The following is a 48,980-nucleotide window of genomic DNA, read 5'->3' as shown; positions in this document are numbered from 1 at the left end:
GCGGCGGAGGCCATGGCCGCCCCAGGGGGGGTTTGCGGTAGCGGGCCAGCCCCCACCGCAAACCCGCCGCGGCGCCGGCCAGGATCGCCACAGCAAATGCCGCCGACCACAAGTTCCAGGGCACGCCGAGCGCGCCGAAAGGCACGATGGCCAGCGCGACGACGCCGTAGGTCAAGGCTGGGCCCACGGCGACGGAGGTCGGCGGGTTCAGTCCGCCCGCCCGTGCGATCAACGCCCCGGGGATCACCAGCAACAACAGTGCGATTAGCACTCCGAACCCGAAGCCCACTGGACTAGTATGGCTGCCCAGGGCGACCCGTTCCGAGCACGCCTCGGTAGCGGAAACGCGCGGTCGGGCGCTCACCAAATCGTATCGGTTTGTGGTATTCGCGGACGCTCTAAGGTGGCTGGCATGGCATACGACGTCGCCCGGGTGCGGGGGCTGCATCCGTCACTGGGCGATGGGTGGGTTCACTTCGACGCGCAGAACGGCATGTTGGTGTCCGATGCGGTCGCGACCACGGTGTCCACGGCGTTCCGCGGCTCTATGCCCACCGCCGTCGGACCCCACCCATCGGCCCGCCGCAGCGCTGCTGTCCTGACCGCCGCCCGCCAGGCCGTCGCGGACCTCGTCAACGCGGATCCGCGCGGCGTGGTGCTCGGCCCGGACCGGGCGCACCTGCTGACCTCGCTCGCCGAGGCATCCTCGGGGCGGGTGGGGCTGGGCTACGAGGTGGTGGTGACCCGGCTCGACCACGAGGCGAATATCGCCCCGTGGCTGCGTGCGGCGAATCGCTATGGCGCCAAGGTCAAGTGGGCCGAGGTCGACATCGAGACCGGGGAACTGCCCGCCTGGCAGTGGGAAGGGCTGATCGACAAGCCGACCCGCCTGGTGGCGATCACCTCGGCGTCCTCGACCCTGGGCACCGTGACCGACCTGCGCGAGGTGACCAAGCTCACCCATGAGGTCGGCGGTCTGGTGGTGGTCGACCATTCGGCCGCGGCGCCCTACCGGCTGCTCGACGTGAACGAGATCGACGCCGACGTGATCGCACTGAACGCCGTGGAGTGGGGCGGCCCGCCGATCGGCGCGCTCGTGTTCCGGGACCCCGCGCTCATCACATCGTTCGGCTCGGTGTCGCTGAACCCGCATGCCACCGGCCCGGCCCGGCTCGAGGTCGGCGTGCATCAGTTCGGCCTGCTGGCCGGCGTGGTGGCCAGCATCGAATACCTGTCCAACCTGGACGAGGCGGCGTTCGGCACCAGGCGCGAAAGACTGTCGGTGTCAATGCAATCGGCGTCCTCGTATCTGAGCCGGTTGTTCGATTACCTGCTGACCTCGCTGCGTTCGTTACCGCTGGTGATGGTGATCGGACAGCCGGAGTCCCGCATCCCGGTGCTCAGCTTCGTGGTGCGCGAGGTGCCCGCCGAACGGGTGGTGCAACGCCTGGCCGACAACGGGATCCTGGCGATCTCGAACGCCGGCTCCCGGGTGCTCGACGTGATCGGGGTCAACGACATCGGTGGCGCGGTGACCGTCGGCCTCGCGCACTACTCGACGACCGCCGAGGTCGACCAACTGGTGCGGGCGTTGGCCTCGCTGGGGTAGTCCGGATCAGACCGTCAGCACGATCTTGCCCGCGACCGCGCCGGAGGCCAGCATTTCGTGGGCCTGCTGCGCTTCCTGGACGGGTAACTCGGCGCCGATGATCGGCTTCACCCGGCCGTCGGCGATCATCGGCCACACGTTGTCCAGCACGGCCTTGACGATCTCGCCCTTGCCGCCGGGCCCTTCGACCGGACGCGGCCGCAGTGAGGTGGCGATGACGCCGGCCCGTTTGGACAGCAGCTTGCCCAGGTTGAGTTCGGCCTTGACGCCACCCTGCATGCCGATCACGACCAGGCGTCCGCCGACCGCCATGGCGTCGACATTGCGGTCCAGATAGGCCGCACCCATGATGTCGAGGATCACGTCGGCGCCCGCGCCGCCGGTTTCGGCCCGCAGTCGTTCGACGAAATCCTCATCGCGGTAGTTGATCAGCAGTTCGGCGCCGAGGTCGCGGCAGAGCTCGAGCTTGTCGGCGGATCCCGCGGTGACCGCCACCCTGGCGCCGATGGCGCGGGCCACCTGGATCGCGTGGGTGCCGATCCCGCTGGCGCCGCCGTGCAGCAGCACGAGTGCTCCCGCCGACAACCCGGCCGTCATCACCAGGTTGGACCACACGGTGCAGGCGACCTCGGGCAGGCCCGCCGCATCCCGCAGCGCGACCCCGTCGGGGACGGGAAGCACCTGCGCGGCGGGCACCGCGACGTACTCGGCGTAGCCGCCACCGGCGAGCAATGCGCAGACCGGTTGCCCGATCGACCATCCGGCGACATCTCCACCGAGCCCGGCGACGGTGCCCGAAACCTCGAGCCCGATCACCGAGCTGGCCCCTGGCGGGGGCGGATAGTTACCCGCCGCCTGCAGCAAGTCCGCACGATTGACCCCCGCGGCGCTGACTTTGATAAGAATCTCACTATTTGCCGGTTCGACGTCGGCAACGTTTTCCCAGCTCAGGGGGTTGTTCGGAGAGTGCGTAATTGCATGCATTTATCGAAGGTTACAACGCGTCAATTTCTTGCCCCCGGCAATACCCGAGTCGCTTACGATTACGCCCATGTCAGGCATGATCGCCGGGCGTACGGCAGGGGATATGCCGGGCCTGGATATAGCCGAGCAACGGTCGTGGCAGAACTACCTCGACTCGGCATTGCGCATGTATGCGACCTTGAACCGGTCGCTGGTGGATGCACATCATCTGACGCTCAATGATGTGCGCCTGCTCGATATGTTGGACAAATCGCCCACCGGTGCGGCCCGGATGGGCGATCTGGCCGAACGGCTGATGTCGTTGCCGAGCCGGGTGACCCGTCAGATCCGCAGACTGGAGGTGCAGAACCTGGTCACCAGGTGCGCCAGTCCGGAGGACGGTCGCGGGGTCATCGCCACCATCACCGAGGACGGCAGGACCGCCGTCCGGGACGCGATGGTGACCTACGGGCAGGGGGTCCGGTCGCATTTCCTCGGCCGGCTGTCCCGTCCGCAGATCGCGGCCATGGGCGAGAACTGTCGCCGGATCAGTACCGCGTTGAAGACCGGCGCCCCGCCCGCCAAGCTCGGCCGGGTGTGAAGGCCGTACGCTTGTCGGCGGTGGCGTGGCAGAGCGGCCTAATGCACTCGCCTTGAAAGCGAGAGACGGCTAACACCGTCCGGGGGTTCAAATCCCTCCGCCACCGCCATCGGTGGCTACGCCGTGTGGTGTCTCGGTCCGCACACCTAAATTTTGCTGAAGTTGCGATTTGCGTTATGACATGCGCAGATGCGTGAGCCTCTCGAGCTCTCCCTCGTCGCCGAGTAGCCGTTGGGCTCGCAGCCGAGCGCCTCAACCGCATCGTCAGATGGTGTCTCCCTGGCGTCGAGCAGGAGTGAGTAAGTGTCGTTCGACGTCTCAAGTCGAATCATCTTTCGCGGCAGCGGATCACAGTCGCATCCGGATTCTGTCCGTGGCCGAGGAGAATTTCTATTCCAGCACCCATCCAGTCTGTGATGTGCATTTACAGCACCAGATGCGTTCGTTAACAGTCGATCTCGTCACAGAAGAGCTGATCAGTCGGTGTCGTAGTACCACCAGCGCGGCGCCACCTCGGGGCCGATCGTCAAGTCCCCGCACCTATCAGCCACCGCCGCCCGCGGACGGCCTCGACCATCGCCGCGATAACGGCGACCACCAGGGCGGCCACGGCGACGTCGAACGCGATGACCGCCACCGGAATCATCCACCACATGATCTCGTCCCCCCCCCCGTGTCGTCTACGTCGTTACGGGACGAAGCGGACAACGCGCCGCGACGCTACCGATCCCAATTCCGGCGTCGCACCGGCCGGTACCGACCGCGCCCGGCTACGCGGTGCGAAGGACGTTGTTCATCGGCTTGCCGCGTGCGAGTTCGTCGACGAGCTTGTCGAGGTAGCGGATCTTGCGCATCAGCGGATCTTCGACCTCCTGCACCTTCACCCCGCAGACGACGCCGGTGATGACCGAGGTGTTCGGGTTCAGTGAGGCCCCGGCGAAGTTGTGATCGGTAGTAATTGTCGTGGGCCAATATGGACAGACAGACGGCCCAGCACACCCGCCTCCACGGTGAGCGAGCACTGGTCGGGAGACACAGAACCGCACCACACCGTGAGCCCTGACCTGCTGACCTGACGGGAAGGTAGGCGACATGCCGCAGCACGTCCCGGGGATGGCGACCCCCAGCGATCACGCCGGGATGTGGGCGCGCACGAGCGCATCGATGCCGACCACCCTCGACCGCCCCCGCGATGTTCCGCGCCCGGAGTCGGTCGACGAGGTCACCCGATGGGCCGACAGCGAGGATCTCCGCCGCACCGAGCTCGTATATGCGCCGGTGTTCTGGGTGCTCCTCCCTCTCGCTGCGATCGGCTTCCTCGTCCACCAGACCATCACCGATCCAACGGGTGCTGGCTGGAGCATCACCATCAACGGTGAGAGCCGCGATTCCTGGCCGGCCTGGGTGGCGTGGCTCGCGTGGATCGGCGTCAGCAGCTGGTTGCTCATCGCCATGGGGGTTCTGCTGCTGCGGCTGAGTGTGCTGAGGGATCTGCGTGTCGAGATCGAGTGACGACGGCGAGGCCAGTTGGGCGACCTACATCGCCCTCGACCACCAACTCGACGACCGGATCCGCCGCAGGCTCCGCCGGAAGACAGAACGACCGAGTACGTCATGAGCAGCTTCCGGATTATCACGCCGCGGAGTCTGTTCGGGACCGATCAGCAGACCAGGCAGTGGATGGCGCGGGCACGGACTGTCGAGACCCGAACGGAGATCTGGCGCTGGGCGAGGTGGGAGTCCGTCAGCTTCTGGTTGCTCCTGCTCGGCGGCATCTGCGTCTTCGCCGCCCCGGTTCTCGGTCTCGCTTCAGGTATTTGGAGCGCGTTCGACGATCAGGCCCCGCCGTGGCTGTGGTTCCTGTTAGCCCCGCTCGGCGCCGCATTCGTCCTGCTGCTGGGCGGGGCCGCCCTCGGTTCGCACGCGAAGGATCGGCGCTTGACGGCGCTTTACGCCGACGGGCAGGCGACGATCGGTCGTCTCGACGAGGTCATCACCCACCCCGGCGGCGGGGACGAGCAGACCACCTTCGAGTTCCTCATCAGCGCAGAACTCCCCGACGGGATCATCCTGCACCGCAGGCTCTATTGGGGCGAGGACAGCAGCTTGCTCTACCCGCAGCGGTGGGTCGGCCGCACCATCCAGTTCCGCCACAACACCCTCGATCCCGACGATCTGCGGGACGTGCGCTTCGACGGCTGGCCGGACCGCGAGACGAAGGGGTGGTGACCATGAGCCGCATAGACGAGACCAGTGTGGGACCTTGGCCGGGCGATCCCTCCACGGCGTGGGCCGCCGTGGAGGGGCGCGTCCGCACCCACCGCCTCTCAGACAGGCCGGAGGCGATCCCCCGCATGGACGATCTCAGCACCCGGCTGCGGCTGCGCAAGCATCCCTCGAACGCCGCCGTCGCGACGATCCTGCTTGGCGGCGCCGGCGTCGACAGAGAGACCGTGCGGATGGACGGCCAGCGGGCGATCCGCATCGTGAGTGCCTGCGAGCGGTGGGCGACGCAGCTCGAGGCAGATCCTGAGGCCTACGCCGAGTTCTGGCGGCGATGGAAGCGGGAGGATCCCGAGGTGCTCCCCTCCGAGCTGCTGTTCGGCTCGGAGGCTGCCGGTGGATTCATCACCTGCGTGGACCGTCACCACTGCTGGTTCCTCGTCATCCCCCACCGTCGCAAGGTTCGGCTGGGCAACTCCTGGCACCATGCGCACACGCTGCCCGTGTGGTGGACCACCGAGCACGCCGACTCGATCGGCATCGACTGGGGCTCGATGAGAGCTGGATCATGAGCGATCGTTCAGCCGGTTCGCGGTCTGCTCGGTCGGTGCTCCGGCGGTTCGGGAAAGCCATTGTCAGCGAGTTCACCCCTCCGCCGAAGCCGCGGCCTGCTCCGCTGCGCAAGGAGCTCCTCGAGGGGCGAGAAGCCGTCGGTATCATCCGCTATGTCGTGTCGAACGAGTCCCCCGAAGGCGGGCCGACCGACGACGATCTCGTCGTCCATATCGATGTGAACGTCGACGGTGAGCACGTGATACTGCCTCGGACGGTCAGGTCCCCGCTGCCCGGCCCTTCTGCGGGCCGCGGGCTGATCGGAAAGGAAGTCGTCGTCCGGCACACAACGCTCGACCCCTCGTATGACAATGACGTGCTCGTGGTCCGATGGCCGGCGGCGGTCGACAGAGAGCTGACACCGTTCCGGCCGACAGGGCCGGGAGCACTCGGCTATCGGATCTGGAGTGTTTTCGCGGGTCTGAGCTTCCTGATCGGCTGGGGCGGGATCATGCTCGTCGTCCCGACGGCGTGCTGGCTTCTCATCGGCATGCTCCTCCTCGGAAATCATCCGTTCGACGGCTTCCCTGGCTGGACGAACCCTGCTGTGCTGTTCCCGGCCAGCATCGTCGCGATCCCGCTGGGCTTCTGGTCGTACGCCGCTTGCGCTCACCGCAGGGAGCAAGCGCAAGCACGGATCGAGGCGGTGCGCGGCGAGGACTCGACGTGGAGGTCTAGGCCGTGAGCAGATCATCGGAAGACCGGCGATCGCGGCGGCGAGATGGGTCGCGCGGCTCGATATGGACCGACCGCGGCACCTGGATCGGACTGTTCCTGATCTCTTCAGCCCTGCTGGCCTGGGCGATCCTGCCCCTGCCGCTCGATGGCGCGTGGCGCGGGAGCATCCTGTTCGTGGCGCTGATGCTGACCGCGGTCGCGTGCGGTGCGGGCTGGCTCGGAGCCATCTCGAACAGGCCGCTGCCGGCGCTAGATCGGACACCGCGGATCGCGCGCGTGCGCGAGGTGGTCTGTCAGTGGGAGCATCCCGACACGACGGAGGAAGAGGAGGTGCGGAGGATCATCGTCGACTACCTCGGCGGCGATGGGAGGACGCACGTCGCGCACCTCGGCGACCTCATCCACGAATCGTCGATCGACCGGTTCACGCCTGAGAGCAGCTGGCACGTGTACGCCTTCGCCGATCCGGAGCTGGCCGACACGATGGTTCTGCTCACCGAGGCGCACGACGACGTGCGGCGCAGCGGCTACCTGATCACCGGCCTCCACGGCGACGTCGAGTACACGAGCCTCCAGCAGCCCGCGGAGGGATCGCCGTTCCTGAACGGGAAGCGCAGGTTCGTCTTATGAACCGCGACACCGAGGAATTGATGGCCCGGGCACGTACGCCCGAGACCCGGGCACGGATCCGCCGGTGGGCGTTACTGAAGCGCGTCTGCTTCGGGCTGGCCTGCCTCGGGTTGACGGCGTTCGTGACCGCCATCGTCGCGTCTGCGATCCGCGAAGTCCTCGGAGAGCCGGCCCCGTGGTGGGTCTTCCTCGCAGCCTTCGCAGTACTCGTGGTTTCGATCATCCCGTGGTGCCTGGCCTCGTTCAGGCTCGACGTCGCACGGTATGCCGACGGTGAGGAAACAGTCGGCACCATCATCGAGATCGTCGTCGATGAGAACACGGATCCAGAGACGCTGCCTGCATACGACATCACGATCGCGGCCGCGCTTCCGAGTGGGAGCATCCGTCGCACCTGCCGAGTGTCTGAGCGCAAGGCGCCGGAGCCTGGACAGGTGGTCCGGTTCCGCCACAACACCGGTGACCCGGCCGACCTCAAGGATGTGCTGTTCGTCGGCTTCGTCGATGCACCAGAACTCGAAGGGGGCTCAGTGACATGAGTCGCGCAAAGAACTTCTTCGGCGCTTTGTTCGGCTGGCGACACCGCCGCGCCGAGCGTGCCCGCAGCATTCGGCTCACCGGGCCGCAGGTGCGGGCGAAGGTGGTCGAGGTGAAGCGCTCCAAGGGCAGCAACGCGCACGACTACTTCGACGTCACGCTCACGTTCACCGACTCCCACGGGGTCGAGCGCGAGCACAGGGCCGGGACGCGCACCCACAAGCCGTATGTCGGCAGTATGCACTGGATCCGCTACGACCCCAAGAAGCCGGGCCGCAAGTCCACCCGGTTCGTCGAGTGGGAGCCCCGCCGTTGACCGCCGAGGCTTACAGCAACTGGTCCGGCAGCGGGCCGCACACCTCGATGAACGGACCCATCACACGTTTGAAGACTCGGGTGTCGACGTCGCCGGGCTCGAGATCGCGCATTAGGGCCGCGACGCCGAGCGTCCAGAACGGCCGCAGGTCGATGCCGGAACCCTGCGGAGCTACGTGGTCGAGGTGCAACAGGAAGGCCTTGGGCACCGGAGCAGCGACTGCCTGTGCCCATGCCGACGATGGATCGGCGGGCCAGTGTTGCGGCTCAGTCGGATGCACCCGGTACCTCGCGGTGTTCCCCGATGCTGTCGAACAGTGCGTCCTCCAGGTCGTCGGGGTCCAGCGTGGTGTGCCGGAAGCGCAGTGTCTGACCGATCTCCGGCCGCGGTTGGTCCCCGCCGAGCGTGCAGTGTCTGCGGATGGCCGGCCCGCCTTCCACCGCCGCGGACACTGTGAGCATGAAGTAGCGCGAGACGCTGCCGTCGTCGTTGGTACGACGCACCTCGGTGACCTTTTCGATCGGCGCTTCGGAAACATGCGCTTTGGTGAACCACGCGCGGTACCGCCGGTGGCCGCAGTAGAGGGCGCCGAGGATGCCCACCGGGATCAGCAGGAAGCCTGAGACGGCGGTTGCGACCCACAGTCGTTCAGGGCTGGGGCTGAACGCGCTCGCGATGGCTCCGACCAGACCGGCCACCGCCAGAACCAGGCACGTGATCGCGCCGACGCCCCACCAGTGGTAGGCGCGACCGGGCGCTGTGGACAGGGACTCGTCGACGCTCATGCGCCCGGCCCCAAGGTTGCCCTACGTTCCTCGCGTCCGAAGAACGCGTCGTCGAGGTCGTCCGGGTCGAGCGTGCGGTGACGGAACTCAACTGGCTTCTCGACCCAGCCGAGCGGATCAGGACCCCCGCCGATATCGATCCTCCGACGGATCGTCACCCCGTGTGCGAGTTCCGCATCGATCAGCAGGTGATACTTCGACGCCCCGTCTCCGTACTGGCTTTCAAGGACGTCGAGAACCGTGCCCACGGCGGTTGGAGCTCCAGCGAAGAGAGCCGCGCGGTGCTTGTCCCACGAGATCCTGAGCAGGCAGCCGCTTAGGAAGGTGGCGGCGAAGCCCGCGATCCACGCCCAGGTCGGGAAGTTACCGAGCGCACTGGCGATGCAGAACACGAAGCCTGCCAGCGTGAATAACGCGAACACCGCCCGCGCCCGGTTCCAGCGGCGGGTACCGCGATCGATGGACACATCACCCGAACCGTCCACGGCGCCCCTCCTCGCCCGCTTCCCGTCGTTGTCTCCCACCATATCCAACGCGCACTTCTTGTCTTTTCGAAAGCCTGGCAATTTTCTGAAAGCCCGCTGTGGATGCTTCGGATACGGTGTGGCGGCCATGTCGGTATCGGAGAGCACGGTGAACGCCAGTACGTACGGACGCGCGGACCGGATCACCCGGCCGTCTCCGCCACGATCATCACGAGGTGACGCTCGGGCCCGGGGTAGCCACCGTTTCGTCCGCGGCAGTGATCACTACCGATGCGTCGAAGAGGGCGGCCGGGAAATTCCGCAAGCCGCGTGATGTCCGTGGTGCTGGCGCGGATCACGGGGCGAGTGGCGGCGTTGCTCATACCCGCCCGCCACCGCTCTAGAGTCGCTGTGCGGTGAAGGTGGCGGCCTGGTCGGCCATCCCGTTCGTCGCGTACAGGCTGTGCAGGTTCGCGTCGCCCGGGTCGGTCGAGCACACCGGATCCCCGTCGACGCACATCTCGACGGTCTTGGCGGTGTACAAGTGGCCGATGGTGATCGGTGGTGCGGTCGACTGGATGGTGTTCATGAACCCGGTCGACGGTTTACCGAACAGGGCCACCGCCGCGACGTGATCGGCCACATCCGTCGGCATCGGCCCGGTGATTCCTTCGGGGAGCACGAAGTTCGGCGGCACCGAGTCCGCGGTGATGTAGGCGGCGACCGCGGCGCCCTGGGAGAAGCCGCCGAGCACCGTCTTGGTGTCCGGGCAGGCGGCCGCGGTCTGGCGGATCTTGTTGCTGGCGTCGATCACCCCGTCGGCCGCCCTTGGGAAGTCCAGCGACGCAGGGTAATTCACCGGATACACGTCCACCGACTTGTTGCCGACCTGATTGCGCAACGCATCGACGAAGGCCTGCCCGGTGCCGCCGACACCCGGCGGCTCGAACGTGCCTCGGGCGAAGACCACCTGCACGTCCGGACACGGTGCGGCATGGGCCGCTGGCGGTGCGAGGAAGATCCCGAATGCCGGTGCCAAGGTGGCCAGAACCGCCGCGGCAAGCCGGCCCGATCCGAAGACGCTCATGTGTTCCCCAACTCCACGTAAGTTCACACCCGACGGCTGACTCAGCTGCACTAGCGCGCGAGAGTCGGGCGAAATTGATAGCACCTCTAACCGTAGAGAGGAATCGCCGGGTTCGCACTACCGGAAACATGGTCGGTCGTGTGGTTTACTTCACAATTCCGTCGACCGCCTGACGGAGCAGCGGCGCATCGGCGACGATTTGCAGTTCGGTGAGGAATTCGATGCGTGTCCTGGTGGCCGGGGCGACGAGCGTCGCCGGGGCCCCGTTGCTGCGCGAACTCACCGCACGCGGACACCGGGTGGCCGGCGTGACCCGATCGGCCGCCAAGACAAGCCAGATCTCGGCTCACGGTGCCGAGCCGGTGCTGGCCGATGTTCTCGATGCGGGCCAGATCGACTCTGCGGTAGGCGAATTCGCGCCCGAGGTGGTGGTGAGCCTGCTGACCACCCTGCCCAAGCTGGGACCGTTGCGGATCAGGGACTTCGACCCGGCCAAGGAACTGTGGAGCCGGGGCGCCGGGAACCTGGTGGCCGCGGCACAGCGTGCGGGGGTGCGTCGCGTGGTCGCGGAATCGGTGATCTTCGCCTACGGCTACGGTTCGACCGGGCCGGATCTGATGGATGAGACCGACCCGTATCCCGGCCCGCCGCCGCCCGGCGGCGAGGAGATGCTCGCCGCGTTGCGCGGGATGGAACGCAATGTGCTGACGTCGGGCGAGCGTAGTGGCACCGAGGGAATCGTGTTGCGCTACGGCGCTTTCTACGGGTCCGGCGTCACCCACGACGACCTGTTCCGCCGGCTGGCCACGTGGTGGGCGCTGCCCGCGATGACGGGCGGCGGAACCCTGTCCTGGGTGCACATCGACGATGTGGCCCGCGCGACGGCCGATGCGCTGGAGCGCGGACGGGGCGGGGAGATCTACAACATCGTCGACGACCGGCCGCGGTCGTTCGGCGACTACGTGGCCGAGCTCAACGCCAAGCTGAACCGGCCGCGCCCCTGGCCGATCTCGCGGCGGCTGGTCGGTCTGGTGGCTCCGTATGCGGCTACCGCATTCGGCACCACGTGGCTGCCGTTGTCGAACGCGAAGGCCAAGGCCGAACTCGGCTGGACGCCTACTCCCCGGTGAACCGCGGCGGCCGCTTCTGGAACATCGCGGTGACCGCCTCGGTCAGATCCTTCGACGGCAGGAACGCCGAGTTCCACGCCGCCACGTAGCGCAGGCTCTCCGACACCCGGGCGATGCGCTGCTGATCGAGCACGTCCTTGACGCCGGCGACGGTCAGCGGCGGGTTGGCCGCGATCTCGGCGGCGGTGGCATGCGCGGCCGCGAGCGCGGCATCGGGATCGTCGTAGACATCGTTGACCAGACCGATCTTCTCGGCCCTTGCGGCATCGATATCTCGGCCGGTCAAGGTCAACTCGCGCAGATGCCCGTCGGACAGGATCAGCGGAAGGCGGGCCAGGCTGCCCACATCGGCCACGATCGCCAGTTTGGTTTCCCGCACCGAGAACTTCGCGTCGGCGCTCGCGTAGCGAATGTCGGCCGCGCTGATCAGGTCGACCCCGCCACCGATGCACCAGCCGTGGATGGAGGCCACGGTCGGGGTGCGGCAGTCGGCGACCGCGCTGATCGCGCCCTGCATCTTCTGCAGCGTGGTGTGGAACTCGGCGCGGGCCTTGGCCCCGGCATCCAGGCCGGGCAGCGTGGCGCCCATGGCGGGCAGGTCGAGCCCGTAGCTGAAGTTCCTGCCCGACCCGGTCAGCACGATCGCCCGCACCTCCGGATCGGCGTCCAGCGCGCCGAACAGCCCGGGCATCTCGGCCCAGAACGCCGGCCCCATCGCATTGCCCTTACCCGGACCGATCAGGGTCACCTGCGCGACGTAATCCTTGGTTTCGACGGAAACGGACTCGTACGTGTCGCTCATGGGAGGGACACTACCGAGTATGAACGAACTCGAATCCGCCGAGGCGACCCTCGGTGTCCTGCAAGGCGTCCTTCAGGAGATCACCGCAGACGACCTGTCCCGGCAGACGCCCTGCCGGGAATTCGACGTGGTTTCGTTGACCGACCACCTGCTGAGCTCGATCACCATGATCGGGGGCGCCGCGGGCGCTGAGATCCCGGCCCGTGACCCGGATGCCCCGGTGCGCGATCAGGTTCTCGCCGCCGCCCGACCCGCGGTGGCCGCGTGGCGCGAGCGGGGTGTCGACGGCACCGTTCCATTCGGCCAGGGCGAGGTGCCCGCGACCATGATGGCGCGCATCCTCTCGCTCGAATTCCTGGTTCACGCCTGGGATTACGCCGCGGCCGTCGGGCTCACGGTGGACGTGCCCGATCAGCGGTCCGAGCGCGTCCTGGAATGGGCGCAGGGCATCATCACGCCGGAGGGGCGGGTGCGTGCGGGCTTCGACGATCCGGTCGAGGTCGCGGCCGATGCGCCGGCGATGGACCGGCTGCTGGCCTTCACCGGGCGCAGGCCCTAGACCCGCTGCAGGTAGAAGTACAGGTAGCGGGGTTCTCCGGAGCCGGTGTCGACCGCGCCCTTACCGTTCATGATGCCGATGACGGTGTCGTCGTCGACCACCTTGAAATGATCGTGCACCGGGCGCCCGTCGTAGACCATCGAGGCCGTCACCTCGCCGCGGAACTCCTCCAGCCACAGGCTGGCCTCGCCGTTCATGGCCTCGGTGTTGGAGAACTTGTTGCCGTCGGCGTCCAGGCACACGAGCGGTTTGGCGTCGTCGGCCGATACGAAGGTCTTACCGAACCAGTTGAGCCGCTTCATGAATCCGTTGGCTTTGTGGCCGGTGTGGAATTCGCCGCCCTGCCATTCGCCGATCATGAATTTGATTCCGGCCGGTTTCAGCACGGCCCAGAACGCGTCGAGTTCGGCATCGGGAATCTGGTCGTCCCGGTTTTTGAAGGCCTCGAACGTGCCACGTGCGTCGGCCATCACCCTCCTATCCAGCCCTGGGCGAAGGCCAGGAACGCGTCGTTTTCGTGCGGAGCGCCGATGGTGACCCGCACGCCGTCTTCACCGTACGGCCGCACGATGATCCGGTTGTCGGCGGCCCTGGCCACGAAGTCCAGTGTGCGTTCGGCCAGCGGCAGCCAGACGAAGTTGGCCTGCGACTGCGGAAAGTCGAACCCCGCTTCGCGCAGTGCGGTGCTCACCCGGGTCCGTTCGGCCACGACGGCGTCGGTGCGGGCCAGGAGTTCGTCGGCGGCGTCCAGGCTGGCGATGGCCGCGGCCTGCGAGACGCTCGTCGCGCTGAACGGTACGTACACCTTGCCCAGCGCGGTGACGATGTCCGGGTCGGCGACGGCGTAGCCGACCCGCAGCCCGGCCAGCCCGTAGGCCTTGGAGAAGGTCCGCAGCACCACCACATTGCGGTGATTCCGGGCCAGCCCGAGGCTGTCGGGCGCCATCCCGTCGCGGATGTACTCGACGTACGCCTCGTCCAGCACGACCAGGATGTCCGGCGGCACCGCCGCCACGAACCGGGCCAACTCATCCGGGTCGACCACGGTGCTGGTCGGATTGTTCGGGTTGCAGACGAAGATGAGCCGGGTGCGGTCGGTGATCGCGGCCAGCATGGCGTCGAGGTCATGGGTGTGGTCCCGCAACGCCACCTGCACGCCGGTGGCTCCCGCGGTGCGCACCTGCAGCGGATAGATCTCGAAGCTGCGCCACGCGAACAGCACCTCGTCGCCGACGGTCGATGTGATTTGGATCAACTGCTGGCACAAGCTCACCGATCCGCAGCCGACGGCGACGTTCTCGGGTGCGACGTCGACATGCTTGCCCAGACGTTCCCGCAGGTCGAGGTAGCCGTTGTCGGGATAGCGGTTGACGTTCTCGGTGGCTTTGAGGATCGCGTCGCGTACGCCGGGCAGCGGCCCGTGCACAGTTTCGTTGCTGGCGATCTTGATCGCGCCCGGGACCGTTTTGCCTGGTGTGTAGGCGGGAAGGTCAGCCATTTCGGGCCGCAATCGGATAGTCATTTGGTCAGCATAGGTGAGGCTGTGTACGCTGTGCCCTCGGCGGTTTCGGGCACCAGGACGGCGTCCGGTACCCTCACAGAAGTTCAAGGAGGCGTGCCAGAGCGGCCGAATGGGACTCACTGCTAATGAGTTGTCCTCTTACCGGGGACCGGAGGTTCAAATCCTCTCGCCTCCGCCACGGTTGACCCCGGTCGACCGCACAACTGAATATGCGATGTACCAAGCGCCCGTAGCTCAACGGATAGAGCATCTGACTACGGATCAGAAGGTTAGGGGTTCGAATCCCTTCGGGCGCGCTCGTGCTCTCACTTGCGGGTGATCGTCGCCGCGATATCGCAGGCGATCTCACCCAGCACCTCATCGGTCACATGCGTGCGGGCGGCCTGCCGGTCGAGCTGGAACATCGACGCCAGCAGGTCCACATGTCCGGAGATCTGCACCCGCGCCAGTTCCCACGGCACATGCAGGCCGTGCCGGCGAGCGAGGAACCGGAGCAACACCCCGACACGGTCGTTCATCCAGGGCGAGCGGCCCATGACGGCCGTGGCCGACGTCCTCATCTGCCCGGCGTACCGGCGGCGCCGCGAAGTCCCGGCCGGACCGTGCCCGGACTGGCGCTGCTGCGTCCCCTGCTGCGGCCTGGCCCGGCAGGGCGCCTCACCACGCGGTGCATCGCACCCGGTGAAGGCGGCCGTCCGCATCACCTTCGCGGTGGCCATCGCGTGTCTGTGACCCATCGACCCGTATCTGCTCCGCCGAATATTGTTTGCCACATCGACTTTACGGGACGATCGCCGCACCGCGCCGAAATCAGGTCCACAGCACCGCGATCCCCGCGGCGAGTAGCGGGAGGGCACCCGCGGCGACGAACAGCGGCAACACCGGTCCTCCGGTCCGGCGCTGGCGCACCCGGCCGATACCGAGGACGGCGCCCAATGTGATCAGGATGATCAGCTTGACGCCGATCTTCGGATAGTTGATCGCGATGCCCGCGGGCCACGGTGCGGCCAGGGCCAGGCCGGTGAGCAGTGAGAGCGTGATCCCGTAGTCCATCACCCGGGTGATCTCGAAGCGGCGGGCGGCCGCCTCGGCGACCCAGGCGCCGACCATGACGGCGAAACCGATCAGGTGCAGATAAACAACTACATTGCGTAGTAGGTCCATGGCCGGATCTTAGGCGACACACGTCGGCGCGCCACGCTCAGCTAGGGAGGGAGCGCGACGCGCCAACTTCGGCCCAGAGTAAACCCGTGTGGCTCCAGATTCCAGCGGTTTGCCGTCCGCGCGGCGGTCATCGGCCGCCGGTGACGTAGCGTGGGGCCGGTGCGGCTCCTGCTCATCGCCGATACCCATGTACCCAAGCGTGCTCGCGATCTCCCCGGCCGACTATGGGATGAGGTCGAGCGCGCCGACGTCGTTGTCCACGCGGGCGATTGGGTGGAACCGGGGTTGCTCGACGCGTTGGGCGACCGGGCCGCGCGGCTGGTGGCCTGCTGGGGCAACAACGACGGCGCAGAGCTGCGCAGGCGGTTGCCGGAACGGGCCGATGTGACATTGGCCGGCCTGCGCTTCACCGTGGTCCATGAGACCGGCGCGGCCACCGGCCGTGAGGGCCGGATGGCGCGGGACTATCCGAACACCGATGTGCTGGTGTTCGGCCACAGCCACATCCCGTGGGACACCACCACGAAAACCGGTCTGCGGCTGCTGAATCCGGGCTCGCCGACGGACCGACGGCGTCAGCCGTACTGCACCTACATGACCGCCCACGTCGCGGGCGGCGTGCTCTCCGATGTCGAACTGCATGCCCTGGACCGGCCATGACCCGATCGCGGAACGCGAAGGCGAAAGTCGCCGACGTCCACGAGATCGCCGCGTCGATGCCTCACGTCAAGCGGATCGAGGGGCCCAAGGGCAACCCGATCTACCAGGTGGGCGGAAAGTCGTTCGTGTTCTTCCGCACGCCGCAGCCGGATGCGGCCGATCCGGATACCGGTGAGCACTACCCCGACGTCATCATGATCTGGGTGGAATCCGAGAGCGACAAGCTCGCCCTCGTGCAGGATCCGGGCTCGCCCTTCTTCACCACCGGGCGGTTCGATGACCATCCCTCGGTTCTGTTGCGGGCCAGTCGGTTAGCCGAGATCAGCCGTGGCGAGCTGGCCGAGCTCATCCAGGACGCCTGGCTGTCGCAGGCCTCGGCGCGGCGGGCCGAGAAGTGGCTGGCCGAACACGGCTGAATCACCCGGCCTCGGCCGCGCAGATCAGATCGATGTGTCGGGTGGCCCAATCACTCAGCGGTTCAAGGGCGTTCAGCAGCGCCTCGCCAGCGGCCGTCATCGAGTACTCCACGCGGGGCGGCACCTCGTGATAGCTCTCCCGGTGCACAACGCCGTGCCGTTGCAGCTCCTTGAGGTGCTGGGTGAGCATCTTCTGGGAGACCCCGGGCAGGCTGCGGTGCAGGGCGTTGAAACGCTTCGGTCCGCCCTGCAGCTCCCACAGGATGAGCGATTTCCATTTTCCGTCCACCACCGCGAACGCCGCGTCCAGCCCGCACGTGTACTCGCCCAGCTCGCTCATGACCATCCCCAGTGTTCGGCACCAACAGTTACCAAAAGGTAAGTATACCACTTTAAAGTGGGTACTTGTCTCACAGTAAGCGATTCTCGAACGATGGTGGCATGACAACCACACCGCATTCGATCGGCTTCCTCGGACTGGGGGCGATGGGCTCGCAACTGGCCCGGACCGCAATCAGCGCAGGCCATCCGGTCACCGTCTGGAACCGCAGCCCCGAACGGGCCACCCCGTTGGTGGCCGACGGGGCCGTCGCGGCGCCGGATCCGGCAGCCGTCCTGGCCTGCGACCTCACCGTGCTGTGCCTGTTCGACCACGCCTCGGTGCATCAGGTGCTCGACCCGGTGGCGGGCCAACTGGCCGGGCGCCGGCTGGTGAACCTCACCACCACCGCACCGGAACGGGCACGCGAACTTTTCCGGTGGGCGGCCGGGCACGGTGCCGACTATCTCGACGGCGGCATCATGGCGACACCCGAGATGATCGGCACCCCGCAATCGTCGATCCTCTACAGCGGATCGTCCGCGCTCTACGACGACCATCGTAAGCTGCTCGAACTCTGGGGAACCCCTGAGTATCTCGGTGACGACGCGGGGATGGCGTCGCTGTACGACCTGGCGCTGCTATCGGCCATGTACGCGATGTTCGCCGGCTTCTTCCACGGCGCGGCGATGGTCGGTGCGGCCGGCGTCCCCGCCAAGGAGTTCGCGGCCCGCGCCGCGGGATGGCTTTCGGCGGTGGTGCCGTCGCTCGCCGGATACGCCGAGGTGATCGACGGCGGCGACTACGGGGTGGTGGGCCAGCAGAGCCTGCTGTTCTCCGACCTCGGCGACATCATCGAGGCCAGCCGGGATCAGGGCATCGGCAGCGAGGTCGTCGATGTGGTGCAACGCCTCATCCGCCGCCAGATCGACGCGGGTCACGGCGCCGACGGCTTCGCCAGGGTCATCGAGAGCATCAAGGACGGTGCCGCATGACCACCTCGGTAACCGTGCTGGGTCTCGGGCCCATGGGGCGGGCGCTGGCCGGCGCGCTGCTGAACGCGAATTACCGCACCACGGTGTGGAATCGGACCGAGGCCAAGGCCCGGCCACTCCTGGACCGGGGCGCGGTGTGGGCCGATACGCCCGCGTCGGCGGTCGCGGCGGCCGACGTCACGCTGGTCAATGTCGTCGACCACGCCGCGCTCGACGAGGTTCTGGGTGCCGCCGGTGACGCGATCGCCGGGCGGACGGTCGTCGGGATGTGCTCCGACATCCCCGACGCCGTGCGGCGCACCGCCGCACTGGTGGCCTCCCGCGGCGGTCATTACCTGGACGGGGCCATCATGACGCCGACCGACACCATCGGCACCCCAAGTGCCAGTGTTCTTTTCGCCGGGCCGCAGGACCTCTTCGGAACTCACCGGGCAGTGTTCGAGATGCTGGCCGCGGTCACCTGGGTGGGCGAGGACATCGGCCGGGCGGCCGCGTTCGACCTGGCGCTGCTCGACGTGTTCTGGACCGCGGTGAGCGGATTCCTGCACGCCCTGTCGGTGGCGGGAGCCAACGGTATCTCGGCGGCGGAACTGCTGCCCCACGCCGGCGGCATCGCCTCGATCCTGGCGCCGATCTTCGACGAGATCGCCACCCGGGTCGAAGCGGCCCGCCATGGCGACGCCGCCGCACCGGTGTCGTCGGTGGCGGCGTCGGTCCGGCACCTGATCGCCGCGTCGCGGGCGGCGGGTTACGACGCGGGCGCACTGGAGGCGTTCCGGGGTTACGTCGACGCCGCGGTCGCCGACGGGCACGGCGCGGACGAGATCAGCCGCATCCGCCCCACGGCCGCGACCACTTAGGCCTGGCCTCCCAGCGCGAGCAGACGTGAAACTGCCTATTTTCCGGCGAAATCAGGCAGCTTTGCGTCTGCTCGGCGGAGAAAATCAGGGTCCTGTTTATCCGAGCCCGCCGCCCGCACGGGCACGGTCGTCAATAATGTGCTCCATGGAGCAGAAGCCGCCCACCGCCGTCATCGAATCCGCCCACCGCGCTCAGCGCGAGGGCCTGCCGTTCGGCGACGACCGGGATTTCGCCGACGCCGACCGGGGCTTCCTCGGTGCGCTCGAACCATGCGTGGTCAAGGCCGCCGACGGCAGGGTGGTCTGGGACAACGACGCGTACGCATTCCTGGACGGTGAACCGCCGACCACCGTCCACCCCAGCCTGTGGCGCCAGTCCCAGCTGTGCGCCAGGCAGGGCCTCTACGAGGTGACCAGGGCGAGCGGAGCGACGGGAACGGATCTGCCGGGCATCTATCAGGTTCGCGGACTCGACCTCTCCAACATCAGCTTCATCGAGGGCGACACCGGCGTCATCGTCATCGACCCGCTCATCTCGACCGAGACCGCGGCCGCCGCCCTCGCGCTGTACCGCGCCCACCGGGGAGATCGCGCGGTGCGCGCCGTGATCTACACCCACAGCCACGTCGACCATTTCGGCGGTGTGCTCGGCGTGACCTCGCAGGCCGAGGTCGACGCGGGCACGGTGGCCATCGTCGCACCGGAACACTTCACCGATCACGCCGTGCAGGAGAACGTCTACGCGGGAACGGCGATGGCCCGCCGGGCCGCTTACATGTACGGCGCCGCGCTGGACCGTGGTCCGAGCGGGCAGGTCGGCTGCGGGCTCGGACAGGTGGGCTCGACCGGGGAGGTCGCGTTGATCGTGCCGACCGTCGACATCCGCGAGACGGGTGAGAAACACACGTTCGACGGTGTCGAGATCGAGTTCCAGATGGCGCCCGGCACCGAGGCGCCCGCCGAGATGCACTTCTACTTCCCGAAGTTCCGGGCACTGTGCATGGCCGAGAACGCCACCCACAATCTGCACAACCTGCTGACCCTGCGCGGCGCGCTGGTCCGCGACCCGCACGGCTGGGCCGGCTACCTCACCGAGGCGATCGACACCTTCTCCGACCGCGCCGACGTGGTGTTCGCCTCGCACCACTGGCCGACCTGGGGGAAGGACAACATCGTCGAATTCCTGTCCCTGCAACGGGATCTGTACTCCTACCTGCATGACCAGACGCTGCGTCAGCTGAACCAGGGCCACACCGGGATCGAGATCGCCGAGACCTTCGAGATGCCGCCGGCCCTGCACCAGGCCTGGCACGCCCACGGCTACTACGGATCGGTCAGCCACAACGTCAAGGCGGTGTACCAGCGCTACATGGGCTGGTTCGACGGCAACCCGGCGCGGCTGTGGGCGCATCCGCCGGAGGCCGTCGGGCCACGCTACGTCGAGGCCATCGGGGGCATCGACCGGGTCGTTGAACTCGCCCGCCACGCCTTCGACGCCGGCGACTTCCGCTGGGCAGCAACCCTGCTCGATCATGTGATCTTCACCGACCCGAGCCACGACGAAGCCCGCACCGTGTACGCAGACACGCTCGAGCAGCTGGCCTACGGTGCGGAGAACGCCGTCTGGCGCAACTTCTTCCTCTCCGGCGCCACCGAACTCCGGCAGGGGAATTTCGGCACGCCGACCCAGACCGCCTCACCCACCCTGATGGCGCAGCTGACACCGGAGCAGATGTTCGACGCCTTGGCGATCAACGTGAACGGTCCGCGCGCGTGGGATCTCGATCTCGCACTGGATGTGTCGTTCTCCGACCTTGGGGCGAACTATCGGTTGACGCTGCGCAACGGAGTCCTGGTGCACCGCAAGGTGCCCGCCGATGCCGAGAGCGCACATGTGACGTTGAACCTGGAGACCAAGGCCAGGTTGTTGCTCCTGGCCGCGGGTGATTTCACCTCGCACGGCCTCGAACTCGGCGGCGACGCGGCCGCACTGCGGCAGTTGGTGAGTGTGCTGGACAAGCCCGACCCGAACTTCAGCATCATCACGCCGTAACCTTCTCCCGCCGAAAAGACGCGTAGGTACCCGACACGCCCGGGATTTGGTACCGCGGTGTCTGCTGGCCGGGTCAGGGCAGGCCACCGTCGGCCCGCACGATCGAACCGGTGGTGTAGCTCGACGCGTCCGACATGAGAAACAATGCCGCACCGACGATTTCACTTGGGTCTCCGGCCCGCTGCAGGGCCAGGTGGGCAAATGGCTGCCCGCTGGTATCCCATGCCTTGCTGATATCGGTGAGGAAGGGCCCCGCCATCAGGGTGTTGACCCGCACCGTCGGGGCGAACGCCTTGGCCAGCCCCTCGGTCAGGGTGTTCAGCCCGGCCTTGGCCGCCGCGTAGGGCAGCATGTGCTCGTCGGGGCGCAGTGAACCCGACGAGCTGATGTTGAGGACAGCGCCGCCACCGTCGGCCACCATCCGTTCGCCGATCAGCGCCGACAGCCGGAACGGGCCCTTGAGGTTGAGGTTGACCACGGCGTCGAACAGCTTCTCGGTCACCGACCCCAGCGAATCGTAGAGCGGTGACATCCCGGCGTTGTTGACCAGCACGTCGACCTTGCCGAACCGGGCATAGGCGGCCTGCACCAGCCCGTCGAGTTCATCCCAGCGCCCGACGTGCACCTGATACGGGAAGGCGGCGCGGCCCGTCGTGGCCGCGATCTCCTCGGCCGTGACGATGCAGGACTCCAGGTTGCGGCTGGCGATCACCACGTCGGCGCCGCAGCGGGCGGCCGCCAGCGCGATCTGGCGGCCCAGCCCCCGGCTGCCACCCGTGACCAGCACAACCCGGTCGGTGAGGTCGAAAAGCTGGTCGGCGTAACCCATATCAGTATGGTGTCACGGTGCAGTTGCTTCTGGTCCGACATGCGTTGCCGTTGCGCAGCGAACCCGGTCAAGGATCCGATCCGGTGCTCTCCGATGTCGGCGTCGAACAGGCCGGCCGGCTGCCCGCCGCGCTGGCCCGGTTCCCCATCGCCGGCATCGTCAGCAGCCCGCAACGCCGCGCCGTGCAGACCGCCGACCCGCTGGCCGCGGCGCGCGACCTGCCGGTCCGGGTCGACGACCGGCTGGCCGAATACGACCGCGACATGTCGCACTACGTGCCGATCGAGGAGATCGCCGAGGAGAATCCCGCCGAGCTGGCCCGGCTGGCGTCCGGGCACCTGCCCGGTGGCGTCGACGAGGACGCGTTCTCCGGGCGGATCGCCGCCGCGGTCGCCGACCTGGCGGCCGACGCGGACCACGAGTCCACGGTGGCGGTGTTCAGCCACGGCGGGGTGATCAACGTGCTCCTGCACCAGATCCTCGGCACCGAGCGGCTGCTGTCCTTCCACATCGACTACGCCTCGGTGACCCGGGTGCTGTCCTCACGCTCGGGGCGGCTCGCGGTGGGGTCGGTCAACGAGACCGAGCACGTATGGGACCTGCTGCCGAGGAACGCCCGGTGGTAGACAGTTCCAGTGACATATCTGGAAGGCCTCGACCTGGCCGCACTGGACCGCCACCTGCGCGGCGAAGGGATTCCCCGCAGCGGTGAGCTGCGAGCCGAGCTCATCTCGGGCGGCCGCTCCAACCTGACGTTCCGGGTCGGCGACGATGCCCACACCTGGGTGCTGCGCCGCCCGCCACTGCACGGGCTGACGCCGTCGGCGCACGATATGGCCAGGGAGTACCGGGTGGTGGCGGCGCTGGCCGACACCCGGGTTCCGGTGGCGCGTGCGGTGACGATGTGCGACGACGACGCGGTGCTCGGCGCGCCGTTCCAGATGGTCGAGAACGTGGACGGCCTGGTGGTACGTAGCGCCGCCGAACTCGACGCGTTGATCCCGTCCGGCGACCCGGCGCAGGCCGCGGCCTGCGTGGATGCGCTGATCCAGGTGCTGGCCGACCTGCACGCGGTGGATCCGGTGGCGGTCGGGTTGGGCGATTTCGGCAGGCCCGACGGTTACCTGGAACGCCAGATCCGGCGGTGGGGTTCGCAGTGGGAGCATGTGCGGCTGCCCGACGACACCCGTGACGACGATGTGCACCGCCTGCACGCGGCGCTCGGCGAGGCGGTTCCGCGGCAGGGCCGGGTCTCGATCGTGCACGGCGACTACCGGATCGACAACACGATCCTCGACGCCGGGGACCCCACGGTGGTGCGCGCCGTGCTGGACTGGGAGCTGTCCACGCTAGGCGACCCGCTCAGTGACGCCGCGCTGATGTGCGTGTACCGGGACCCGGCCTTCGACCTCGTCCTGGACATCCACGCCGCCTGGACATCGCCGCTGTTGCCGTCGGCCGACGCGCTGGCCGACCGGTATGCGACGGTTTCGGGTCTGGAATTGGCGCACTGGGACTTCTACATGGCCCTGGCCTACTTCAAGCTCGCGGTCATCGCGGCGGGCATCGATTTCCGGCGCCGCGAGGGCGGCGGTGACGACGGTCCGCGGGTCGGTGAGGCGGTGGCCCCGCTGATCGCCGCCGGGCTGCGCGTGCTGGGCTGATCTCAGCCGCGCAGCGCGGCCTTCAGGTTCTGCTTGGCGGTGCGGCGCAGCTGGAAGATGCGGGCGGTTCCGGCGGCCACGGTGAGCAGGCCACCGGCCACCGCGGCACCCAGGATCGCCACGCCGGTCGGCAGCGACCAGTGCCAGCCGAGGAACGTGAGCGGAACCGGCTCGGTGTTCTGTGCGATGAAGATGAGCAGCACGATGAGCACCAGGAAGCCCATGATCAGGGCTGACCACAACGCCGCCGCGCGGGTCAGCCCGGGTTTGTCGGGTGCGCGTCTGCCCTTGTCCGGTGGGGTCGTCTCGGCCGGGGTCGACTCCGGCGGGGTGGTATCCGGCGTCGGCTCCGGAAAGCCGTTGGCCGGCTCATCGCTGGTCATGGTGACATCTTTGCCCGGATCGGCCGCAAAGCAAACCACCACGAGCCAAACCACGGCGGCATGTCGGGCCTGCCGTTAAGGTCTTGGAGGCGGGTCGACGTGAGAACGTGGCCATCAGATTCTGCCGCCGTCGCCGAAAGGACGCGCGCATGCAGCACCGCACCCTGGCAACATTGGCGACCCTGCTCGCATTACTGACCGTGCTCGCGACCGGCTGCGGCAGCTCGAATCCGCTGGGCGGTGGCGAAATCTCGGGCGACCTCAAGTCCATCGTGGTGGGGTCGGCGGATTTCACCGAATCCAAGATCATCGCCGAGATCTATGCGCAGGCGCTGGAGGCCAACGGCTTTGAGGTCGGCAGACAGTTCGGCATCGGCAGCCGCGAAACGTACGTGCCTGCGGTGCAGGACCACTCGATCGACCTGATCCCCGAATACACCGGCAATCTGCTGCAGTACTTCGACAAACAGACCACCGCGACCACCTCCGATGCGGTGCTGCTCGAGCTGTTCAAGGCGCTGCCGGGCGACCTGTCGATCCTGGTGCCGTCGCCTGCCGAGGACAAAGACACCCTCGCCGTCACCGAGGCGACCGCGCAGAAATGGAACCTCAAGACCATCGAGGATCTCGCGAAACACTCGGCCGAGGTGAAAGTCGGCGCACCATCGGAATTTCAGACCCGCGAGACGGGTCTGGTCGGGCTGAAGTCGCGGTACGGGCTGGACATCGCCCCGGTCAATTTCGTCTCGATCAGCGACGGCGGCGGGCCGGCCACCGTGGACGCCCTCAACAGCGGCGCGGTCACGGCCGCCAACATCTTCAGCACCTCACCCTCCATCGAGCAGCACCAGCTGGTGGTCCTGGAGGATCCGAAGAACGCCTTCCTGGCCGCCAATGTCGTTCCGCTGGTGGCGTCGCAGAAGATGTCCAACGACCTCAAGACGGTGCTCGACGCGGTGAGCGCGAAGCTCACCACCGAGGCGCTGATCGAACTCAACACGTCGGTGGAGGGCAATCAAGGGGTGGACCCCGACGAAGCGGCGGGAAAGTGGATCAAGGACAACGGGTTCGACCAACCGGTGCAGAAGTAGGTCCAGATGATCACGTTCGACAACGTCAGCAAGCGCTACCCCGACGGCACCGTCGCCGTCGACGACCTGAGTCTGGCGGTACCCGAGGGCACGCTGACGGTGTTCGTCGGACCGTCCGGCTGCGGCAAGACCACCTCGATGCGGATGATCAACCGGATGATCGAACCCACCTCGGGAACGCTCACCGTCAACGGTGAGGACGTGACCAAGGTCGATCCGGTGAAACTGCGGCTGGGCATCGGCTACGTGATCCAGAGCGCCGGTCTGATGCCGCATCTGCGGGTAGTGGACAACATCGCCACGGTGCCGGTGCTGCGTGGCGAATCACGGCGCAGCGCCCGCAAGGCGGCGCTCGGCGTGATGGACCGGGTCGGCCTTGACCCGAAGCTGGCCGACCGCTACCCCGCGCAGCTGTCCGGCGGTCAGCAGCAGCGCGTCGGGGTGGCCCGCGCGCTGGCCGCCGACCCGCCGATCCTGCTGATGGACGAGCCGTTCAGCGCCGTCGACCCGGTGGTGCGCGAGGATCTGCAGACCGAGATCCTGCGGCTGCAAAGCGAACTGCGCAAGACGATCGTGTTCGTCACCCACGACATCGACGAGGCGGTCAAGCTCGGGGACAAGGTCGCGGTGTTCGGCCGCGGCGGGGCGCTGCTGCAATACGCCGACCCGGCCTTCGTCCTGTCGAACCCGGCCAACGAGCTGGTATCGGGATTCGTCGGCGCGGACCGGGGCTACCGCGGGCTGCAGTTCTTCCACGCGACCGGCCTCCCGCTGCACGAGATCGAACACGTCGACGAGAACGACATCGACGAGCTCGATCTGAAACCCGAGGAGTGGCGGCTGGTCATCACGTCCGGCACGCCGTACGCCTGGATCAACGCTGCGGGTGTCGAGGTGCACCGCAAGGGCAATCAGCTCTACGACTGCACGGTCGGCGGCGGATCCTTCTTCGCCCCGGACGGCAGCCTGCGCCAGGCCATGGATTCGGCGCTGTCCTCCCCGAGCGGGCTGGGGGTGGCGGTCGACGAGGACGGCAGGCTGATCGGCGGGGTGCGCGCCGACGATGTGCTCGAGGCGCTCAGGGAGCAACGCCGAGTCCCGGAGCTGGGGTAGGGCATGCGTTATCTGTTCACCCACCTCGACGATCTGTGGGTGCTGACGCTCGTGCACCTGCGGCTGTCGCTGGTGCCGATCGTGCTGGGGTTGCTGATCGCCGTGCCGCTGGGCGCCCTGGTGCAACGCACCACCACGCTGCGGCGGCTGACCACCGTCACCGCGAGCATCATCTTCACCATCCCGTCACTGGCCCTGTTCGTGGTGCTCCCGCTGATCATCCCGACCCGGATCCTCGACGAGGCCAATGTCATTGTGGCGCTGACCCTCTACACCAGCGCGCTGCTGGTCCGGGCGGTGCCGGAGGCGCTGGACGCGGTGCCGGAACACGTGCGCGACGCGGCCACCGCGGTGGGCTACCGGCCGCTGATGCGGATGCTGAAAGTTGAACTGCCGCTGTCGATCCCGGTCCTGGTGGCCAGCCTGAGGGTGGTAGCGGTGACCAACATCTCGATGGTGTCGGTCGGTTCGGTGATCGGAATCGGCGGCCTGGGTACCTGGTTCACCGAGGGGTACCAGGCCAACAAGAGCGATCAGATCATCGCCGGGATCATCGCGATCTTCGTGCTGGCGATCATCATCGACACGCTGATCATGCTGGCCGGCCGGGTGATCACGCCGTGGACCAGGGCGGATCGCACGCCCCGCAGGTCGAAGGCGGCCGGATGAACTTCCTGCAGCAGGCGCTCACCTTCATCTTCACCGCGGAGAACTGGGGCGGCCCGGCCGGGCTGGGCATCCGGATCGCCGAACACCTGCAGTACACCGTGGTCGCGGTGGTGGCCTCGGCGGTCATCGCGGTGCCGATCGGGATGCTGATCGGGCACACCGGCCGCGGCACATTCCTGGTCGTCACCGGCGTCAACGCGTTGCGTGCGCTGCCCACCCTCGGTGTGCTGCTGCTCGGGGTACTGCTGTGGGGACTGGGACTGGTGCCTCCCACGGTCGCGCTGATGCTGCTGGGCATCCCGCCGCTACTGGCCGGCACCTATTCCGGTATCGCCAACGTGGACCGGTCCGTGGTGGACGCGGCGCGCTCGATGGGCATGACCGAGCGCCGGGTGCTGTTGCGGGTCGAGGTGCCCAATGCGCTGCCCCTGATCCTGGGCGGGCTGCGCACGACGACGTTGCAGATCGTGGCGACGGCCACCATCGCGGCCTACGCCAGCCTCGGCGGCCTGGGTCGCTACCTGATCGACGGCATCAAAGTCAGGCAGTTCCACATCGCCTTGGTGGGTGCGCTGATGGTGACCGCACTCGCGCTGATCCTCGACGCCGCACTCGCGTTCGCGGTGTGGTTGTCGGTGCCCGGCACCGGCCGGCTGCGCGGCCGGCGTCGTGGTGACGGCAGCGGTACCGCCATGCCCGAACCGCTACTGGGCGATGAGATCGCACTGGAATCCCGTGCGCCCGCCCGTGCGCGGGGGAGTTCCGGAGTCGGCTACGACGGCGGGTCTGCGTCGCATACGGTAGACGGGTGAGTGAACAGGCACACAGTGGCGACGAGTCCGTCGGGCAGGAATCTGCCTGGCCGGCGGTGCTGACCTGGCGGGCACACGACGTGCCGAGGATGGAATCGGCGCGGGTCCAGCTGTCGGGCAACCGGATCAAGGCCTACGGCCGGATCATCGCTGCGGCCACCGCGTCCCATGCGGCGTTCTCGGCGTCCTACGATCTGGTCACCGACGAGTCGGGCGCGACGAAACGGCTGTCGCTCACCGTCACCCTTGCCGAGCGGGAACGCCAGATCTCCATCGCGCGCGACGAGGAGGGCATGTGGCTGGTGCAGGATCACACCCAGACCAGCAGATCCGATTTCGGCGGCGCGCTCGACGTCGACGTGATCCTCAGCCCGTTCTTCAACACCCTGCCGATCCGCCGGGTCGGACTGCATGAACATGCCGAGTCGGTGACCATTCCCGTGGTCTATGTGCGGGTGCCGGAACTCTCGGTGGAAGAGGTCAGCGTCAGCTACAGCAGCGGCGCGGACGCCGCGGCGGGCATCAAACTGAAGTCGCCGGTCGCCGACACCACCATCGCCGTCGACTCCGACGGATTCATCCTCGATTACCCAGGACTGGCTGGGCGGATCTGATCACCCCGCCGGCCCGCCCGGCCGCGGCCAACTGGGCGCGCCAATTCCGCTCACCGACGACGGTCGTGATGATCTCGGGCCGGCTGAAGCTGTCGTAGCGCATCCGCGCGGCGTGGCCGTTCTCGACGAGCTCGGCCACCGAGCCGCTCGCCGCCAGCGTGTCCCTGGCGTTCGTCAGTGACTCGATGCCGCGGTCCAGGGCGGGCAGCAGCTGCCCGGCGTTCGCCTCGCACATGGCGCGCACCAGGTCGGGCGCGGTCGCGGCCACCCGGGTGCCGTCCCGGAACGATCCGGCGGCCAGCGCGAAGGCCAGGGGCAGGTCCCCGGCGATCTCGGCCAGCGCCTCGGCGAACAGGTGCGGCAGATGCGAGATGGCGGCCGCGGCGGCGTCGTGCTCGTCGGAGCGCGCGGGCACCACCACCGCGTGGCAGTCCAGGGCCAGCTGCGCCACCAGCGTCCACACCTGCGGATCGACGTGGTCGTCGACGCCGACCACCCAGGGCGCGCCGACGAACAGCTTCGCGGTTCCCGCGGCCCAGCCCGAATGCGCGGTGCCCGCCATCGGGTGGCCGCCGACGAAGCGGTCCAGCAGCCCGCACGCCTCGACCTCGGCGAGCACGGCACCTTTCACGCTGGTCACATCGGTCAACGCGCATCGCGGTGCGGTGTCGCGGATGTGGCCCAGCATCAGCGGCAGCGCCGGCATCGGCACAGCCAGCACGATCAGGGCGCCGCTCTCGGCGGCTCGGCGCAGGGCCTGGTCCAGGTTGTCGGTGGCGTCGAAGCCGTCGAACCGGGCCGCCGCCGCGCCCTCGACCGAACGGTTGTAGCCGAAAACCTCCCGGCCGGCCGCGGTGGCGGCGCGCATCAGCGAGCCGCCGATCAGACCGAGCCCCAGCACGCACACGGGTGTGTTTGTCACGGTTAAAGGTTGGCATATGACCCGCGCCGGTACCCAGGGTGAGCGCTGGTCAAACTCGCTGGTCGGCGACTACCGTAGGCGCTCATGGGAGCACAGGGTGCGCCGGCCGACCTGCCTGATGGCTTCGGCGTGGCCGTCGTACAGGAGGACGGTAAGTGGCGGTGTACGGCCATGCGTACGTCGGCACTCAACAGCCTGGCCGCGGCCGAGACCGAATTGCGCGAGCTCCGCAGCGCCGGCGCGGTGTTCGGGTTGCTCGACGTCGACGACGAATTCTTCGTTATCGTGCGGCCCGCGCCGGCCGGAACCCGGCTGCTGTTGTCGGATGCCACCGCGGCCCTCGACTACGACATCGCCGCCGAGGTGCTGGAGAAGCTGGACGCCGACATCGAAGCCGATGACCTCGACGATGCCGACCCGTTCGAGGAGGGCGACCTCGGCCTGCTGTCCGATATCGGGCTGCCCGACGCGGTGCTCAGCATCATCCTCGACGAAACCGATCTGTACGCCGACGAGCAGATCGGCCGGATCGCCCGTGAGATGGGCTTCGCCGACGAGTTGTCGGCCGTGCTGGACCGCCTCAATCGGTGAGACCCGATGAAGCGCTGATCCGCGCCGCGCTGGACGCGGCCGGCTCGGCGGGCCCGCACGATGTGCCGATCGGCGCGGTGGTGTTCGCCCCCGACGGCACCGAGGTGGCCCGCGCCGGGAATGCCCGCGAGCTGCTCGGCGACCCCACCGCCCACGCCGAGATGGTCGCGATGCGCGCCGCGGCCGTGGTCCTCGGCGACGGCTGGCGGCTCGAGGGCACCACCCTGGCCGTGACGGTGGAGCCCTGCACGATGTGTGCCGGGGCGTTGGTGCTGGCCCGGGTGGCGCGGGTGGTGTTCGGGGCTTGGGAGCCCAAGACCGGTGCCGTCGGCTCGCTGTGGGATGTGGTGCGCGATCGTCGGCTCAACCACCGCCCGCAGGTGACGGGCGGGGTGCTCGCCGAGGAGTGCGCGGGCCTGCTGGAGGAGTTCTTCGCGTCCCAGCGCTGAGCGGTAGCGCCGAGCCTGCGCCCAGATCGCGTGCGGGCCCCAAATCACGCTCTACGTGCAGACTCGCGGGAGGATCACGCGTGCGGGCCACTCCAATGAGGGTTCGTTTCACCGAGATTCACGTCAGGGATAAAAATTGGGCGAAATCTGTCCCTGATGTGAATCTCGGCATCCGATCCGGCCGTCCGGGGCGATTAGGGCCAGCGACCCCGGTTCGGTAAGCTGCCACACGGTGGCGTGTCCGAGCGGCCTAAGGAGCACGCCTCGAAAGCGTGTGACGGGTAACCCCCGTCCGAGGGTTCAAATCCCTCCGCCACCGCCACAAATCCCGCGCCTGCTATTGCACGTAGCGGGATTTGCTATCTCTATCGACGGGGTGTTTTGACCTCTGGTGGACACACTTTGACACAGCCATTGGTCACTCGTAATTGTTCATGGTGCCGCAACTGCGTGTAAATCGGTGTCGGAACGTTTCGGCAGCTCTCTCATCGGGAGCAAGGGCCCGTCACGATCGGCACAGTGCCCCGCGATCGGGTACCTGCGCCGGACCGTCACCCCAATGCACTACTGATCCGAATCGAGAACGGCTTGGTGTCCGCCTTCGGCGAAACTGCGACAGATGTGACGTGTGAGACTTGACCGACTTTCTAGCGCGCTATAACGTTGCAAGTACCCACCCCGTCCTCTTGCTAGGGCGGGGTCTTTTTGGCCGCGTAAGGGCATCTTGCTTCGGTTAGCGAACTCGCAGTTTAGGTTCTCATCATGAAGGTGGGGGTCTACATCGACGCGTTCAATCTGTACTACGGGATGCGGAATCATTGCGGCCGCGGCACTGCCGGATGGCGTTGGCTGGATGTGCGGGCGCTCGCTACGAGTTTGTGCGGATGGCAGAACTCATACATCCACCGTGTGGTCTACTGCACGGCGCGCGTCGATCCTGCGGATAGTCCGAGCGCCTACACGGATCAGGATATCTACCTTAAGGCGCTTCGTGAGCACAAGGCTATCGACGTCTTGGAGCTAGGCCGCTACGTAGCGTGGGCGAAAAAGGCCCCCCTCGCGACGCAGACGTCGAGCGGAGGCGTCCAGGTACTGGCGCCTAGCGGCGCCGAGTCATGGTCAGGTATCCCGGTCCAGTCGGTAACGGCCAAGGATGGGTCTCCCATGCTTCTGGCTACGGTGCGAGTGCGCGAGGAGAAGGGTTCGGACGTCAACGTGGCTACGCACCTCCTCGCAGACGTGTTCAGGCGGGAGGTCAATGCTGCAATTGTCATCTCAAACGACTCGGACCTTGCCCTGCCCCTGGGGATTGCGCGGACGTTAGTGCCAGTCGGTACCGTAAACCCTGGGAACAAGCCTCTAGCAGGCGCGTTGCGTGGATTGGCGACCGAGGGTGCTGGGCGTCACTGGTGGGGCAAGCTGTCTGCGCGTCAGTACCAGGCGCACCAGATGCCCGAAACTGTCGGGCGGTGGACCAAACCGGCCGACTGGTAGTGCTGGCCAGCCGCAAATGTGGACACATTCATAGATGACTTCGGTGAACCGACGTAACGTGCTTCGCAGTTCGACGGGGTATCAGCAGGCAGAGTCGCCCCGTCCGAGGGTTCAAATCCCTCCGCCACCGCCAACAAAACTCCCCGCCCGTGAACACTGGTTGGGGAGTTTGTCGTTGGTTGCGGCTACCTGTTTTTCCCACCGGCATCCGGGGGATCCGCGTTCAATGGGCCCATGGAGTTCATGTCGCCGACCGATTCGATGTTCCTGCTCGCCGAGACGCGGGAGCATCCGATGCACGTCGGCGGGCTGGCCCTGTACCAGCCGCCGCCCGATGCGGGCCCCACCTTCATGCGTGACCTGCATGAGGACCTGATCGCCCAGACCGATTTTCAGCCGGTGTTCCGCAAGCATCCGGCGACCCTGCTCGGCGGTATCGCCAATATCGGCTGGGCCGTCGACCACGAGGTGGACCTGGACTACCACCTGCGCCGGTCCGCGCTGCCTGCGCCAGGGCGGGTGCGCGACCTGCTGGAGCTGGCGTCGCGGTTGCACGGCGGGCTGCTCGACCGCCACCGCCCGCTGTGGGAGGCCCACCTGATCGAGGGTTTGGCCGACGGCCGGTTCGCGGTCTACACCAAACTGCACCATGCGCTCATCGACGGGGTGTCGGCGATGAAGCTGGTCGAGCGCACGCTGTCGACGGATCCTGCCGACACCCGGGCCACGGCGCCGTGGACGCTGCCGCGGCGCAGGCATCCCCGGCCCGCCACGTCGAGGTTGCGCACCGTCGCCGACGCCACCGCATCGATCGCCGGGTTGGCCCCGTCGACCCTGAAGCTGGCCCGCGCGGCGCTGCTGGAACAACAGCTCACGTTGCCGTTCGGCGCCCCCAAGTCCATGTTCAACGTCAAGATCGGCGGTGCCCGCCGGGTGGCGGCGCAGTCCTGGCCGCTGGAACGATTCCACCGGGTCAAGGCCGCGGCCGGCCTGACCGTCAACGATGTGGTGCTCGCCATGTGTGCGGGTGCGCTGCGGGCCTATCTGATCGAGCAGGACGCGCTGCCCGACCGGCCGTTGGTCGCGATGGTGCCGGTCAGCCTGCGCTCGGCGGAGGAGGCCGACGCGGGCGGCAACATGGTGGGAACGATCCTGTGTGATCTGGGCACCGACCGTGACGATCCGGCCGAGCGGCTCACCGTGGTCACCCGGTCGATGCGCGACAACAAGAAGGTGTTCGCCGAGCTGCCCCGCATCCAGGCGCTGGCGTTGTCGGCCCTGATGATCGCGCCGCTCGGGCTCACCTCGGTGCCGGGTTTCGTCGGCGCCACCACACCGCCGTTCAACCTGGTCATCTCCAATGTGCCGGGGCCGCGACAGCCCTTGTACTGGAAGGGCGCCCGGCTGGACGGCAGCTATCCGCTGTCGATCGCGCTGGACGGGCAGGCGATGAACATCACGGTGGCAGGCAACGCCGACAGTCTCGACTTCGGTCTGGTCGGCTGCCGGCGCAGCGTGCCGCACCTGCAGCGGATGCTCGGTCATCTGGAGAGCTCGCTCAAAGACCTGGAGCTGGCCACCGGGGCGTGACGAATCGGGGCTCGCACGGCAGGATCATTGCCATGGCGGAAAACAACGGTGACGCACTGGGCCGGATGCGGATTCTCGATGCGAAACCGGTGAATCTCGACGGTTTCAGCGTCGCCGCCCCCGATCTGGGCCTGGCCGCCATGCGCAGCCCGAACGATCCCGAGCCGTCCCTGGTGATCCGGGACGGGACGGTCGTCGAGATGGACGGCAGGCCCGCCGAGGACTTCGACGTCATCGACGAGTTCATCGCCCGCTACGGTCTGGATCTCGACGTCGCACCCGAGGCGATGGCATTGTCCGATGTCGAACTGGCCCGCATGGCCGTCGACCTGGCGGTACCGCGCGCCGAAGTGGTGCGGCTGATCGGCGGCACCACCCCGGCCAAACTGGCCAGGGTGATCGCGGTGCTCACGCCGGTCGAGATGCAACTCGCGATGGCCAAGATGCGGGCCCGCCGCACCCCGAGCAATCAGGCCCACGTGACCAACCAGCTCGACGATCCGCTGCTGATCGCCGCGGACGCCGCGAGTGCGGTGGCCTACGGGTTCCGTGAGGTCGAGACGACGGTGCCGGTGCTCGGCGATGCACCGTCGAATGCCGTTGCGCTGCTGATCGGTTCGCAGGTCGGGGTGCCCGGGGCGATGGCGCAGTGCTCGATCGAGGAGGCGCTGGAACTGCGGTTGGGCTTGCGCGGGCTGACCAGCTACGCCGAGACCATCTCGATCTACGGCACCGAGCAGGTGTTCGTCGACGGCGACGACACCCCGTTCTCCAAGGCCATCCTGACCAGTGCCTACGCCTCGCGTGGGTTGAAGATGCGGGTCACCAGCGGCGGCGGGGCCGAGGTGCTGATGGGTGCCGCCGAGAAATGCTCGATCCTGTATCTGGAATCCCGTTGTGTCTCGCTGGCCAGGGCGCTGGGATCCCAGGGCGTGCAGAACGGCGGCATCGACGGGGTCGGGGTGGTGGCCTCGGTGCCCGAGGGCATGAAGGAACTGCTCGCCGAGAACCTCATGGTGATGATGCGTGACCTGGAATCCTGCGCGGGCAACGACAACTTGATATCGGAGTCCGATATCCGGCGCAGCGCCCACACCCTGCCGGTGTTGCTGGCTGGCGCCGATTTCATCTTCTCCGGGTTCGGCTCGATCCCGCGCTACGACAACGCGTTCGCGCTGTCCAACTTCAACTCCGACGATATGGACGATTTCCTGGTGCTGCAGCGGGACTGGGGCGCCGACGGCGGGCTGCGCACCGTCTCCGCCGAACATCTGGCGGAGGTGCGCCGGCATGCGGCGCAGGCCGTGCAGGCCGTGTACCGCGACCTCGGGCTGGCCGACTTCGACGACAGCCACGTCGACGATGTGGTGGCCGCCAACGGATCCCGCGACCTGCCGCCCGGCGATCCCAAGGCGGTCGCCGAAGCCGCCAACGCGATCGAGGCCAAACAGCTCACGGTGTTCGACGTGGTGGCCTCGCTCAAGCGGACCGGCTACGACGCCGAGGCCAGGGCGATCATGCGGCTGACGCGAGAACGCCTGCGCGGTGACCAGTTACAGACCTCGGCGATCTTCGACGAGCAGTTCCGGGTGCTCTCGAAGATCACCGACCCGAACGACTACGCCGGGCCCGGAACCGGATACACGCTGACCGAGCAGCGCCGGGCCGAGATCGACAACATCCGCCAGCAGCGCACCGCCGCGGAGCTGACGGCCGATCAGGCCGGGCACGCGGGCCACATCATCGTTGCCGACGTCGAGCCTGCGCGCCAGGGCGGCGATCCGCGCGAGGTGTGCATCGGACTGTCACCGGCGCTGGGCCGCAGCGTGTGGTTGACGCTGTGCGGTCTGACGGTCGGTGAAGTGATCCGGCAGCTGTCGGCCGGGCTGGAGGAGGAGGGCTGCGTGCCACGATTCGTGCGGGTGCGATCGACCATCGACGTGGGGCTGATCGGCCTGACCGCGGCCAAGCTGTCCGGTTCCGGGATCGGAATCGGGTTGCAGGGCAAGGGCACCGCGCTGATCCATCGGCGCGACCTGGCGCCGCTGGCCAACCTCGAACTGTTCAGCGTCGCGCCGCTGCTGACCGCGCGCAACTATCGCGAGCTGGGCCGCAACGCCGCCCGCCACGCCAAGGGTATGGCGCCGGTGCCGATCCTGACCGGCGGCACCGACGAGTCGATATCGGCGCGCTACCACGCCCGTGCGGTGGCGCTCGTCGCGCTGGAACGCGAGGCCAGCGAACCAGGTCAGGCCCCGGTCACGGTGCGGGTGGCACGCGCATGAGCGAAAAATACACCGTCGAGGCGGCCGTCGACGGCAAGCTGGACCTGTCCGACCTGCGGATGGATCCCGCCGCCCTGGCGCATCAGGCGGTCGTCGCCGAGGAGAACGGCAATCCGCAACTCGCCGGAAACTTCCTTCGTGCAGCCGAATTGGCCACCATCGACGATGAGGAGGTGATGGGGCTCTACGAGGCGCTGCGTCCGCACCGCTCGACAGCCGCCGAACTCGACGCGCTGCAGGCGTCGCTGGAAACCCGCGGTGCCGCCCGCTGCGCCGAGCTGGTGCGGCAGGCGGCCGCCGTCTACGCCCGGCGAGGCTTGTTGCGGTGACCTCCCGCGGCCGTATTGTCGCCGGAATAGATGTCGGCAATCACACCACCGAGATCGTTCTGGCCCGCGTCGACAACGGTGCTGCCGACGGCTCGGTACTGCCGGTCGGCCACGGCCACGCGCCGACCCGGGGACGTAAGGGGTCACGGGAGTCACTGGAGGGGGCGGCCGCACTGCTGCACCGCATCGAGGTCGAATCACAGGTCCGGGTCGACGAACTGGTGCTCCCTTCGATCCGTCCGGTCGACACCGAGACCGCGCCGCTGGCGCCGGCCGCATCGCCGCGCTCACCCGTGCGCAGCCTGCGCCGGCCCGATGCCAGCACCCCGGCGGGTAGCGGCTTCGCGGTCGGGCGGCACGTGCCGCTGGGCGCGTTGTCGGATCCGGTCGCCGCCGGACCGGTCATCGTCTCGGTGGACACCGAAACCGATTTCGAGGATGCCGCCGCCGCGATCGGCGATGGCGTGGCCCGTGGCTGGGCCATCGCCGGGGTGCTGGCGGCCCAGGACGACGCCGTACTGATCCGCAACCGCATACCGGTCGACGTACCGGTGGTCGACGAGGTGACCCTGGACGGTCTGCGGCCGGGCGTGCTGGTGGCTGTGGAGGTGGTCGCCGAGGGGCGCGCGTACCGGGCCCTGGCCGATCCGATCGCGCTGTCCGCGGCGCTGGAAATCGGGCCGGAGCGGATCAACGACGTGGCCGAATTCACCAGGGAACTCGCTGATTCGCCTGCCATCGCGGTCACCCCGCGCACCGGCGCAGCCGAGCCGCCCCCGGTCGACGACGATTACGTCGAGTTCAGGACCGACGGCCGGGTGGTTCGCTACTCACCGGCCCAGGCCCACAGCATCCTGCGCAGTGCACCCCCCGGCAACGTGGTGCGGATCCGGCTGCGCGCCATGCCGGTTCACGAACTCGCGGTCGACGACGCGTTCTTCACCGACCTCGCGGCCCTCGACAACGGCACCTGGCTGCGCCGCGGCGTGGCCGACGCCCGCGGCACCGTCGTCGCGCTGCTGTCCGCCGACCATGTCGAGGACGCCGCGGCCACGCTGCACGAGCTGACCGGCCGCCCGGCCCGCACGATTTCCACCGAACCGGAGGCAGCCGCCCGCGGGGCGCGCACGACGCCCGGTCTGCCGCCGGGCTCGGTGGTGTGCGATATCGGCGGCGGCACCATCGATCTCGTCGGTGATGACCGCACCGTGACGGCCGCGGGCGCCGGGGAGACCATCACGGTGGCCGTCGCGCGCCTGCTCAACATTCCCCGCGCCCTGGCCGAACGGGTCAAACGCACGCCCGCCATCCGGGTCGAGGGCCCGCACCTCGCCCATGAGGAGGACGGACGGCGGCTGTTCCTGGACGCGCCGGCGCCCGCCGACGCGATCGGGCGGCTGTGTACCCGTGGGAGTGCCGGGCTGGTGCCGTTCTCCGGCAAGCTGGCCGCCGAGGAGTGGCGCAGCCTGCGGCTGGCCATCAAACAGGAAACCGTGGCGGCCAACATCGCCCGCTGCCTGAAGGCGTTCGACAAGCCACCGACGGCCCTGGTGCTGGCCGGCGGCGGTGCGCTCGACGACGAATTGCTGCGCACCGTGGGCGAATCCCTGCGCGCCGTGCCGGTCGTGGTGGGGCGGGCCAACATCGACGGCGTGCACGGTCCGCGGTTCGCGGTCGCCTCGGGGCTGGTGCAGCTGTCCGCGCAGGCGCATCGGCCGGGTCAGAACGGCAGGTCCACACCGCCGTTCGTGGTGTAGACCTCGTCGTGGTCGGAGTCGATGTAGCCCTGCGGGTAGGGCAGGTCGGGATTGGTGCCGTAGGGGACCAGCGGATCGGTTCCGGTCGGGCTGACGGCGGGCGGTTGCACGCGCGGCGGGGTCGCGGCCGCCGCGACGGGTGCGAAGGCGACCGCCGCGCCGACTGCGGTCGCGGCCAACCATGGTGCGAGGAACTTCAATGGCATCGTCATGACCCAACAATGGCGCTGCGGCGAGCCGGTGTCGCCACCGTTGACCTCCATTCGCCGGTGGGGCTAACCGGTAGTCCGCTCGCCGGGATCAGCCAGCCAGCGCGGGGCGCAGGAAGTCGCCGGAGATCTTGACCGCGGGTGCCGAGGAATCGCCCCCGACCACCAGGGTCGCGAACGCGATATCGCCCGCGATACCGGCGAACCAGCCGTGTGAATGCGTATTGTCGCCGAACTCCGCGGTCCCGGTCTTGCCGCCGAGCTCGGCGATATCGCTCAACTCACTGGCGGTGCCCTCGGTCACGGTCAGTCGCATCATGGCCCGCAGCGCATCGGTGACGTTGGGCGGCAACGGAACCGACGGTTTGTCCGCGGTCGTCTTCGCGCCGTCGACCAGGGTCGGGACGACGGTCGAGCCGTGTGCCAGGCTGGCCTCGGCCACCGCGAGGCCGAACGGGCTCACCGTCACGGTGCCCTGGCCGATACCGTTCTCCACCCGCTGGGCGGCGGTGTCGGCGTTGGGCACCCGCCCGGTCACGGTGGTGAGACCGGGCACGGTGTAGTCCACACCGATGCCGAAATCGCGTGCGGTGTTGGTGAGGGCGTCGGCGGGCAACTTATCGGCCAGCGCGGCCATGCTGGTATTGCAGGAATGCGAGAACGCCGAGGACAGCGGCACCGTTCCGAGGTCGAAGTCGTCCTCGTTGGGGATGGTGCGGTTCTCGATGGTGGCCCGCCCAGGGCAGGCCACCGGGGTGTCCGGGGTCGCAAGGCCGGCCTTCAGCGCGGCCGCGGTGGTGATGGTCTTGAATGTCGACCCGGGTGGGTAGAGACCCGAGAACACCACGGCCCCTTGCGGATCCGCGGCCGCGTTCTGCGCGGCGGCCAGGATGCCGCCGGTCGAACCGGAGATCGCCACCAGCATCGCGGGCCGTGGTTCGGCGGCCAGCGCCTGCTGGGCCAGCAGCTGCATCCGCAGATCCAGGCTGGTGCGCACCGGTTCGGTCGGTGCGGGTGGGGTCGACTTCAGCCGCTGTGCGGCCTCGCCGTCCCCGTCGACCAGATATACCGACCAGCCCGCACCTTTGGTGATCCGGTCATGCCAGAGGTCGCCGAGCCCGCCGATCGCCGGTGAGGACAGTGCCCGGTCGGTGGTCAGCAGCTCGCCCTGCTCGGCGACGGTGACGCCGGGAACCTGGGCCAGTTGATCGCGCACCTGGGCGAGGTCGTCCTCACGCAGTTTCATCGCGGTCACCCGATCGTCGGAGGACGAATTGAGCTGCGCACCGATCGAATCCGCGGTCGTCGACGGATCGAACCGGTTCAGCAGGGCGGCCAACGGCGCCGCGGCCTCCGGATGGGCGCGTTCCAGGTTGATCACCCCGACGGTCTGCCAGGTCATCAACGGTTGGCCGGCGCGGTCGAGTACCGGGGTCTGCAGTTCACTGTCCTGGCTGTACTGGAACTTCAGCCCGGGGGCCAGATCCTGGTGCAGCAGTGTCGGTGCCCAGGTGATCAGCCAGTCGTCACCGGTCTCGGCGGCGGTACCGGTGGCGGTGTAGTCGAAATCGTGTCCGGGCCCCCACGACCACTGGTAGTGCAGGGTCGCGCCGGCGTCATCGCCCTCGGCCGGTGACGCGGTCACCTTCACCGTGGCCGCATCGCCCATGCCGTCGAACATCGCGGCGATCACCGGTTCGGCCGCCGCCGGATCGCTGGTCTGGGTGGCGGCGGCGTGCGAGTCCTTGCGCCCTACGGCGTCGGCGAACGCGGCGAACCGGTCGGCGGCGTCGGGTCCCGAGGAACAGCCGACGACCGGCAGGAACAGGGCGAGCAGCAACAGCCACGCACACGCGGGTCGACTCATGTCCTCCAGCTTTACAGCAAGGCACGCACCTGCTCGGCCAGGGCCACGCCGAGATCGCGGTTGTTGGCCTCGGTGAAGTGGATACCGTCGACGCCTTCGGTCCGCACCACACTGCCCGCGTCGAAGAACGGCACCTTCACGAACGACGCGAGTGCGGCGTAAACCTTGGCGAGTTCGGCGGATTTGTGCTCGCCGCCCTCGAAGATCAGCTGGAACCACGGGTGCGGCATCGGGGCCAGCGGAGGCGGCGAGACCACCAGCACCTGCGGCGCGGGGTATCGGGTGCCGACGCCGCCGGCGCTGGTCAGCGCCTGGGTCAGCAGGGTGGACATGCCGATCCCGATGTCGAGGGGTTCGCGCCGGAAGTAGGCCTTGGTGTCGTTGGTGCCGAGCATGACGATCAGCAGGTCCAGCGGGAGGTGGCTGGCCAGGCAGGACGGCAGATAGGCGGCCCCGTTGAGCCGGGGGTCGGCCGGATCGTCGATGTTGGTGGTACGGGCGCTCAGGCCCTCCTCGATCACCTGGTAGTCGGGGCCGAGGCGGTCGGCGAGCACGCCGGTCCAACGCACGTCGGCGGCGAATCGGTCCGTCGGGGCGCCGTCCTCGACGGGAACCCAGCCCCAGGTCAATGAGTCACCGAAACACAGAATTCGCTTGGCTGCCATGGCCCCAGCACACCACACGGCGGGGCGGCGCGCACCGGTCCGGACTACCCCGCCTTGCGGTGCCTGCCCGGGTGGTCGCTGCTGCGGTCGGGTTTGTCGGCCGCCTGTTTCTTGGCGCCGCCACCGGCATCGCCCGAATCGCCCGCGGTGTCGGTGGACGTGGCGGCGGGTTTGTCGTCGGGTGTCTGAGCGGCCGGCTTCTCGGTGTCCGGCTTGCCGGTGCGGATGGTCTTGGCGATCGAACGGGCGAAGCTGATGGGGCCCCGGATCTTGGGCCGTGCGGGCCGGGGACGCACGGGTTTCTCGACGGCGGTATCCGCCGCGTCGGCGGCGTCCTCGCTGTCGACGCGCGTGACGTCGTCGTCGGCCCGGGCCAGCGGTTTGACCGGCGGCTCGCCGGGCTTGGCCGGGGTCTGTTGCGGCGGGTTGTCCGGCGCGACCGGTGTCAGGCCTGCGACGTCGTCACCCGGCGGCGTGGGCTCCGGCCCACCCACCCCGTACATCCCCGCCGGGGTGGTGCCGAGTGGGCGGCCGTACCCGGCGGCCTCCAGGCCGTCGTCGATCCCGATCGGGATCGCACCGATGAAGTTGGCGACGTCGGTGATCGGGTTGGCGATGCGGATGAATCCGGCCGGGGTGGACTCGCCCGGGTTGACGGTGCGGTCGTAGCCCTGCTCGACCAGCACGCGCAGTGGCGCGTCGAAACCCAGCAGCACCGCCCGGGGGACGCCGACCTGTTCGAACGGACGCAGCAGCGGCAGCAGATCGGTGCCGACGGTGTAGTACGCGGTATCGCCGTAGGTGTCGTAGTCGGTATCGGGTGCCCCGGGAGCGAGATCGTCCTCGGGATCCACCGCGTTCTCGTAATCGCCGTGCAGGTAGACGATTCCGGCTATCGCGTTGGCGGTGGCCAGCACGTTGAGCGGATACCTCGGGAAATCGGCCCAGCCGTCGTACTGCTGGGTGAGGTCGTAGGTGGTGGGCGGGTCACCCTCCGCCCAGCCCGGGCTGGTGGTCGGTGCCGGACCGGACAGCGGGATGTCGAGGATGGGAATCGTGAACCCGCGGAAGCGGGACAGGATGCCGCCGTTCGGCCGGGCCGGATTGGACACCAGGACATAGACGATGTTTCCCTCGGCGGTCTGCGCCTTGTACTGGCTGAGGATCACCGCGCTCTGCGAATACCCGACGACGACGATGGTGCCGTCGGGGTCCTGCAGGCGCTCGGCATCGATGCGATCGCCGACCCGGCCGAGGCCCTGCGCCACCGATGCCCCGTAGGTCAGGTCGCCGAACCCGCCCTGCGAGAACGGCCAGAATCCGCCGTTGTACTCGATCTGGTCGCCGGTGCGCCAATCGTCATCGGTATCGGGCGTCAGCCCGGGTGCCGACCCGTAGGTCTGGCCGAGGACACCGTTGGCGAACCGGACGAACGGGGCATCGTCATCGGTGTAGCCGCCGATTTTGGTGCCCCGCATGTACAGGGACTGGGCCAGCAGTTCCGTCGGTGCGGGCACGGTGGGCAGCGGTATCGGTCCTGCCCCCGACCAGGCCAGCGCCATGGCACCGACCGGCGCCGCGATGACCATGCCCAGCGAACCCATACTCCACCGCATCGTCGACGCCTTTCGCGCAAATCCGACACGGCGCCACGGCGGGGTCGAACCGCTGATCGTGGCGTCGTGAGTAAACCGGGCCGGGTGTCGATACCTCAACCCGCACAGGATTTTGCACTATCCGGCGACAGCTCGCAGCAAATTCGACCGCTACGGGCAGGTCACCTCGAGCTCGAACGGCTTGGTCACCACCCCCGCCGCGGGGTTGGACAGGTCCGCCCCGGTGGCGCTGCCTTTGATCGTGTACGTATTGCCGTCCTTGGTGGCCTCGGCGCTGGCGCCGGGCACCCCTGGGGTGAAGCCGAGGTTCACCCCGTCGATATTGCCGAGCCCGACCGCGCCGACCGTGGGCTGATCTCCTTCGGAGACGGTGGCGGTGACCACCGACATGCCCTCGCCGACGGTCAAAGACACGTTGCCCGCGGCGCTCGCACACACCACGGTGCCCTGTACCGGACGCTCCTGGCCGTCGATGAGGACCCGCGCGCTGCCCGACCCCGTGATGGCCGATGCGTCGCCGGCCTGCGCCGTGCCGGACTGGACGGCCGAGGTGGTGGTCGGTACGGACGCTGTGGGTGATGCTTCGGTCGACTCGGATTTCTCGCCACCCGACGAACATCCGGACAGACCGGCAACGACGATCGCGGCGCCACCGACGGCCACCAGGAATCCACGCTTCACCCTGTTCTCCTCATGGTTGTGCGGGCGCCGGATCGGCGGCCCGCCTCGGTGAAGTATGGGGTTGGCCCGGCCCGGCGGTATGCGATTGGGGGAATTGCTCGAGTCCGTGGGCTGGAGGTCGTAGGTTCGAATCCATGCAGACCTTGCGAACCCCCGAAGCCCGATTCGCCGATCTCCCCGAATTTCCTTATCCCCCAAGCTATTGCGAACTCGACGACGGGGACGGCGGGCAACTGCGGGTGGCCTGGGTGCAGGACGGGCCGCCCGACGCCGATCCGATCCTGTTGTTGCATGGGGAACCATCCTGGTCGTTTCTGTACCGCCGGATGATCCCGGTCCTGACGGCCGCGGGGCACCGGGTGATCTGCCCGGACCTGGTCGGGTTCGGCCGATCGGACAAGCCGGCCCGTATCGAGGACCACAGCTACGCGCGCCACGTCGAGTGGATGCGGGCCCTGGCGTTCGATGTGCTCGACCTGCGACGGGTGACCCTGGTCGGTCAGGATTGGGGCGGGTTGATCGGATTGCGGTTGGCCGCCGAACATCCCGACCGGTTCGCCAATATCGTCGTCGCCAATACCGGGTTGCCCACGGGCGACGTTCCGATGCCCGAGATCTGGTGGCAGTTCCGCACGGCCATCCAGAACCTGCCGACCATCGACGTCGGCCGGTTCGTCGCCTCGGGTTGCCGCCGTCCGGTCAGCGCTGAGGTCCGGGCCGGCTACGACGCGCCGTTTCCGGACGACTCGTACTGTGCGGGGCCGCGCGCGATGCCCGGTCTGGTGCCCACCTCGCCCGACGACCCGGCCGCGCCCGCCAACAGATCGGCCTGGAACACGTTGGTGGCCAGTGAAACTCCCATGCTGGTGGCGTTCAGCGACGGCGACCCGATCACCGGTGCGATGGCCCCGATCCTGCGCCGCGAGATGCGTGGGGCGCAGGGCATCGACCATCCGGTGATCGCCGACGCCGGCCATTTCCTGCAGGAGGACGCCGGCCCCGATCTGGCCCGGGCGATCGCCGAGTTCCTCAGGGGCAGGTGACCGCGACGTCGAAGGGCATCTGCACCGGGGTCAGCGGATTGGCCGCATCGGTGCCCAGTCCGCTGCCGGTGACGGTGTAGTTTTTGCCGTCGCGGGAGGCCAGGACCGGCGCGGTGGAGGTTCCGTCGATGTAGGCCAGCGCGGGCTCCCCGGTGCCGGCCCGGCCGATGCTGACCGACTTCACCGCGGGGGCCTCGCTGTCGGTGAGGACCACCGTGGTGGGCAGGCGCCCCTCGATGGTGATGGTTATCCGGCCGTCCTCGGCCCGGCATCCGATCGAGGTCACCGGCCCGGCATCGTTGGTGCCGAAGTTGACCCTGCCCTGTGGTGGCTGGTCGGGTGGGGTGTGCCCCTGTGCCGACGAGCAGCCTGACGAACACCCCACGATGCCGGCCAGCAGGGCCACGCACGGGGCGAACAGACGGTGGTTCACGAGCAAGCAGTATCGTCCGTGCGCCCCCGTGCCCTCAACGGGATGTCCATCCGGTTGAATATCTGCTGTGGATCAGCCCTATTTCACCGTCGAGGCCGAGTTAGCCGGCCGGCACGGCAGGGTCGGGACCATCCACACCCCGCACGGGAATATCCACACCCCGGCGTTCATCGCGGTGGGCACCCAGGCGACGGTCAAGTCGGTGCTGCCCGAGACGATGAGTCAACTTGGCGCCCAAGCCATTCTGGCCAATGCGTATCACCTGTACCTGCAACCTGGCCCCGACGTCGTGGCCGAGGCGGGCGGGCTCGGCGCGTTCATGAACTGGCCGGGCCCGACGTTCACCGACAGCGGCGGCTTCCAGGTGATGTCGCTGGGTGTCGGATTCAAGAAGGTGCTGGCGATGGACGCCTCGCGGCTGCAGGCCGACGACATCATCGCCGACGGCAAGGAACGCCTCGCGGTCGTCGACGACGACGGGGTGAACTTCCGCTCCCACCTGGACGGCTCCAAACACAGGTTCACCCCCGAGGTGTCGATCGGTATCCAGAATCAGCTCGGCGCCGACATCATCTTCGCGTTCGACGAGCTCACCACGCTGGTCAACACCCGCGCCTACCAGGAACGTTCGGTGCAGCGCACGCACGAGTGGGCGGCGCGGTGCCTGGCCGAACACCGGCGGCTGCAGTCGCGGGCGCCGGAGCGGCCGCCCCAGGCGCTGTTCGGGGTGGTGCAGGGGGCCCAGTACGAGGACCTGCGGCGCCGGGCCGCGCGCGGGCTGGCCACGATCGGGCAGCAGGCGGGGCCCGCGGAGGGGCTGAGCTTCGACGGCTACGGCATCGGCGGGGCGCTGGAGAAGCAGAACCTGGCCACCATCGTCGGCTGGGTCAGCGATGAGCTGCCCGCCGACAAGCCCCGTCACCTGCTCGGGATCAGCGAGCCCGACGATCTGTTCGACGCGGTCGCGGCCGGGGCGGACACCTTCGACTGTGTCTCGCCGTCGCGGGTGGCGCGCAACGCGGCCGTCTACTCGGCCACCGGACGGTTCAACATCACCGGGGCCCGGTACAAGCGCGATTTCACCCCGATCGACGCCGAATGCGATTGCTACACCTGCGCCAACTATTCGCGCGCCTATATCCGGCATCTGTTCAAGGCGAAAGAGATGCTCTCGGCGACGTTGTGCACGATCCACAACGAGCGGTTCGTCATCCGGCTGGTGGACCGGATCAGGGCCGCGATCGTCGCCGGTGAGTTCGACGAGCTGCGGGCGGATGTGCTGGGCCGGTATTACGGTGCGGCCGTACCTTAGCCATCCTGACCTGCCAGCTTCTTCAACGCGTGCACAATAAGTGCATGACCACTGCCGCAGAAGACGAGGCTCCGCAGCCGATGCTGTTGCAGCTGCTGGACCCGGCCAACCGGGCCGACCCGTACCCGGCCTTCGACCGGATCCGCGAGGGCGGGCCGCTGTGCCTGCCCGAGGGCAACCTCGCGGTGTTCTCGACGTTCGCCGACTGTGACGAGGTGCTGCGCCATCCGTCGTCGTGCAACGACCGCACCACGTCGACCATCGCGCAGCGCCGGCTCGACGCCGACACCGACGCGCGGCCGCAGGGCCCGTCCAGCTTCCTGTTCCTCGATCCGCCCGACCACACCCGGTTGCGCGGTCTGGTCAGCAAAGCCTTTGTGCCCAAGGTGATCAGGGCGCTCGAACCCACCATCAGCACACTGGTGGACGATCTGCTCGACACCGTCGAGCGCCGCGATGCCGGTTTCGATGCGGTCGCCGACCTGGCCTATCCGCTCCCGGTGGCGGTGATCTGCCGGTTGCTCGGGGTGCCGATCGAGGACGAACCCGAGTTCAGCCACGCGTCGGGGTTGCTGGCCGCCGCACTGGACCCGTTCCTGGCGCTGACCGGCGAGACCTCGGACCTGTTCGACGAGCAGATGAAAGCCGGGCGCTGGCTCAACGATTATCTGCGCGACCTCATCGACCGGCGCAGGCACGCGCCCGGCGAGGACCTGATGTCGGGCCTGATCCAGGTCGAGGAGTCCGGGGACCAGCTCACCGAGGACGAGATCGTCGCCACCTGCAACCTGCTGCTGGTCGCCGGGCACGAGACCACGGTCAACCTGATCGGCAATGCGATCCTGGCGATGCTGCGGGACCGGCGGCAGTGGTCGGCGCTGGGCTCCGACGCCGGCCGGGCGTCGGCCGTGGTCGAGGAGACCATGCGCTACGACCCACCGGTGCAACTGGTCTCGCGATACGCCGGTGCCGATATGGACATCGGGGGACCTGACGACCGGGGGAGCGTGACGGTAGCCCGGGGCGACACGATGTTGTTGCTGCTGGCCGCCGCGCACCGGGATCCGGCGGTGTTCGAGCGGCCCGGCGAGTTCGATCCGGACCGCGCGACGATCCGTCACCTCGGCTTCGGCAAGGGCCCGCACTTCTGCCTCGGCGCACCGCTGGCACGGTTGGAGGCCGCGGTGGCGTTGTCGGCGGTGACGGCGCGGTTTCCGCACGCCCGCTTGGCCGGCGAACCGGCCTACAAGCGGAACGTGACCCTGCGCGGGCTGTCCAGGCTTTCCGTCGCCATCTGACGCTCCTTTTTCCCCGCCGAGCAGTCCCTCGCCGAGCAGACGTGAACGTACCCGTAATCACCGCAAATGGGGTACCGGGGTGTCTGCTCGCGGGGCAACGGGCAGGCAGAAAACCCTAGAGCGGGTTGAGGATCCGCTGCAGGAACTGCCGTGTCCGCTCTTCTTGGGGGTCGCCGATCACCGCCGCCGGGGGCCCCTGCTCCAGAATCAGGCCCCGGTCGGTGAACAGCACCTGATCGGATACCTGCTTGGCGAACTGGATCTCGTGCGTCACGATCACCAGGGTCCAACCCTCGACGGCGAGATCCCGGATCACCGAGAGCACCTCGCCGACCAGTTCGGGGTCGAGTGCCGAGGTGGGTTCGTCGAACAGCACCACCTTCGGCTTCAGCGCCAGCGCGCGGGCGATGCCGACGCGTTGCTGCTGGCCGCCGGAAAGCTGGTACGGGTACTGATCTCGCTTGTCGGCCAGGCCCACCTGGTTCAGCAATTCGGTCGCCTCGGCCGTCACCTCGTCGCGCGGGCGTTTCTGCACGACGAGCGGGCCCTCGGTGACGTTCTGCAGCACGGTCTTGTGCGGGAACAGGTTGTGGCCCTGGAAGACGAACCCGCTCTGCGCCCGGTAGCGGCGCAGTTCATCCCTGGCCACCGGTGTGGCGAAGTCCAATTCGACGTCACCGACCCGGATTACCCCCGCGTCGGGTACGTCCAGTGCGTTGAGGGCACGCAGCAGCGTGGTCTTTCCGGAGCCCGACGGCCCGATGATGGTTGTCGCCGAGCCCTGCGGCACGGTGAACGACAGGCCTTTGAGAACCTCGATGTGGCCGAAGGCTTTCTCCACACCTTGGGCAGTGATCCGGTTTTCGGTCTCGGTGGTCATCGCGCCACATGCCTTTCCAGTCGGCGTTCGATGCGGCTCTGGCCGAACGACAAAACCAGGCAGATCACCCAGTAGTAGACCGCCGCGGTCCCGTACAGGGCGAAGAACTCGAAGGTCGGCGCCGCGACGATCTGGGCCTGCCGCAGCAGTTCGGTCACCAGGATGGTCGATGCCAGCGACGTGTCTTTGACCAGGGAGATCAGGGTATTCGATAACGGCGGCACCGCGACCCGGGCGGCCTGCGGTAACACGATACGCCGCAGCGCACCCAGATAGCTGAGGCCGATCGTCTCGGCCGCCTCCCATTGGCCCTTGGGGATGCTCAGGATCGCCGAGCGGATGATCTCGGCCGCGTAGCCGCCGACGTTGAGGCTGAACGCGATCACCGCGGCCGGGAACGGATCGATCTTCACTCCGAACTCGGGCAGCGCGAAGAACACGATGAACAGCTGCACCAGCAGCGGGGTGCCCCGGATCACCGAGATGTAGAACCGGGCGGTGTTGCTGAGCACGACGTTCGACGACAACCGGGCCAGCGCCACCGTGAGCGCGATCACCAGGCCGATCACGAAGCTGATGATGGTCAGCGGGATCGTCATCGTGATCGCGGCCTTGGCCAACGGCCACAGATTGTCGGCGATCAGCTGCCAGGTCGATCTGACCGCGGGCGCGTCGGCGGCCGGCTCCGGTGCCCCCGAGGCGTTGGCCTTGAGGTATTTCTGCGAGATGTTGGCCAGGGTGCCGTCGGCGCGCAGCTCGTCGAGGGCCCGGTTCAGCTCGGGTAGCAGGCCGCTGTCCTTGCGGGCGGCGAATCCCTGTTCGCTCTTCTCGCCAACGGTGCCTGCGATTTTCACCGACTTGTCGTTGGTCTCGGCCAGATAGGCATAGACCGCGATGCTGTCGTTGACCACGACGTCGACCCGGCCCTGGTTGAGCAGCGTGATGGCCTGGGTGAAACCCTCGACGGCCTCAACCCTGGCCCCGGCCTTGCGCGCGATCTCCGACCAGTTGCTGGTTGCGTTCTCGGCGGCGACCTTGCCTTTCAGGTCATCGAGCGAGCTGATCGAATCGTCGTCGGCCCTGGTGACGATGACGCCTTCACCGACCGAATACGGTTCGGACAGGTCGTATTTGGCCTGCCGTTCCGGTGTGATGGTGACCTCGTTGCCGACCACGTCGAAGCGGTTGGCCTCGAGTGCGGCGAAGATCGAATCCCATGGGGTTTCGACGAACTCGACCCGAACCCCGATCTTGTCGCCGACCGCGCGGGCGATGTCGACGTCGTAGCCGACCAGTTGACCGGTCGCGGCGTCGTGGTAGCTGAACGGCGAGTACACGCCCTCTGTGCCGACCCGCAGCACACCGGCGGATTTGATCGGCTCATCGCTGGTGCCGGCCG

Annotated in this window: 54 protein-coding genes, 4 tRNA genes and 3 pseudogenes; 37 read left to right on the top strand and 24 right to left on the bottom strand. The window is 68.0% G+C overall.

Annotated elements, in window-relative coordinates; genetic code table 11:
* Window positions 1–289: DUF6541 family protein (locus tag ACWDTP_RS10710; RefSeq protein ID WP_450019332.1), on the bottom strand; the 289-nt coding region annotated here is incomplete at its 3' end.
* 123 nt (window positions 290–412) lie between these two features.
* On the opposite strand from ACWDTP_RS10710, the gene ACWDTP_RS10705 reads away from it, so the two are divergent.
* Window positions 413–1,609 carry a cysteine desulfurase-like protein gene (locus ACWDTP_RS10705; RefSeq protein ID WP_450019330.1) on the top strand — a complete coding sequence of 399 codons (1,197 nt, stop codon included), beginning with the start codon at window positions 413–415 and terminating at the stop codon, window positions 1,607–1,609.
* Window positions 1,610–1,615: 6 nt separating this feature from the next.
* Here the strand turns inward: ACWDTP_RS10705 and ACWDTP_RS10700 are convergent, their stop codons facing one another.
* Window positions 1,616–2,593, bottom strand: a complete 978-nt coding sequence (locus ACWDTP_RS10700) for an NAD(P)H-quinone oxidoreductase (protein WP_450019328.1) — start codon at window positions 2,591–2,593, stop codon at window positions 1,616–1,618.
* A gap of 67 nt (window positions 2,594–2,660) precedes the next feature.
* Here ACWDTP_RS10700 and ACWDTP_RS10695 point away from each other — a divergent pair, with 67 nt between their 5' ends.
* Both ACWDTP_RS10695 and ACWDTP_RS10690 read left to right on the top strand, forming a co-directional pair.
* Window positions 2,661–3,173 (top strand): MarR family winged helix-turn-helix transcriptional regulator, encoded by a 513-nt coding sequence (locus ACWDTP_RS10695; protein WP_450019326.1) that lies wholly within the window; start codon window positions 2,661–2,663, stop codon window positions 3,171–3,173.
* 19 nt (window positions 3,174–3,192) lie between these two features.
* A tRNA-Ser gene (locus ACWDTP_RS10690) sits at window positions 3,193–3,282 on the top strand.
* A 661-nt stretch (window positions 3,283–3,943) separates the two neighbouring features.
* Here ACWDTP_RS10690 and ACWDTP_RS10685 read toward each other — a convergent pair.
* A pseudogene (locus tag ACWDTP_RS10685) lies at window positions 3,944–4,129 on the bottom strand (DUF2200 family protein); the annotation flags it as partial.
* 208 nt (window positions 4,130–4,337) lie between these two features.
* Here ACWDTP_RS10685 and ACWDTP_RS10680 point away from each other — a divergent pair.
* The 7 genes and pseudogenes from ACWDTP_RS10680 to ACWDTP_RS10650 all read left to right on the top strand — a co-directional run.
* Window positions 4,338–4,740: pseudogene (locus tag ACWDTP_RS10680) on the top strand (hypothetical protein); the annotation flags it as partial.
* A 47-nt stretch (window positions 4,741–4,787) separates the two neighbouring features.
* Entirely contained in the window at window positions 4,788–5,402 is a 615-nt protein-coding gene (locus ACWDTP_RS10675; protein WP_450019324.1) for a hypothetical protein, read from the top strand.
* A 2-nt stretch (window positions 5,403–5,404) separates the two neighbouring features.
* On the top strand, window positions 5,405–5,968 hold the full coding sequence (locus ACWDTP_RS10670; RefSeq protein ID WP_450019322.1) for a hypothetical protein: 564 nt from the start codon (window positions 5,405–5,407) through the stop codon (window positions 5,966–5,968).
* A gap of 35 nt (window positions 5,969–6,003) precedes the next feature.
* On the top strand, window positions 6,004–6,693 hold the full coding sequence (locus ACWDTP_RS10665) for a hypothetical protein (RefSeq protein ID WP_450019320.1): 690 nt from the start codon (window positions 6,004–6,006) through the stop codon (window positions 6,691–6,693).
* 260 nt (window positions 6,694–6,953) lie between these two features.
* Entirely contained in the window at window positions 6,954–7,316 is a 363-nt protein-coding gene (locus ACWDTP_RS10660; protein WP_450019340.1) for a hypothetical protein, read from the top strand.
* Window positions 7,313–7,855: a hypothetical protein gene (locus tag ACWDTP_RS10655; RefSeq protein ID WP_450019318.1), complete on the top strand. Its 543-nt coding sequence runs from the start codon at window positions 7,313–7,315 to the stop codon at window positions 7,853–7,855. Before ACWDTP_RS10660 ends, ACWDTP_RS10655 begins: the two co-directional genes overlap by 4 nt.
* Window positions 7,852–8,169, top strand: coding sequence for a DUF3592 domain-containing protein (locus tag ACWDTP_RS10650; RefSeq protein ID WP_450019316.1), 318 nt, complete (start codon window positions 7,852–7,854; stop codon window positions 8,167–8,169). Before ACWDTP_RS10655 ends, ACWDTP_RS10650 begins: the two co-directional genes overlap by 4 nt.
* Window positions 8,170–8,179: 10 nt before the next feature.
* On the opposite strand, the pseudogene ACWDTP_RS10645 reads toward ACWDTP_RS10650, so the two are convergent.
* From ACWDTP_RS10645 to ACWDTP_RS10630, 4 genes and pseudogenes are all read right to left on the bottom strand, one after another.
* Window positions 8,180–8,368: pseudogene (locus tag ACWDTP_RS10645) on the bottom strand (hypothetical protein); the annotation flags it as partial.
* A gap of 67 nt (window positions 8,369–8,435) precedes the next feature.
* Window positions 8,436–8,954, bottom strand: coding sequence for an ABC transporter permease (locus ACWDTP_RS10640; protein WP_450019314.1), 519 nt, complete (start codon window positions 8,952–8,954; stop codon window positions 8,436–8,438).
* A complete protein-coding gene (locus tag ACWDTP_RS10635) occupies window positions 8,951–9,625 on the bottom strand; it encodes a hypothetical protein (protein WP_450019312.1) in 675 nt (224 codons plus the stop codon). Before ACWDTP_RS10635 ends, ACWDTP_RS10640 begins: the two co-directional genes overlap by 4 nt.
* A gap of 193 nt (window positions 9,626–9,818) precedes the next feature.
* The gene (locus ACWDTP_RS10630) at window positions 9,819–10,505 is read right to left on the bottom strand and encodes a cutinase family protein (protein ID WP_450019310.1); all 687 of its coding nucleotides are present in this window, start codon (window positions 10,503–10,505) and stop codon (window positions 9,819–9,821) included.
* A gap of 221 nt (window positions 10,506–10,726) precedes the next feature.
* Between ACWDTP_RS10630 and ACWDTP_RS10625 the strand changes: the two genes are divergently transcribed.
* Window positions 10,727–11,635, top strand: coding sequence for an NAD-dependent epimerase/dehydratase family protein (locus tag ACWDTP_RS10625; RefSeq protein ID WP_450019308.1), 909 nt, complete (start codon window positions 10,727–10,729; stop codon window positions 11,633–11,635).
* On the opposite strand, the gene ACWDTP_RS10620 is transcribed toward ACWDTP_RS10625, so the two are convergent.
* Window positions 11,622–12,437, bottom strand: coding sequence for a crotonase/enoyl-CoA hydratase family protein (locus tag ACWDTP_RS10620; RefSeq protein ID WP_450019306.1), 816 nt, complete (start codon window positions 12,435–12,437; stop codon window positions 11,622–11,624). The two genes, ACWDTP_RS10625 and ACWDTP_RS10620, sit on opposite strands and share 14 nt — an antisense overlap.
* Window positions 12,438–12,456: 19 nt before the next feature.
* On the opposite strand from ACWDTP_RS10620, the gene ACWDTP_RS10615 reads away from it, so the two are divergent.
* Window positions 12,457–12,996 (top strand): TIGR03086 family metal-binding protein, encoded by a 540-nt coding sequence (locus tag ACWDTP_RS10615; protein ID WP_450019304.1) that lies wholly within the window; start codon window positions 12,457–12,459, stop codon window positions 12,994–12,996.
* On the opposite strand, the gene ACWDTP_RS10610 is transcribed toward ACWDTP_RS10615, so the two are convergent.
* Window positions 12,993–13,466 carry a DUF4334 domain-containing protein gene (locus ACWDTP_RS10610; protein WP_450019302.1) on the bottom strand — a complete coding sequence of 158 codons (474 nt, stop codon included), beginning with the start codon at window positions 13,464–13,466 and terminating at the stop codon, window positions 12,993–12,995. The two genes, ACWDTP_RS10615 and ACWDTP_RS10610, sit on opposite strands and share 4 nt — an antisense overlap.
* Window positions 13,466–14,518, bottom strand: a complete 1,053-nt coding sequence (gene hisC, locus ACWDTP_RS10605) for a histidinol-phosphate transaminase (RefSeq protein WP_450019300.1) — start codon at window positions 14,516–14,518, stop codon at window positions 13,466–13,468. Before hisC ends, ACWDTP_RS10610 begins: the two co-directional genes overlap by 1 nt.
* Before the next feature lie 87 nt (window positions 14,519–14,605).
* Here hisC and ACWDTP_RS10600 point away from each other — a divergent pair.
* A tRNA-Ser gene (locus tag ACWDTP_RS10600) sits at window positions 14,606–14,696 on the top strand.
* 45 nt (window positions 14,697–14,741) lie between these two features.
* Window positions 14,742–14,814: transfer RNA gene (locus ACWDTP_RS10595), tRNA-Arg, on the top strand.
* Window positions 14,815–14,823: 9 nt separating this feature from the next.
* On the opposite strand, the gene ACWDTP_RS10590 is transcribed toward ACWDTP_RS10595, so the two are convergent.
* Both ACWDTP_RS10590 and ACWDTP_RS10585 read right to left on the bottom strand, forming a co-directional pair.
* Complete coding sequence (locus ACWDTP_RS10590) at window positions 14,824–15,237, bottom strand: hypothetical protein (RefSeq protein WP_450019298.1); 414 nt, start codon at window positions 15,235–15,237, stop codon at window positions 14,824–14,826.
* A 91-nt stretch (window positions 15,238–15,328) separates the two neighbouring features.
* Window positions 15,329–15,682, bottom strand: a complete 354-nt coding sequence (locus ACWDTP_RS10585; RefSeq protein WP_450019296.1) for a Fe-S protein — start codon at window positions 15,680–15,682, stop codon at window positions 15,329–15,331.
* Between the two features lie 159 nt (window positions 15,683–15,841).
* Here ACWDTP_RS10585 and ACWDTP_RS10580 point away from each other — a divergent pair, with 159 nt between their 5' ends.
* Together ACWDTP_RS10580 and ACWDTP_RS10575 are read left to right on the top strand one after the other, a co-directional pair.
* The gene (locus tag ACWDTP_RS10580) at window positions 15,842–16,342 is read left to right on the top strand and encodes a metallophosphoesterase family protein (protein ID WP_450019294.1); all 501 of its coding nucleotides are present in this window, start codon (window positions 15,842–15,844) and stop codon (window positions 16,340–16,342) included.
* Window positions 16,339–16,758 carry an MmcQ/YjbR family DNA-binding protein gene (locus ACWDTP_RS10575; RefSeq protein WP_450019292.1) on the top strand — a complete coding sequence of 140 codons (420 nt, stop codon included), beginning with the start codon at window positions 16,339–16,341 and terminating at the stop codon, window positions 16,756–16,758. Before ACWDTP_RS10580 ends, ACWDTP_RS10575 begins: the two co-directional genes overlap by 4 nt.
* A gap of 1 nt (window position 16,759) precedes the next feature.
* On the opposite strand, the gene ACWDTP_RS10570 is transcribed toward ACWDTP_RS10575, so the two are convergent.
* Window positions 16,760–17,098 (bottom strand): winged helix-turn-helix transcriptional regulator, encoded by a 339-nt coding sequence (locus ACWDTP_RS10570; protein ID WP_450019290.1) that lies wholly within the window; start codon window positions 17,096–17,098, stop codon window positions 16,760–16,762.
* A 101-nt stretch (window positions 17,099–17,199) separates the two neighbouring features.
* Between ACWDTP_RS10570 and ACWDTP_RS10565 the strand changes: the two genes are divergently transcribed.
* From ACWDTP_RS10565 to ACWDTP_RS10555, 3 genes are all read left to right on the top strand, one after another.
* Entirely contained in the window at window positions 17,200–18,072 is an 873-nt protein-coding gene (locus ACWDTP_RS10565) for an NAD(P)-dependent oxidoreductase (RefSeq protein WP_450019288.1), read from the top strand.
* Complete coding sequence (locus tag ACWDTP_RS10560; protein ID WP_450019286.1) at window positions 18,069–18,932, top strand: NAD(P)-dependent oxidoreductase; 864 nt, start codon at window positions 18,069–18,071, stop codon at window positions 18,930–18,932. Before ACWDTP_RS10565 ends, ACWDTP_RS10560 begins: the two co-directional genes overlap by 4 nt.
* Before the next feature lie 145 nt (window positions 18,933–19,077).
* Window positions 19,078–20,985, top strand: a complete 1,908-nt coding sequence (locus tag ACWDTP_RS10555) for an alkyl/aryl-sulfatase (protein WP_450019284.1) — start codon at window positions 19,078–19,080, stop codon at window positions 20,983–20,985.
* Between the two features lie 73 nt (window positions 20,986–21,058).
* Here ACWDTP_RS10555 and ACWDTP_RS10550 read toward each other — a convergent pair whose 3' ends face one another.
* Window positions 21,059–21,814 (bottom strand): SDR family NAD(P)-dependent oxidoreductase, encoded by a 756-nt coding sequence (locus tag ACWDTP_RS10550; protein ID WP_450019283.1) that lies wholly within the window; start codon window positions 21,812–21,814, stop codon window positions 21,059–21,061.
* A gap of 17 nt (window positions 21,815–21,831) precedes the next feature.
* On the opposite strand from ACWDTP_RS10550, the gene ACWDTP_RS10545 reads away from it, so the two are divergent.
* The gene (locus ACWDTP_RS10545; protein ID WP_450019281.1) at window positions 21,832–22,440 is read left to right on the top strand and encodes a histidine phosphatase family protein; all 609 of its coding nucleotides are present in this window, start codon (window positions 21,832–21,834) and stop codon (window positions 22,438–22,440) included.
* A gap of 9 nt (window positions 22,441–22,449) precedes the next feature.
* Complete coding sequence (locus tag ACWDTP_RS10540) at window positions 22,450–23,478, top strand: phosphotransferase family protein (protein ID WP_450019279.1); 1,029 nt, start codon at window positions 22,450–22,452, stop codon at window positions 23,476–23,478.
* Between the two features lie 2 nt (window positions 23,479–23,480).
* Here the strand turns inward: ACWDTP_RS10540 and ACWDTP_RS10535 are convergent, their stop codons facing one another.
* Window positions 23,481–23,861 carry a LapA family protein gene (locus tag ACWDTP_RS10535; protein WP_450019277.1) on the bottom strand — a complete coding sequence of 127 codons (381 nt, stop codon included), beginning with the start codon at window positions 23,859–23,861 and terminating at the stop codon, window positions 23,481–23,483.
* 149 nt (window positions 23,862–24,010) lie between these two features.
* Here ACWDTP_RS10535 and ACWDTP_RS10530 point away from each other — a divergent pair, with 149 nt between their 5' ends.
* The 5 genes from ACWDTP_RS10530 to ACWDTP_RS10510 are packed head-to-tail and all read left to right on the top strand — an operon-like array spanning window position 24,011 to window position 28,160.
* Entirely contained in the window at window positions 24,011–24,952 is a 942-nt protein-coding gene (locus ACWDTP_RS10530; protein ID WP_450019275.1) for an ABC transporter substrate-binding protein, read from the top strand.
* Between the two features lie 6 nt (window positions 24,953–24,958).
* Complete coding sequence (locus ACWDTP_RS10525) at window positions 24,959–26,065, top strand: ABC transporter ATP-binding protein (protein WP_450019273.1); 1,107 nt, start codon at window positions 24,959–24,961, stop codon at window positions 26,063–26,065.
* Window positions 26,066–26,068: 3 nt separating this feature from the next.
* Entirely contained in the window at window positions 26,069–26,734 is a 666-nt protein-coding gene (locus tag ACWDTP_RS10520) for an ABC transporter permease (RefSeq protein ID WP_450019271.1), read from the top strand.
* Complete coding sequence (locus ACWDTP_RS10515; RefSeq protein WP_450019338.1) at window positions 26,731–27,546, top strand: ABC transporter permease; 816 nt, start codon at window positions 26,731–26,733, stop codon at window positions 27,544–27,546. The genes ACWDTP_RS10520 and ACWDTP_RS10515 overlap by 4 nt, the downstream gene beginning before the upstream one ends.
* The gene (locus ACWDTP_RS10510; protein ID WP_450019269.1) at window positions 27,543–28,160 is read left to right on the top strand and encodes a putative glycolipid-binding domain-containing protein; all 618 of its coding nucleotides are present in this window, start codon (window positions 27,543–27,545) and stop codon (window positions 28,158–28,160) included. Before ACWDTP_RS10515 ends, ACWDTP_RS10510 begins: the two co-directional genes overlap by 4 nt.
* Here ACWDTP_RS10510 and ACWDTP_RS10505 read toward each other — a convergent pair.
* Window positions 28,123–29,067, bottom strand: a complete 945-nt coding sequence (locus ACWDTP_RS10505; RefSeq protein ID WP_450019336.1) for a prephenate dehydrogenase — start codon at window positions 29,065–29,067, stop codon at window positions 28,123–28,125. The genes ACWDTP_RS10510 and ACWDTP_RS10505 overlap by 38 nt on opposite strands.
* 99 nt (window positions 29,068–29,166) lie before the next feature.
* Between ACWDTP_RS10505 and ACWDTP_RS10500 the strand changes: the two genes are divergently transcribed.
* The 8 genes from ACWDTP_RS10500 (at window position 29,167) to ACWDTP_RS10465 (ending at window position 37,577) form a co-directional block, all read left to right on the top strand.
* Entirely contained in the window at window positions 29,167–29,673 is a 507-nt protein-coding gene (locus ACWDTP_RS10500; protein WP_450019267.1) for a tRNA adenosine deaminase-associated protein, read from the top strand.
* Window positions 29,670–30,122: a nucleoside deaminase gene (locus ACWDTP_RS10495; RefSeq protein ID WP_450019265.1), complete on the top strand. Its 453-nt coding sequence runs from the start codon at window positions 29,670–29,672 to the stop codon at window positions 30,120–30,122. The genes ACWDTP_RS10500 and ACWDTP_RS10495 overlap by 4 nt, the downstream gene beginning before the upstream one ends.
* A 231-nt stretch (window positions 30,123–30,353) precedes the next feature.
* Window positions 30,354–30,444, top strand: a tRNA-Ser gene (locus ACWDTP_RS10490).
* Between the two features lie 440 nt (window positions 30,445–30,884).
* The gene (locus ACWDTP_RS10485) at window positions 30,885–31,616 is read left to right on the top strand and encodes an NYN domain-containing protein (protein WP_450019263.1); all 732 of its coding nucleotides are present in this window, start codon (window positions 30,885–30,887) and stop codon (window positions 31,614–31,616) included.
* 234 nt (window positions 31,617–31,850) lie between these two features.
* Window positions 31,851–33,206: a WS/DGAT/MGAT family O-acyltransferase gene (locus ACWDTP_RS10480; protein ID WP_450019261.1), complete on the top strand. Its 1,356-nt coding sequence runs from the start codon at window positions 31,851–31,853 to the stop codon at window positions 33,204–33,206.
* A gap of 65 nt (window positions 33,207–33,271) precedes the next feature.
* Window positions 33,272–35,491 (top strand): propanediol/glycerol family dehydratase large subunit, encoded by a 2,220-nt coding sequence (locus ACWDTP_RS10475; RefSeq protein ID WP_450019334.1) that lies wholly within the window; start codon window positions 33,272–33,274, stop codon window positions 35,489–35,491.
* A complete protein-coding gene (locus tag ACWDTP_RS10470; RefSeq protein WP_450019259.1) occupies window positions 35,488–35,820 on the top strand; it encodes a diol dehydratase small subunit in 333 nt (110 codons plus the stop codon). The genes ACWDTP_RS10475 and ACWDTP_RS10470 overlap by 4 nt, the downstream gene beginning before the upstream one ends.
* Window positions 35,817–37,577, top strand: a complete 1,761-nt coding sequence (locus ACWDTP_RS10465) for a diol dehydratase reactivase ATPase-like domain-containing protein (RefSeq protein WP_450019257.1) — start codon at window positions 35,817–35,819, stop codon at window positions 37,575–37,577. The genes ACWDTP_RS10470 and ACWDTP_RS10465 overlap by 4 nt, the downstream gene beginning before the upstream one ends.
* Here ACWDTP_RS10465 and ACWDTP_RS10460 read toward each other — a convergent pair.
* The 5 genes from ACWDTP_RS10460 to ACWDTP_RS10440 form a co-directional block, all read right to left on the bottom strand.
* The gene (locus ACWDTP_RS10460) at window positions 37,541–37,789 is read right to left on the bottom strand and encodes a hypothetical protein (RefSeq protein WP_450019255.1); all 249 of its coding nucleotides are present in this window, start codon (window positions 37,787–37,789) and stop codon (window positions 37,541–37,543) included. The genes ACWDTP_RS10465 and ACWDTP_RS10460 overlap by 37 nt on opposite strands.
* A gap of 88 nt (window positions 37,790–37,877) precedes the next feature.
* Complete coding sequence (locus ACWDTP_RS10455) at window positions 37,878–39,653, bottom strand: penicillin-binding transpeptidase domain-containing protein (RefSeq protein WP_450019253.1); 1,776 nt, start codon at window positions 39,651–39,653, stop codon at window positions 37,878–37,880.
* A gap of 11 nt (window positions 39,654–39,664) precedes the next feature.
* Window positions 39,665–40,318 (bottom strand): SGNH/GDSL hydrolase family protein, encoded by a 654-nt coding sequence (locus tag ACWDTP_RS10450; protein WP_450019251.1) that lies wholly within the window; start codon window positions 40,316–40,318, stop codon window positions 39,665–39,667.
* A 44-nt stretch (window positions 40,319–40,362) separates the two neighbouring features.
* Window positions 40,363–41,934: a PE-PPE domain-containing protein gene (locus ACWDTP_RS10445; RefSeq protein ID WP_450019249.1), complete on the bottom strand. Its 1,572-nt coding sequence runs from the start codon at window positions 41,932–41,934 to the stop codon at window positions 40,363–40,365.
* Window positions 41,935–42,084: 150 nt separating this feature from the next.
* A complete protein-coding gene (locus ACWDTP_RS10440) occupies window positions 42,085–42,615 on the bottom strand; it encodes a lipoprotein LpqH (protein WP_450019247.1) in 531 nt (176 codons plus the stop codon).
* Window positions 42,616–42,749: 134 nt separating this feature from the next.
* Here ACWDTP_RS10440 and ACWDTP_RS10435 point away from each other — a divergent pair, with 134 nt between their 5' ends.
* Window positions 42,750–43,658: a haloalkane dehalogenase gene (locus tag ACWDTP_RS10435; protein WP_450019245.1), complete on the top strand. Its 909-nt coding sequence runs from the start codon at window positions 42,750–42,752 to the stop codon at window positions 43,656–43,658.
* On the opposite strand, the gene ACWDTP_RS10430 is transcribed toward ACWDTP_RS10435, so the two are convergent.
* Entirely contained in the window at window positions 43,645–44,091 is a 447-nt protein-coding gene (locus tag ACWDTP_RS10430) for a lipoprotein LpqH (protein WP_450019243.1), read from the bottom strand. The two genes, ACWDTP_RS10435 and ACWDTP_RS10430, sit on opposite strands and share 14 nt — an antisense overlap.
* Window positions 44,092–44,158: 67 nt before the next feature.
* Between ACWDTP_RS10430 and tgt the strand changes: the two genes are divergently transcribed.
* Window positions 44,159–45,403 (top strand): tRNA guanosine(34) transglycosylase Tgt, encoded by a 1,245-nt coding sequence (tgt, locus tag ACWDTP_RS10425; RefSeq protein ID WP_450019242.1) that lies wholly within the window; start codon window positions 44,159–44,161, stop codon window positions 45,401–45,403.
* Between the two features lie 44 nt (window positions 45,404–45,447).
* Window positions 45,448–46,701, top strand: a complete 1,254-nt coding sequence (locus ACWDTP_RS10420; protein ID WP_450019240.1) for a cytochrome P450 — start codon at window positions 45,448–45,450, stop codon at window positions 46,699–46,701.
* A gap of 115 nt (window positions 46,702–46,816) precedes the next feature.
* On the opposite strand, the gene ACWDTP_RS10415 is transcribed toward ACWDTP_RS10420, so the two are convergent.
* Entirely contained in the window at window positions 46,817–47,581 is a 765-nt protein-coding gene (locus ACWDTP_RS10415; protein ID WP_450019238.1) for an amino acid ABC transporter ATP-binding protein, read from the bottom strand.
* Window positions 47,578–48,980, bottom strand: a 1,403-nt coding sequence (locus ACWDTP_RS10410) for an ABC transporter substrate-binding protein/permease (RefSeq protein WP_450019236.1), incomplete at its 5' end; no start/stop codon positions are given. The genes ACWDTP_RS10415 and ACWDTP_RS10410, both read right to left, overlap by 4 nt.

This window comes from Mycobacterium sp. NPDC003449, from assembly GCF_053588415.1.
The sequence above is the reverse complement of the archived record's forward strand: the minus strand, read 5'-3'. Positions and strand labels throughout refer to the sequence as shown.

Excerpts from the sequence above, each read along its gene's own strand:
- ACWDTP_RS10420 (WP_450019240.1), top strand. The coding sequence starts at position 45,448 with ATGACCACTGCCGCAGAAGACGAGGCTCCGCAGCCGATGCTGTTGCAG.
- ACWDTP_RS10630 (WP_450019310.1), bottom strand. The coding sequence starts at position 10,505 with ATGAGCGTCTTCGGATCGGGCCGGCTTGCCGCGGCGGTTCTGGCCACC.
- ACWDTP_RS10535 (WP_450019277.1), bottom strand. The coding sequence starts at position 23,861 with ATGACCAGCGATGAGCCGGCCAACGGCTTTCCGGAGCCGACGCCGGAT.
- hisC (WP_450019300.1), bottom strand. The coding sequence starts at position 14,518 with ATGACTATCCGATTGCGGCCCGAAATGGCTGACCTTCCCGCCTACACA.
- ACWDTP_RS10620 (WP_450019306.1), bottom strand. The coding sequence starts at position 12,437 with ATGAGCGACACGTACGAGTCCGTTTCCGTCGAAACCAAGGATTACGTC.
- ACWDTP_RS10625 (WP_450019308.1), top strand. The coding sequence starts at position 10,727 with ATGCGTGTCCTGGTGGCCGGGGCGACGAGCGTCGCCGGGGCCCCGTTG.
- ACWDTP_RS10575 (WP_450019292.1), top strand. The coding sequence starts at position 16,339 with ATGACCCGATCGCGGAACGCGAAGGCGAAAGTCGCCGACGTCCACGAG.
- ACWDTP_RS10610 (WP_450019302.1), bottom strand. The coding sequence starts at position 13,466 with ATGGCCGACGCACGTGGCACGTTCGAGGCCTTCAAAAACCGGGACGAC.
- ACWDTP_RS10445 (WP_450019249.1), bottom strand. The coding sequence starts at position 41,934 with ATGCGGTGGAGTATGGGTTCGCTGGGCATGGTCATCGCGGCGCCGGTC.
- ACWDTP_RS10640 (WP_450019314.1), bottom strand. The coding sequence starts at position 8,954 with ATGAGCGTCGACGAGTCCCTGTCCACAGCGCCCGGTCGCGCCTACCAC.
- ACWDTP_RS10455 (WP_450019253.1), bottom strand. The coding sequence starts at position 39,653 with ATGAGTCGACCCGCGTGTGCGTGGCTGTTGCTGCTCGCCCTGTTCCTG.
- ACWDTP_RS10695 (WP_450019326.1), top strand. The coding sequence starts at position 2,661 with ATGTCAGGCATGATCGCCGGGCGTACGGCAGGGGATATGCCGGGCCTG.
- ACWDTP_RS10415 (WP_450019238.1), bottom strand. The coding sequence starts at position 47,581 with ATGACCACCGAGACCGAAAACCGGATCACTGCCCAAGGTGTGGAGAAA.
- ACWDTP_RS10655 (WP_450019318.1), top strand. The coding sequence starts at position 7,313 with ATGAACCGCGACACCGAGGAATTGATGGCCCGGGCACGTACGCCCGAG.
- ACWDTP_RS10615 (WP_450019304.1), top strand. The coding sequence starts at position 12,457 with ATGAACGAACTCGAATCCGCCGAGGCGACCCTCGGTGTCCTGCAAGGC.
- ACWDTP_RS10650 (WP_450019316.1), top strand. The coding sequence starts at position 7,852 with ATGAGTCGCGCAAAGAACTTCTTCGGCGCTTTGTTCGGCTGGCGACAC.
- ACWDTP_RS10450 (WP_450019251.1), bottom strand. The coding sequence starts at position 40,318 with ATGGCAGCCAAGCGAATTCTGTGTTTCGGTGACTCATTGACCTGGGGC.
- ACWDTP_RS10550 (WP_450019283.1), bottom strand. The coding sequence starts at position 21,814 with ATGGGTTACGCCGACCAGCTTTTCGACCTCACCGACCGGGTTGTGCTG.
- ACWDTP_RS10460 (WP_450019255.1), bottom strand. The coding sequence starts at position 37,789 with ATGACGATGCCATTGAAGTTCCTCGCACCATGGTTGGCCGCGACCGCA.
- ACWDTP_RS10700 (WP_450019328.1), bottom strand. The coding sequence starts at position 2,593 with ATGCATGCAATTACGCACTCTCCGAACAACCCCCTGAGCTGGGAAAAC.
- ACWDTP_RS10560 (WP_450019286.1), top strand. The coding sequence starts at position 18,069 with ATGACCACCTCGGTAACCGTGCTGGGTCTCGGGCCCATGGGGCGGGCG.
- ACWDTP_RS10500 (WP_450019267.1), top strand. The coding sequence starts at position 29,167 with ATGGGAGCACAGGGTGCGCCGGCCGACCTGCCTGATGGCTTCGGCGTG.
- ACWDTP_RS10565 (WP_450019288.1), top strand. The coding sequence starts at position 17,200 with ATGACAACCACACCGCATTCGATCGGCTTCCTCGGACTGGGGGCGATG.
- ACWDTP_RS10485 (WP_450019263.1), top strand. The coding sequence starts at position 30,885 with ATGAAGGTGGGGGTCTACATCGACGCGTTCAATCTGTACTACGGGATG.
- ACWDTP_RS10525 (WP_450019273.1), top strand. The coding sequence starts at position 24,959 with ATGATCACGTTCGACAACGTCAGCAAGCGCTACCCCGACGGCACCGTC.
- ACWDTP_RS10530 (WP_450019275.1), top strand. The coding sequence starts at position 24,011 with ATGCAGCACCGCACCCTGGCAACATTGGCGACCCTGCTCGCATTACTG.
- ACWDTP_RS10470 (WP_450019259.1), top strand. The coding sequence starts at position 35,488 with ATGAGCGAAAAATACACCGTCGAGGCGGCCGTCGACGGCAAGCTGGAC.
- ACWDTP_RS10435 (WP_450019245.1), top strand. The coding sequence starts at position 42,750 with ATGCAGACCTTGCGAACCCCCGAAGCCCGATTCGCCGATCTCCCCGAA.
- ACWDTP_RS10480 (WP_450019261.1), top strand. The coding sequence starts at position 31,851 with ATGGAGTTCATGTCGCCGACCGATTCGATGTTCCTGCTCGCCGAGACG.
- ACWDTP_RS10705 (WP_450019330.1), top strand. The coding sequence starts at position 413 with ATGGCATACGACGTCGCCCGGGTGCGGGGGCTGCATCCGTCACTGGGC.
- ACWDTP_RS10670 (WP_450019322.1), top strand. The coding sequence starts at position 5,405 with ATGAGCCGCATAGACGAGACCAGTGTGGGACCTTGGCCGGGCGATCCC.
- ACWDTP_RS10570 (WP_450019290.1), bottom strand. The coding sequence starts at position 17,098 with ATGAGCGAGCTGGGCGAGTACACGTGCGGGCTGGACGCGGCGTTCGCG.
- ACWDTP_RS10515 (WP_450019338.1), top strand. The coding sequence starts at position 26,731 with ATGAACTTCCTGCAGCAGGCGCTCACCTTCATCTTCACCGCGGAGAAC.
- ACWDTP_RS10585 (WP_450019296.1), bottom strand. The coding sequence starts at position 15,682 with ATGGACCTACTACGCAATGTAGTTGTTTATCTGCACCTGATCGGTTTC.
- ACWDTP_RS10520 (WP_450019271.1), top strand. The coding sequence starts at position 26,069 with ATGCGTTATCTGTTCACCCACCTCGACGATCTGTGGGTGCTGACGCTC.
- ACWDTP_RS10590 (WP_450019298.1), bottom strand. The coding sequence starts at position 15,237 with ATGGCCACCGCGAAGGTGATGCGGACGGCCGCCTTCACCGGGTGCGAT.
- ACWDTP_RS10475 (WP_450019334.1), top strand. The coding sequence starts at position 33,272 with ATGCGGATTCTCGATGCGAAACCGGTGAATCTCGACGGTTTCAGCGTC.
- ACWDTP_RS10555 (WP_450019284.1), top strand. The coding sequence starts at position 19,078 with ATGGAGCAGAAGCCGCCCACCGCCGTCATCGAATCCGCCCACCGCGCT.
- ACWDTP_RS10675 (WP_450019324.1), top strand. The coding sequence starts at position 4,788 with ATGAGCAGCTTCCGGATTATCACGCCGCGGAGTCTGTTCGGGACCGAT.